This window comes from Runella aurantiaca, assembly GCF_003339505.1.
Classification (GTDB): Bacteria; Bacteroidota; Bacteroidia; order Cytophagales; family Spirosomataceae; genus Runella; species Runella aurantiaca.
Genome location: NZ_QPIW01000003.1, coordinates 57,672 through 115,342, shown reverse-complemented (window position 1 = coordinate 115,342; position 57,671 = coordinate 57,672). Strand labels below are relative to the sequence as shown.

Genomic DNA, 57,671 nt, shown 5'->3' with positions numbered 1-57,671 from the left:
GCATACAGGTTATCGTACGATGTTTGGCCGCCTTCCGTGGCCGAGCCTGTGGGGTCATCTTTCCGATTTCGCCATACCCCAAAAGGGCTGACACCGAATTTTACATACGGCTTTTCTGCAATGATGGCATCGCTGATTTGCTTGATGAGTTTGTCAATATTATCACGTCGCCAATCGTCTTTGCTTCTAAATCGGACACCGTATTGTCGGAAGGCTTCTTCGTCTTTTAGGGTCTGTCCCGTAACCGTATAAGGATAAAAATAATCGTCAAAATGAATCCCGTCAACATCGTAGTTTTTTACAATATTGGTGGTAATACCCGTGATATACTCCCGCACTTCGGGAAGGCCGAAATTGAACAGCTTATAGCCATCATACTCAAAAACCCACTCAGGATGCTGGCGGCCGATATTCTCGTTGGAAATACTTTTGCTTACGCGGTGCGATACCCGATTGAGATTGAGCCAAGCGTGAAACTCCATCCCACGCCGATGACATTCCTCAATCATAAACGCCATTGGGTCATAAAATGGCTCGGGTGCTCGGCCTTGTTTGCCCGTGAGCCATTCCGACCAAGGCTCTTCACTTTTGGCATAAAATGCGTCGGCGGCGGCGCGTACTTGTACAAATACCGCATTAATGCCCGTGCGCTTGTGCGTGTCTAAAATGCGGATAAATTCCTCGCGTTGGTCTTCGGGAGAAAGATTCTTGCGGCTGGGCCAGTCAATATTATCGACGGTGGCAATCCAAACGGCCCGCATTTCTCGACGTAAACCCATAGGGCCAAAGTCGCGGAAACCAGCGCGTGGTTTTTGGGCCGTTTTACAGCCTTCCAAACCTAAAAAAAGCAACAGACAAAGCCAGGCAAGGTGTTTTTTCACGCAGCAATTGGAATTGAGTTAGGGCAATACGGAATAATTTGTTGGCTATTACCGCCTTAAAAGTAACGTTTTTTATTCTAAAGTATTGGACGAAAGGCTAGTTGATACCTTCCCATTTTCCAAATGTGAAGGCAAGAAGTTTATATCTTTCCATGCCGCCGGCGGTGAGAACACCGCCGGCACTTTTTATTTCCCTTTCACTAACGGCACCCGAATCGCCGACGGATACGCCGCAGAATGAAAAATCTGGTTATTGGCAACGACACCCGTTTTTTCGTCAAAATTTTTCCCACCTGTATTGAGATTTCGGTCAAAACGCGGAAAATTACTGCTCGATATTTCTACCCTAAGGCTGTGACCAGGGGCAAAATAATTGGACGTTACCATCGGGCTCAGCGTAAGTTTGTACACTTTTCCTTTTTCCATCCATACTTCTTTGTCGAAACCCTCGCGGTAGCGGGCGCGCAGAATCGTCTCATCCAGATTATAGGCACGCCCGTCAGGGTAAACATCAATGAGTTTTACCGTAAAATCGGTGTCTTTGGCATCTGAGCCTACGTAAAGGGTAGTTTCAATCGGTCCCGACAGCTCCGCCCCGTCTTTGAAGGGGTCGGTCGTATACACTAAAATATCATGCCGCGCTTCCATTTGGTGCTGGTCAAACGAACCTCCCTGCACCGCCGTGCCCGTACAGCAAACGTTGCCACCGTACGAGGGAACTGGGAACATAGGGTCATACGCAAACCCATCCGATTTAGCCTCTTTGGCTGGTGCGGCAAGCGTGAGTTTTCCATCGCCGTAGAGGCTATTGGCTTTACCGCCGCTCGTGAGGTAATAAGTGGTCATTTCAACGTTGGCAGGTGGCCACGTATCTGACGACTGCCACTTGTTTGAGCCCATCGTAAAATACTGAACTTTAGGCGTTTTCTTTGTAAAATCGTTGGCATCACCTTTCAACCAAAGATCAAACCACGCATAAATTTGCTCATCGTAGTTGAGGCGGGCATCGCCCATGCTACGCTCACCTACGATGGTGTTTTCGGTAGCACGTTTGTAGGCGCAGTGGAGCGTAGGCGCAATGACCAAGTATTGATTGTCCCGCACTTGCGGGTCGGTAGCGTTTTTACGAACATGGTTGTAAAGCGCAAGATTGGGAGCACTCGACACATCGTACCACGACACAAACCAAAAACTCGGCACGCCAAAAGGCATATTGTCATGGTACAATCCTCCTTTGAACCAATCTGGGTCATTGGGTTTGCGGACAATCATTTTATCATAGACCCCTTTTTGCCCATTCACGTTTTTGATAATATCCTGCACCGGAAGATGACGAAGCCCCTTAGACCAATCGACGGGAGGCATTTCGGTTGCTAAATCAAAATAGCGAGAAGCGCGTACCAATTCCTCCTGCGTGGCATTTTTGGGAAACTGCGGGCGAATCGCGTCGTTTTGGGTTCCATAGAGCCACGCCGTAAACAGCATCTGCTGCGCACCACCTCGGTACCAGTTGCCCTGTTCCCAAAACTCCCCTACTTTTCCTACGCCCGCGCCAAAGCCTTGCGGCACCATTGCGGCATGAGAAGGGTGGTCGAGAGCGGCCACGGCCATTTGCCATTCGGCGGTAGAGGAGCATCCTAGCGTACCGATTTTACCGTTGCACCAAGCCTGCTTGGTCAACCATGAAAAAGCATCATAACCATCCGTAACGGGTGTTCCGAGAATATCCCACTCACCTTCCGAAAAAAACCGTCCGCGCTCATTCTGAACTACATACGCGTACCCGTGCGAAACCGCATCCAGTGCCTGCTGATAGGTTCCGTTTCTTTGCTCACCGTTGCCCCACGAATTAAAATTATAAGGAGTTCTGGAGAAAATCACTGGAACAGGCTTGTCGGTTTTAGGACGAAAAATATCCGTTGCCAAACGAACGCCATCCCGCATGGGCATCATCACTTTTTGATCAACCACGGCAATGGCCTGTAGTTTTTTTAACACATCTTCTTGAGCAGAGGCCGTCAAAGTTGCCACACACAGCCCAACAAAAATCAGTAAGAATAGTTTTTTCATACAAAGGTTAGTTTAACACCTCCTCAAAACTAACCAATTCACCTTCAAACGCCAAAAATGACGCCAAATTGATATTTTTACGGCAAAAATGGTTGGCAGTTACGTATTAGCACGGTTTTTGAAAGAAGAAAAAGGAGCATTTCAAGCTGCTGATGGCTGTCCCTGCATTTTGATGATCAAAGCAAAAATGATGAAACTCGCTTTACAAAGTCTGCTTTTAGGAGTTCTTATTGGATCAAATGTGTTGGCACAACGCGTTATTTCGACCGAACAGGATGAGCGCCGTTTGTGGCTTGCGGTAGGCGTAGGTCCAGGCCTTTTGAAAGCGGGCAGTGCCTACAGCACTAAACCCCTGTTTTTGACCAAAGCAGGGCTCGGCTGGCAAATTTTCGCATCCCCTTATTACATTGTAAATGAGCGAATTAATATGGGTTTAAAATTGGGGGGCATCTTCCGTCCAAAGTTTGAAGATACCGAGTCCAACAGTATTATTCAGCCCAAATTTACCTCCTACGGGTTATTCTTTACCGATATTTTTCTAACACCCGCTTATCGAAGTTGGGAGGCTCCAGCCAAAACCCGTTTTTGCATCGGCCTCAGTGCGGGTGCTTCCTACTTTGGTAAATTGGAGGCCAAAGACTTAGTAACCCAACAAGTATATTCCCTACGCCGACACGGCAAAGAAGTATTTATCACCGTCGCGCCAAAGATTGGGATGGTGATTGGCGAGATAAAATTAGAAATCGAGCATAACATAACGACCCCTTTTAACCCCGACTTCACCTCCTTCACCATCAGTACTGGTATCCCTTTAGGAGTTTCTAGGTATTATTAAGATAAACAGCCTGCAGTCCTTTTATTCATCAAAACAGCGCAGCAAACCTATACTCTCTCTATACTTCAAAAACTATATCCTTTAAGCCATCTTCGTCCTCTTTAGAAACTCCTTCTCATCTACTTATCATACTGCATATATTATTCTTAGTTCTCTATTTCCTGATTACAGGGTCAATTCCATAAATTGGAATAAAATCGGCCATTCCTTACCAAAGTTATATTTATTGTCATTTTCGTTCAAAAAATATACCTAATATATTAAATAAATTATATTATGGACCTACGAATTAACATAATTTTTATCAAGAAAGGCAGTAGTTACGAGGCCCATAGCTCTTCTAAAATCGAATTCTGTTTTCAAACTGTTTTTTTTTAACTTAAACGCTGTACAGACGGCCTGAATTATCACTATGGAAAAACTCTTACAACCGCATGGCCGGTTTAGCAGGATGATGCGACTATCCACCGCACCCTTCGTTCTGTCTTTTTCCTGCCTCACATTTGCTTACGCTGCTCCTGATCGAGATTTGCTCGAAAGAAACGCTAACGTTCGTTTAGAAGAAAAAGCGGTAGATAAAACTATCTCCGGAAAAGTTGTAGACGAAACAAATAGTGGGTTGCCTGGCGTAAGTATTGTTATCAAAGGTACCCAACGCGGTACAGTAACAGACGGGAATGGGCTCTACAAATTGGAAGTCCCCGACAATGCCACGCTTATTTTCTCTTTCGTAGGTTACGTGCCACAGGAAATCGCCGTTGGCAATCAATCTTCCATTAATCTTACGCTGAGAGCCGACAGCAAAGTATTGGAAGAGATTGTGGTTATCGGTTATGGTACCCTCAAAAAATCAGACTTAACGGGCGCTGTCGGCACCGTAAAGGCCGACCAACTAATGGAACGCCCTGCCCCCTCGCTGACCCAAGCTTTAGCGGGCAGAATGGCCGGGGTACAGGTAAACAACAACTCTGGGCGTCCGGGCGGAAGAACCACCATTCGCGTGCGTGGTTTTAGTTCCATCAACTCCTCCAACAACCCGTTATACGTAGTAGACGGAGTGATGCTACCACAAGGAACCCAAAACCAGTTCAGTTCGGCCATTGACTATATCAACCCAAATGATATTGTGTCGGTAGAAGTGCTGAAAGATGCTTCATCTACCGCTATTTACGGAGCCAGAGGAGCAAACGGAGTTATCCTTGTAACCACTAAAAAAGGAAAAGCCGGTGAAGGTTCGGTTACCTACAATGTGGATTTCAGCGTAAACACCACGGGTCCAAACAAACCACAAGTATTGAATGCTAAGCAATACATGGCAGTGGAAGATTTGGCATGGGCCAACATGGCAAAATACGATCCAGCAGGTTGGGCAGCGGGCAGATGGGCTTATTTGAACCCAAAATTGCGCCGCACCGATCCACGGGTTTTCAACAGTGACGGAAGCCCTAAATACGACACAGATTGGTTTAACGAATCAACCCAAGCTAAGCTATCACAAAACCACCAATTAGGTTTTAGCGGTGGTAATGAGCGTACGCAATATTCTATTTCATTGGGTTATCGCGACGATCAGGGTCTGGTCAAGACGTCTTATATGCAACGGTACTCTGGACGCTTCACGATTGACGACCAAGTAAAAAAATGGTTAAAAATAGGCGGTACGCTGACCTACAACAACCAGACCGAGAACCTTGTGGACATCAACGATGCCGTAGCGCGTCAGATTGTGGAAGATTTTCCGTTTTTGCCAGTAAAATACGAAGACGGAACATTTGCCAACAACCGTGACTTCCCATTTGCAGAGGGAACGATGAGCTCAGTTCACCGTTTGATGGGTCGTAAGTATATCTTAAACACCCAAACAACTTTGGGAAGTTTGTACTCAAACATCAACCTTGCCAAAGGGTTGGAAATGCGTACAGTGTTTGGTATTAACGTTCAGACGCAAGAAAACAACCAATCACAAACCCGTACCCTTAACATCGGTGGGAATGGTAACGCTTCAACCAGCAATACAAAAGAAAGTTTTTGGTCGTTGGAGAACTACCTGACTTACAACAAGCAATTCGGTGATAAACATTCATTGACCGCCCTGTTAGGGATTTCATGGCAAGAAACAAATGCATTCAGCATGAGTGCCAGCGTAAACAACTTTGCCACTGATTATTTCCTTTTCAACAACTTGGGTGCTGGTGCTACCAACCCAGCAGTAGGTTCAGGTGCTTCGCGTTTTGCATTTAACTCTTATTTCGGACGGGTAAATTATTCCTTGTCAAATAAGTATTTAGTAACCCTAACAGGACGTGCTGACGGTTCTTCTAAATTTGGAGAAAACCACAAGTTTGCCTTCTTCCCATCGGGAGCTTTGGCGTGGAGAGTTTCTGAAGAAGATTTCTTGAAAGGCAATTCTCTTATTTCAAACTTGAAAGTGCGTACTAGCTATGGTCTAACAGGTAACTCCGAAATCCCCGCTTATTCTTCATTGTCGTTGCTAAGCTCAAACTATGCTACGATTTACGGCGATTCACGCGTGGCAGGAACGGGGATTTCACGTTTGGCTAACCCTGACTTACGTTGGGAAAAAACGGCACAAACCGACTTTGGTGTTGAATTGGGCTTGCTAAAAGGCCGCATCACTCTCGAAGCAGATTACTACTATCGCAAAACCACCGACATGCTTTTGGATGCACCTGTACCACGTACTAGCGGTTATGCTACCATCCGTAAAAACATTGGTTCGATGGAAAACAAAGGGTTCGAATTTGCCCTTAATACCATCAACGTTGACCGTGGCGGTTTCCAGTGGAACACCAACTTCAACATCTCCTTTAACCGCAACAAGGTGCTTTCGTTGGCTACTCCTTCAGACATTTTCAACGTAGGTGGTCCTAACTTTACCAACCCAACCAACATCATCCGCATCGGTGAGCCAGTAGGTTCATTCTGGGGACTGACCCGCGTGGGTGTTTGGAGTGAAGCTGAGCGCGAAGAAGCCGCAAAGTACACCAGCTATCGTAACGGTTTGACTATCCTTCCTGGTGACATCAAATACCTTGACGTAAACGGCGACAAAGCCATCACCGACGCTGACCGCAGCATCATCGGTAACGGTAGCCCTAAGAGCTGGGGAGCCATGAGCAACACGTTCCGTTACAACAACTTCGATTTAACCCTCGAACTTCAGTTCTCGTACGGTAATGATGTAATGCTCATGAACCTACACCCAAGCGAAGACCGTCAGGCCCTTGCCAACAGCTACACGTCTGTACTGAACGCATGGACTCCGCAAAACCAAAACACGATGATTGCTGAAATCCGCGATACTCGTGCAGGTTATGTGACCAACGTGGATTCATGGTGGATCAAAGACGGTTCATTCTTGCGTGGTCGCAACCTGTTGTTTGGTTATACCTTCCCAAGCCACGTAACTAGCAAACTCAAAATGAGCCGCCTCAGAGTATATGCTACTGCTCAGAACTTCTTCCTCGCGGTGAAAGACAAGATTGTTGGTGACCCTGAAGTTACGCCAACCAACCAAGGAGGCGGCAACAGTGCCTTCTCGCAAGGTATGATTTGGCATAACTATCCCAAACCAACTACTTACATGGTTGGCTTACAAATTGGGCTCTAATTCATCGTTTAACTCCAATTGAAATTCATTATGAAATTAAATATAATCAAACAAGCAGGCAAAGTGGCATTGGTGGGCGCTATCTTATTCGGCCCTTCGAGTTGCTCTGACTTCCTGACGGAAGAAGCTCCTTCCAACCTAACACCGGAAAGCTTTTATACCATCCCTGACCACGCCGAAGCGGCCCTCGCTTCCGTTTATGCCGACCTCCGTTTTATGGGAGATGGAGCCGGAATCTTCTCCTCAAACTGGCAATTGCTGGAGGCTATGACGGGTACTTCTACTACCGAAACCGCCCAAAACTCAGACCTCAACAACTTGTACGGTCTGGTTCACGACGGCAACACGGCCCACGTAGTCAATTACTGGAACGGTCTGTATAAAGTTATTTCTCAGGCCAACCAAGTCATTGCCAAAGTACCGCCTATCACTCCAATGCCCGACGCTCAAAAGAAGAAAATCTTGGGTGAGGCCCGATTCCTACGTGCTTCGGCTTATTTTACAGCGGTAAGATTATGGGGGGATGTTCCGTTGGTTACCAATCCCCAAACGGCGAGTTCTGAAGATTTCTCTCCCCCTCGGGCTCCGCAAGAAGAGGTTTACAAACTGATTGTTGAAGACCTAGTTGCTGCCGAGGCGGCTGGTCTGGCTTGGATGGATGCCAGCGGAAGAGTAAACCAAGCTGCGGTCAAAGCACAATTGGCCCGGGTATATCTGACAATGGCGGGCTTCCCACTTAGCAAAGGGGCTGCTTACTATAAATTGGCCGCCGATAAGGCTTTTGAAATAATCACTTATGCCAATGCTAACCCAGGGATGATTAATCTATTCCCAACTTACGAGGATGTACATAAAGAAAGTACTGAAAACCGCCTTGAGCACCTTTTCATGCTTCAGTACAACACGTTGGTAGCGGGTGCTCCAATGGACAACATGTACCCCAACTTTAAGCCAGTAACCTTTAACGGTCCTGGAGGTACAGGAAGTACCGTTCCGACCCCTGCCTTCTACCAGTCGTATGAACCCGGCGATCTTCGTACAAAGGATCAGGAAGGATATTTCTATACTACCTATTTTACCAACGGCAACGGCGCTCGTTTTGATTTAGGAGCTCCTTATATTTTCAAACACTTTAACCGTACTTCAAGTGGTACTTCGGGAGTGGCAGGTACACGCCAAAACAACCTCAACGTACCACAGATTCGTTATGCAGAAGTGTTGCTTACGTATGCCGAAGCCCAAAACGAAGTAGGCGGACCTACGCAGGCAGCCTACGATGCGTTCAAACGCATCAGAGACAGAGCGCAGCTTACTACTCCTGCTCTCGGTACGTATACGCAAGCTTCTTTCCGCGAAGCCGTTTGGAAAGAGCGCTGGCACGAGCTTTGCTATGAGCAAATCACTTGGTTTGACATGGTTCGCCTCCGCAAAGTGTTCAACGAAAAAACCAAAGGATTTGACAACTTTGTTGGCCACGTGAACTTGAGCTCTAACCAAGCCTTGCAATCAAAACATTTGTTATTGCCACTTGGAAAACAAGAAATGCTGAACAATCCAAATCTGAAACCACAGAATCCGGGCTATCCTGAATAACTCAGTAGCAATAATTTTACAGTTTAGTACCTAATTGTTTGACTCCCTAGTCGTGTTGCCACGGCTGGGGAGTTTTTTTATGGGCATATCAGTATACTACTTTAAATGAAAGCACCTCCCCCGTTTCCATTTGAGACGAAAAAACGCTTTATTTAGGTAAAATATTCATTACAATTAACCTAACGACCAACTTATCCATGAGAAAACGTTTGCTTTTTGCGGGACTCTTTTTTGCGGCGGCAAATTATGCCCAAGCCCAACGAACGCTGATTTATTGCGGAAAACTAATCGACGGCGTGAGTGATGCCGCCCAAGAACAGGCCACAATTATCATCGAAAAAAATCGAATTACGGCCGTTGAAAAAGGCTATGCCAAAGCGCTGACAGGGGATAAACTGATTGACTTAAAAAACAAAACGGTTTTGCCCGGCCTGACCGATATGCACGTACACATCGAAAGCGAAACCAGCCGAGACCAATACCTCAAACGACTCAGCAACAACTCGGCCGACATTGCCTTTGAAGCCCAGAAACACGCCCTTACTACACTCATGGCGGGGTTTACAGCCGTACGAGATTTGGGAGGCACGGGGGTAAATATCGCACTCCGCAACGCCATCAACAAAGGCTTGGTAACGGGGCCACGCATTTTTACAGCGGGCCAGACCATCGCCACCACTGGCGGACATGGCGACCCCACCAACGGGCTAAGCAACATGTACAGTGTACCTGACAAAGTCACCGATGCTATCGTTGACAGCCCCGATGAAGGCCGAAAAGCCGTAAGACAACGCTACAAAGATGGCTCCGATTGCATCAAAATCACAGCCACAGGTGGCGTTTTGAGCATTGCCAAAAGCGGAAAAGCACCGCAGTTTACCGAAAACGAAATCTCGGCCATTGTACAGACCGCCAAAGATTATGGGTTTCACGTGGCAGCACACGCCCACGGAACCGACGGCATGAAACGCGCCCTCAGAGCGGGTGTGACTACCATTGAGCACGGCACTTACATGGACGACGAAGCCATTGAGTTATTCAAGAAAATGGGCGCGTATTATGTCCCGACCATCATCGCTGGGCGTACTGCCGCCGACTCCGCCAAAGTGCCCGGCTATTACCACCCTTTTGTGCGAATGAAGGCCTTGGAAATTGGACCTTTGATTCAAAAAACGTTTGAGAAAGCCTACAAAGCGGGGGTAAAAATTGCTTTTGGTACCGACGGTGGCGTGTATCCACACGGCAAAAATGCCAAAGAATTTGAATACATGACCGAAGTAGGAATGCCCGCCATGGAGGCTATAAAATCGGCAACGGTAATACCTGCCCAAATTTTGGGAGAACAGGACAACATGGGCAGCATCACCAAAGGCAAATACGCCGACATCATTGCCACCGACGAAAACCCGCTTCAAAACATCAAAACGCTCCAAAACGTTACGTTCGTGATGAAAGATGGCGTAGTCTATAAACAATAGCAATTTGCGCAACGGCGTCATTTTTTTACGTATGTTCTCAAACCGTCACCCCCTTTTGGAAGTTTACAATAAAAAAAGTCTTACACGTTGAAAAAAGCAATTGTTATCGGTGCCGGATTTGCGGGGCTTTCGGCCGCTACCCGCCTGGCCGACAAAGGGTTTGATGTTACTATTTTAGAGAAAAACTCCGTTCCGGGCGGACGCGCTCGGGTGTTTGAGGCCGAGGGGTTTACCTTCGATATGGGACCGAGTTGGTATTGGATGCCCGATGTGTTTGAAACTTATTTCGGCAAATTCGGCAAAAAACCGTCGGATTATTATCATCTGGTCCGACTCGACCCCTCTTACGCGGTCATTTTTGACCAAAAAACCACCGTTGCAATTCCAGCGGGAATCGAGGCACTCAAACAGCTTTTTGAAAGCATCGAACCCGGAAGCAGTGCGCGATTGGACGCGTTTCTGAAACAGGCCTCCTACAAATATGACGTGGGCATGAACAAATTTGTTTGGAAGCCCAGTCGCAGCATTACGGAGTTTGTGAGCCTTAAACTCCTATATGATTTGGGACGCATGGACGTATTGCAGTCATTTTCGGAACACATTCGTAAGTTTTTTACGGACCCTAAATTGTTGCAATTGATGGAGTTTCCCATTTTGTTTTTAGGGGCCACCTCCGAAAACACCCCCGCCATGTACAGCCTCATGAACTACGCCGAAATAACCATGGGGACATGGTACCCGATGGGCGGTATGTATGAAATCGTGAAAGGAATGGTGGCGCTGGCGGAAGAAAAAGGTGTAAAAATAAAACTGAATCAGAATGTAACGAAAATTGAGGTAATCAATCGCAGTGCAAAAAAGATAATCACCGATACCAGCATTTTTGAGGCCGACATCGTGGTGGCAGGGGCTGATTATCACCACGTAGATTCAAAATTGCTCGGCGAGTATCGAAATTATTCCGAAGCCTATTGGAACAAAAAAACACTTGCCCCATCGTCGCTGCTTTATTATGTGGGGGTCAACAAAAGACTACCCAAGCTGCTGCATCATAATTTGTTTTTTGACGAAGATTTCTCACAGCACTCGTACGAAATTTATACCGAACCCCAGTGGCCGAGCAAGCCGCTTTTCTACGTTTCGGCACCCTCAAAAACCGACCCCACTGTTGCGCCAGAAGGCTCCGAAAACCTCTTTATCCTGATTCCAGTAGCCACTGGACTGACAGACGATTCTGACGAAATCCGAGAGCGTTATTTTAACGTAGTTATGGAAAGATTAGAAGCTTATGTAGGAGAGGCAATTCGGCCCAACATTGTCTATAAGCGTACCTTTGCGCACCGAGATTTCCAGTCTGACTACAATGCATTCAAAGGAAATGCGTACGGGCTGGCCAATACGCTCCTGCAAACGGCCTTCTTGAAACCAACGCTCAAAAACAAAAAGCTGAATAATTTGTTTTATACAGGACAGCTGACTGTTCCAGGCCCTGGGGTACCGCCCTCCCTGATTTCGGGACTGGTAGTAGCCGATGAAATAGCCAAAGAGTTTGGACCAAATTAGTAATCATATCTTCCAATAACCCATTAACCTGCGTGCATGGCACGGCTTATATGAAGCAATTGTTTGACCAAACAACGCTAGATTGCAGCAAACTCATTACCGAGAGATACAGTACGTCGTTTACGCTGGGAATCAAAACGCTGGATAAAAAATTCCGTTTGCCTGTTTATGCTATCTATGGGTTTGTACGCTATGCCGATGAAATTGTCGATACGTTTTATGAATTTAATCAAAAATACCTGCTCGAAAAATTTATCAAAGATACCTATGAAGCCATCGAAGCGGGCATTAGTCTAAACCCAGTGTTGCATTCTTTCCAGCTGATTGTTAACAAATATAAGATTGACCATGACCTGATTAATGCTTTTTTGCACAGCATGGAAATGGATTTATACAAACAGGAATATACCGACGAAAAATACGAAGAGTATATCTATGGTTCGGCAGAAGTAGTGGGCTTGATGTGCTTGCGCGTCTTTTGTGAAGGAGACAACGCCATGTTTGAGCAACTAAAAGACGGTGCCCGTAGTTTGGGAGCGGCTTTTCAGAAAGTGAATTTTTTGCGCGACCTAAAAAGTGACTATGTCGACCGGGGGCGCGTTTATTTTCCGGGGGTTGATTTTACGAAATTTACCAAAGAGAGCAAACACCAAATCGAAACCGACATCCAGGCGGACTTTGATGCGGCCTACGGTGCCATCAAACAACTTCCTCGTAGCGCTCGAATGGGCGTCTATCTGGCGTATGTGTATTATCTGACGCTGTTCAATAAAATCAAGGAAACACCCGCAACCCGCATTCAGGAAGTACGGATTAGGGTTCCTGATTTTCAAAAAATGACCTTGCTGGCCAAAACATACGTACAGTTTCGATTCACTGAGATATAACCAATTGTACCGATTGCTTTCAACAAAAAACTCCGCCACGTGACGGAGTTTTTTTTGTTATTATCGAACTCGGCGGTAGTGGCCCGGTACCCATACATAGTGATTTTTACGCCAACGGTGCTCCCCGGGCACCCATATATGGCGGGGAGAAGGTTTTCGCGGAACCACTTCGACACGAGGAGCAGGCGGAGCAGGACGAACGACCACGGGACGGGGGCTTACTACACACCCTGAAAGCAGGTAAACCAACAACCCCGTTGCTAATAATGTTACAAGTCTCGTATCTGCTTTCATAGTTTAATACTGTTTAGGATAACACATTGATTAAAATCAAACACCTTGATTGGCCCTAGTTTATTTGTCCATTCTTTTCTTAGAAAAACAGATTGTTCAATGGTTTAAACAGTCATCTAAAACCAAGTTTTTTTCAGCTTTTTCATTACAAAAAAAGCTCCGCAGCGAACTGCGGAGCTTTTTTCAGTACGAAAAAATAAATTGATTAATAATTCGGATTCTGGGTCAAAGTAGGCTTGCCATCTTTTTGGCTGTTCAGGATTTCATCCTGAGGAATCGGGAAGTAGTTATTTTTAGAAGTAAATACTTTTCCAGCCATATAACCCCGCTTGTTGAATTTACGTCCTGAAGGCTCAGTACCCGGTACTGCTTCTTCGGCGGCGTATTTGTTCAATACTTTTTCAGCAATGCCCCAACGAACCAAGTCAAAGAAGCGGTGGCCTTCCATCGCAAACTCCAGACGTTGCTCCATCCGAACGGCGTTGCGGGCATAATCAGCGCCTTTGGCGGCAAAAGTACCCGCAGGATAGGCATCAACCTGATACGTCACGGAAGCATCCTGAACCGATCCAGTTTTGGCACGCAAGCGAATCTGATTTACGTAACCTTCGGCAGCAGCCAAGTTGCCCAATTCCACTTCACATTCTGCCAACCACAAAATAACGTGCGACAACTTCAACAAACGGAAGTTATTGTTTACGTTACGCTTGCTCGTTGAGTGGGTAGTGCTGTTTTCTTCCGACACATAATACATCCATTTTTTACCTGTAAACGGTCCAGCGTAAGCTTGGTCACGAATCCAAGTTGAGCCGGGCATTGGGCCCCAATCAAGGAAATTCACTCCCCGGCGCCCAACCGTCCAGTCCAAACGTGGGTCAACGGGAACAGACTTATCAAGAGTGAAAGCCGTAGAAGCTACGATTCCCTGATCATTGGGTAAATCTACTTTGTTGTAAGTATCCAGTGTACCGTCGGCAGCAGCTCCAATCATTGGGAGGCCATTTTCAGTTTTGAACGCATTTACCAAGTTGTGTGAAGGCTGATAAAAACCACAGCATCCACGTCCTGGAGCCGTTGCCGAATACGGCCAGTTCAGGTTATCGCCCGCATTTCCGTTGTTTCCGTTGGTACCGTCGTTGACCGAAAACTGAACTTCAAAAATTGACTCGCTGTTGTTATTTCCAGTCGTTCTGTAATTGTCGTGGTAGTTAGCGACCAGTTTTTTACCCGAATTTTTCAAAACATCTTCCAACAACGTTTTTGCTGCGGCCCATTTTTTCTGAAAAATCATGGTCTTAGCCAAATACGATTTAGCAGCCCACTGCGTAGCACGGCCTTTTTGGGCCTGGACAGCAGGAAGGTTTTTGGCAGCAAAATCAAAATCAGCTTCGATTTTAGGCCAAATATCTTCGGTATTAGGCACTTTTGTAGAATTAGGGTCAGAAGCAACGTAGACTTTCTCGTCGATAAACGGCACTTTATTCCACATTTTTTTTGCTTCAAAGTGGTAGTGCGCTCTCAAAAAACGTGCTTCTGCAATCACCTGCGTTTTTTCAGCCTCGGTCATATCTTTTACGGCTGCGCTACTCACGATTTGAATCACTTCGTTGCAACGAGCCACGCCGTCATAAGAGTGCCACCATTTTCCGAGGAAATAGGTATTGTCAGAAAGCCAGTTGTATTGTTCGATAAACGACTGCTCGGGCTGGTCACCTGCATCGGTTCCTTTTACGGCGTCGTCGCTGCTAATTCCTCCAAATACATAATTAGAAATCGTAGATTGGCGCCCAGTATTTCCTGCACCAACACCGTCCATGAGAGAGTAAGCTCCTATCAATAAGGCTCCTACACCGTTTTTATTACTTAACTGCTCCAAGGAAGCACGCCCCTGAGGCTTTAGGTCAAAGAAGCTCTCAGAACATGAGAAACTCAAGCCGACCAAGACTAGTAATGAGATTATTTTTTTCATTGTATGATTCAAGAATAATGATTGTCAACTAAGATTAAAATCCAAAACGCAATCCAACGATGTACGACTTTGCCACGGGATAGGCACCTTCGTCAACACCCATGTGAATATCCTGATTGTCATTACCTGATCTTCTGAGGTTGATGTCAGGGTCAAGTCCGCTGTATTTGGTAAGTGTCAACACGTTTTGTCCCTGTACATACACTTGCGCCGAAGCCAATCCTGCTTTTTTCAGGAGAGACGAAGGAAGGGTGTAGGTCAACTGGATGTTTTTCAGACGCAAGTATGAGCCGTCTTCGAGGAAATAAGAAGAAACCTGCTGACTGATGGCATCCCCAGAATTCAAGCGGGGCAATTTTGCATCGTCACCTGGTTGTTTCCATGAATTGTAAAGCATATCCTTCGACCTGTTACCTTGGAATACGTTAAAGTCAGTCCAATATCTCACATAGTTGAAGATTTGGTTGCCTTGTACACCTTGACCAAACATGGTCAAATCCCAGTTTTTATAGCCAAGATTTACGTTGATACCGTACGTAAAGTCAGGGTGAGGATTTCCCATGATGGTACGGTCGGCAGCCGTAATGATACCGTCACCATTGATGTCTCTGAACTTGAAAGTACCTTCACGGGTATAAGTTCCGAATTTAGGGGCAGCGTCGGCTTCTGCTTTATCTTTGATTACACCGTCAACGATGTAGCCATAGTAGCTAGCAATCGGCAAGCCCGCTTTGGTAGCCGAGATAGCTGGCAAACGAGTGGTGAAACCAAATACAGTAGCGTTGGGATCATCGTTCAATTTTTTCACTTCGTTTTTATAGTGACCGAAATTGAAGCCCAATTGGTAACGGAAATCACCTTTTTTATCTCTGAAGTTAAGACCAAGGTCAAAGCCTCTGTTTTGTACTTCGCCGATGTTGGTGTAAGGAATGGTTCCTGATCCCGCCGTTCTTGGAATGGCAATTTGGGTCAACATATCGGTCGTTAGACGGTTATAAACGTCTAATACAAACTCCATTTTGTTGTTCAACAAAACGGCGTCGATACCAAAGTTAGTGGAGGTATTTGTTTCCCATTTACCGTTTGTGTTACCAAACTGTACCAAGTCAAATCCACCGACAATTGAAGAACCCGTACCGTTGATGTCATACGCGTTGTTTAAAGGATCGGGTGCGTATAGGGTATAAGCATTATACACGTTAGGAATCAACTGGTTACCCGTTTTACCCCAACCTACGCGTACTTTCAAATCGTTGATAAACTTCACTTCCCGCATGAAGGCAAGTTCGGTCATGCGCAAACCCACCGAAAACGCAGGGAATACCCCGTAGCGGTTGGCCGCCGAGAAACGTGAAGAACCGTCGCGGCGAAGGGTGAAGTCGGCCAAGAGAAGTTCTTTGTACGAGTAGTTTACTTTTCCAAACTGAGAGAACAGCGAGCTCAACGTTGCACCCGCGCCAGCGTTGTTCAAGCCTGAGGCCGAACCTGCATCCAAATAACGATAATCTAAATCATCAAAAGCAAAGCTGCTTCGGCTGGCCTGAAAACCTACTGCATAGGTTTTAACAGCCTCGGTTCCTACCAATACATTCAATGAATGAACGCCAAAGGTTTTGTTGTAATTCAAGGTATTGAACCACGTCAGTGAGCGGTCAAAGTTATTGATTACGTTTAAGCTGTTGGCATTTCTTGCTTCAGCCGCCTCAATATCGCGGTGAAAATACTCCGAGCGATTGTACTGATTGTACTCAAGGCCCAAGCTCGTTCTGGCCTTTAAGCCAGGGATAATTTCTGCTTCGGCAAATACGTTTCCGAATACGTGTGAGCCTTTGGTGATGTTATCTTTTTCACGATATAATCTTGCCAATGGGTTGGGAGCGTTTCCTAAGTTACTGCCCCGGCTTCCTGCAAAACCGTTGTAAGGTGATGTGTTGGTTCCGCCAAGTGCTTCTGGCCCGCCCGTAATATCAAACACAGGAATGATGGGGTGTACGCGAATCGCAAACATGATGGGGTTTGACTCGTCGTTGTTGGTGATACCCTGTCTTTCGTCGTAGGAGAAGGTAAAGTTCTCACCGATGGTCACTTTTCCTTTGGTAAATTCGGTGTTGGCACGCAATGAGTAGCGGTCATACTTCGTGTATCTCAAAATACCATCTTGCTTGAAGTAATTGGCCGAGATGGCATATTTACCTGATTTTGAACCACCTGTTGCACCGATTTGGAAGTTAGCAATCGGGGCTGGATCAAAAATAACATCCTGCCAGTTGGTTCCTTCTTTGTTGGCTTTGGTGATGTTAAAAGCCGTTCTACCTAAATTAGGGTCGGCGATGTCGTTGGTATATGTATAGTTGGAAGGAAGCGTTCCATATACGTTTGGATAGATATAATCCGCAATGGTCTGCTCGCCGTTTGAACCAAACTTATACTGCGCAGAAGGAGAAGTAACCGATGGGTTTTTTCCAGCGCCGAGTTCCGATTGGTACAGATACTCCCCCAATTCTTTGGTATTCAACAAATCCAGCATCTTGCCGGGGCGTTGTGTACCGCTGTAAAAATCAAACGTAATACTTGGCTCACCCGTTTTACCTTTTTTGGTGGTAATGATAACCACCCCGTTGGCGGCACGTGCCCCGTAGATAGAAGCGGCAGAGGCATCTTTCAACACCTGCATCGACTCAATATCATTGGGGTTGAGCTGGTTAAGTGTTCCTTGAGTAGGTACACCGTCAATTACGTACAGCGGGCTGTTGTTGTTGATAGAACCAAACCCACGGATACGCACCATCGTACCTCCCCCAGGAGAGTTGTCATTTCCAACCACTACCCCCGATGCCCGTCCCTGAAGCATCTGTGTAACGCTGGCCGCTGGTACTGCCGTCAACTCTTTGGCATTGACCACCGTTACGGCTCCCGTAATGTCTTTTTTGCGTTGGCTGGCATAACCCGTCACCACAACTTCAGAGAGTGATTTTACATCGACCGCCAAGGCAACGTCAATGTTCGTACGATTTCCCACGGTGATTTCCTGCGAAATATAACCAATGTAAGAAACGACTACTACACTGTTTGAAGCGGCATTTGGGAGGCTAAATCGGCCTTCTCCATCTGTAGTGACTCCCGTATTTGTTCCTTTCAGTAGGACACTTACCCCCGGAAGCGGGAGATTTTCAGCGGCGTCGGTAACGCGCCCTGTTAAGCGGCTTTGCGCCCACGAACCAAGCGCACAAAGCCACAAAAGTGTGGCTAGGTAAAGATGTTTTTTCATGTTTTGTTAGATAAATTAAGTGAGCTAAACGGCACAGTAGAACTGTAACCTTGCTTTAAAGCAAGCATAAGCAACATTTTTACTTGAATTATTTCAAAAAAATAAAAATCAGAAAGTCTTTGTTTGTCCCGCCCTTTCAGGGCTTTATCTATACATTAAACATTTTCAGCTATTATTTTCAGTTCATTCTACCTTTACTACGAAATCGAGTTGAGAGCATTCGGTTTATTCTACTATTTCAAACGTTTGCATAGCCATTGATGCCAATCATATTTTTTATTTAAAAAATTCAATTATACTATTGTACCGAAATTACCTTCCTTTCTCCATCTAATTCATAATCGCAATACCCTATGAAAAACGTTTTACCTTTTTCTTCTCCTTCATTCAGCGCTTCTGCGTTCTCCTCTTTTTTATAGAATCCCTTCTTTAAAATTTTCGAGGAGTTCATTGTATGAATATCTAAATTTTACAATTGCTAAACATAATGGTTCGATAATGCTCACGTAACAATTTGTTAACGGGTGAGCCTGACCTTTGCAAAGCTTTATTTACAAACAAATAACTGTCTATTGTATGAACAATATCTACAACTTGAGGTCTCCGAAGTGGCTGTTATGGTCGTTGTTAGCGGGGGGAGCGATGATTGCCACTCCCCAGATAACAAGCGCCTCTGCTCCTTCCGTGGTAAAAACCACCGACAAAACCGTGACGGGCCGTGTCACCGATGCCACGACCAATGAGCCTTTGGCAGGCTGTAGCGTCGTGATTAAAGGCACGCAACGCGGCACCAACACCGACGCAAACGGAAACTACACGCTGTCTGTACCCGATGATAAAGCCGTATTGGTCATTGGTTTTATCGGGTATGAAAAAATGGAAATCGTCGTGGGCGCCCGCAACGCCGTAGACGTTGCGCTCAAATCTAGCGCCTCCGATTTGGCGCAGGTGGTCGTTATCGGCTACGGAAGCACCACTAAAAAAGACATGACGGGTTCGGTGAAATCCCTCAAAACCACCGATTTCAACAAAGGAATCATCAACTCGCCCGAGCAGCTTTTACAGGGGAAAGTAGCGGGGGTCAATGTCACCTCCGCCAGCGGCGAGCCCGGCGGTTCGCAGTCCATCACCATCAGAGGGCCGGGCGGTGTTCGTACGGGCAGCACTCCTCTTTTTGTGATTGATGGAATGGCATTAGACAACTCCAGCACTGGGGGAGCCACCAACCCACTGACCTTTCTTAACCCGCAGGACATTGAGTCCATCGACGTATTGAAAGATGCTTCGGCTACCGCTATTTACGGTTCACGGGGCGCAAATGGTGTTGTGTTGATTACGACAAAAAAAGGGAAAGCGGGTTTTTCAAGCCTTACTTTTTCCTCAAACGTCGGAATCTCCACCATGGCCCGGGCCTTGGATGTGTTTACGGCTGATGAATACCGCAAGCAGGTGCCAGCAGTAGGCGGTGTGTTGGAAGATTTGAAAGCAAATACCGATTGGCAGAAAGAAGTGACCAGAACGGCCTATACACAAAACCATAACTTGTCTTTTGGGGGTGGTGCCGACAAACTGACGTACTATGCTTCGTTGGGCTTACAAAATCAGGAGGGTATCTTGAAAAACAACCAACTCAACCGCTATACAGGCCGTATCAACGTAAACCAAAAATTACTGAACGACCGCCTAAGTATTGACGTAAATTTGAACGCAAGTTATACCCAAAACGAGCGCCCACCGTTTGGGGCGATGTTGGGTGGCGCTATTTCAGCCAACCCTACGTACCCCGCGTATGATACCAACGGCGAGCCTTTTAGATATGCCAGCGGAGTAAACCCACTGATTACGTTGAAATTGGAAAAAGATATCACCAAAATCAACCGGGTGATTGGTAATATCTCTCCTTCGTTTACCATCATCAAAGGCTTGGTGTACAAACTCAACTTTGGTATCGACAACTCCAATTCCGTGCGTGATTTGCAGTCTTTGCCCAACGCAGTACCCTTGCAGGATGGACGCCTCGAAACCATCTATACTTACAACAACAACAAGCTGATTGAAAACTATCTGACCTATACGTTGAACCAAACCGACCACAGTCTCTCGGCGTTGGTAGGACATTCGTTCCAGAAAATTTTTGTTCAGGGACGTAGCAACAGCATCAATAAATTCCCGATTTCGAGCATTGAACCGATTTACAATCCAGGACTTGGACAAGAATTGACGTTGGCCAACAACAAACCGGGCGGTTATGCCGTGGTCAACGAATTGCAATCATTCTTTTCGCGGGTAAACTACCAATACAAGGACCGCTATTTGATGACCGCCACTGTACGGGCCGACGGTTCTTCTAAATTCGGCTCCAATAACAAATACGGAATTTTCCCTTCGTTCTCATTGGGTTGGAGACTTTCGGAGGAAGAGTTCCTAAAATCACTACCATTTAGTGATTTGAAACTGCGCGCTGGTTGGGGAAAAACGGGGAACCAAGAAATCCCTTCCAAAATTACCCAAGCCTTGTTTACGTCACAGGTCTCAGGAACCACCAGCTATCCTTTGTACGCCACAGGCCCTTACGCTCCCGGCACTTCTTACTCTCGACTGGCCAATCCCAACATTCAGTGGGAAGTATCAACACAGACCGACATAGGGCTTGATTTTGGGTTGTTCAACGGGGCATTGTCGGGTACAATCGACTATTTCACCAAACTATCCAACAATATTTTGTTGGAAGTAATCCCCGCTGACCCCGTTCAGCCCGCAGGTACATTCTGGACCAATGTAGCCGACATGACCATCAAAAACCAAGGGGTAGAATTGGAATTAAATTACCGCCACGTCGGGACAAACGGATTGCGTTTTGACATCGGAGGTAACGTAACGTTTATCAAAAACAACGTAACCAATTCTCCATATTCAGTTATCCCTTCTGGCTCGGCTTCTGGCTCGGGGCTAACCTCCGCCACCATCAACGGCTACATCAATGACCAGCCCATCGGCACGTTTTATCTGAAACAATTCACTGGTTTTGACGACAAAGGAATCAGTACCTATTTGGATGCAGACGGCGACGGTATCGTAACCGACAAAGACCGCGTAACGGCTGGCAGCGCCCTACCCACAAAACAATTCAACTTCAACGGTAGCATTGCCTACAAAGGCCTTGATTTGGTGGCTAATTTTAACGGTGTGTCGGGAAACAAAATCTACGATAACACTGCCAACGCCAACTTTTATAAACTGAGATTATCGAAAGGAATCAACACCACGGCGGAGGCAATTGAGTCGGCAAATGAGTCGGTCAACAATGCCGCGCCCGTTTCGACACGTTACTTGAAAGACGGTGCATTTTTCCGATTAAACAACCTTTCATTGGGGTATAACCTTAATACCAAAGCGTTGGGAATCAACAAATGGATTGCGGGAATTCGGGTTTCGGCCACGGCCCAAAACTTATTCGTAATTACTAAATATGATGGGTATGACCCCGAAGTAAACACCGACCGGACCATCAACGGAATTTCGTCCTACGGTATTGATTACTTGAGTTATCCCAAAGCCAAATCGCTCATTTTTGGTTTGAACGTTACATTTTAACATTAAGAACGATGAAAAAGAAACTATCTATATTAGTGACAACCGTTGGGCTCATGGTGCTCAACAGTTGTACCAACCTGAACGAAATTGTGTTGGACGAAGCCTCGGCATCGGGACTGTCTGACAAGCAAGCCGCCGAAGGAATCATCTCACCCGTGTATGCATTGTTACCCAATATTTTTCAGCATACCAACTATTTTGCCCTACAAGAAATCTCGACCGACGAAGCCATTCTCCCCTACCGAGGCGGCACCGATTGGGGTGATAATGGTATCTATTTGGCCATGCACCAGCACACGCATACCAGTACCGACCCCAACATCCGTAACACTTGGAATTTGATTTTGCAGGGGATGTCACGTTCTATTACCGCCATCAATTCGTTACCAACCCTCAACGATCCATCGGCAAAAACCTTTTTGGCCGAAGCAAGAGGTATGCGCGCTTATTATTCGATGCTGACCCTTGATATGTTTGGATTGGTATTCGTAAAGGATGACTTGGGCGAAAACTCCAAAATAATTCGGGGCGATGAGGCCGTTGAATATATCAAAAGCGAACTTCTTGCCATCGAACCCTTGGTCGACCCTAACGTGGGTCCTGGCCGTATTTCCAAAGGAGTCGTTTGGGGACTTTTGGCCCGTTTGTACCTAAACGCCGCCGTGTACCGCGACCCGTATGCCGCTCAATTTACCTTTAAGCCCGAAGACATGGATAAAGTCGTTGAGTACAGCGACAAAATCATCAACTCTGGCGTGTATCAGTTGTCAAGAGATTATTTCTCGCTTTTCAACGACGATAATCACAACAACAAAGAATTGATTTTTGCGGTAGACCAGCGGGCCGATTTGAACGGGCACAACCGGATGGCTTATTTCTCGCTTTCAGGCGACCAGTTTCCGCTCCCTGCTTATCCAAACGCCAACGGTACGGATGGCCCGGGCATCACCCCTGATTTCTACAGAACCTGGGTAACCGCCAATGCGCCCAAAGACCCCGCAGTGGCAGACCCGAGGTTTTATAAGCAAAATTTGAGCATCTATTCAAACCCCGCTGACTCTTGTGTAGCGGCCGAAAACTTCAATATCAACCGGGGAATTCTGCGTGGGCAACAATATGGCCTTATCAGAAGAAACGGGGTGTTTTTGAAATGTCCCGACGGCAAAATGAAGGTGGGTAAACTTTTCCATGACACGCGTAATAGGCCTACACAAGCCGTTGATTTTACGGAGCAGATTGACTTTACCGTAGCCGGCAGTAACTACAACACAGGTTTCCGCGTTGAAAAATACGAATTCAGCAAAAAATCAGTGAGTGGACGTAACTTCGGCGAAGCCGACATCATCATCTTGCGTTTGGCCGATGTGTACATGATGCGGGCCGAAGCCAAATTGCGCAAAAGCAACGATGCCGCCAGCGCTTTAGCCGACGTAAACCTCGTCAGAGCCGCCAGAACAGCCACCACTCCTGCGCCAGCGCTTACCAGCATGACACTCGACCTGCTATTCCGCGAGCGTGGATTTGAGTTCTACTGGGAAATGCTCCGCCGCACTGATATGATTCGTTTCGGCAAATATGAAGGTACTTGGACCGAAAAAACCAATACCGACAAAAACAAGCGGGTGTTCCCGATTCCGCAAACTGCCATTGACGGGGCCTCCAACATTCCGGGATATTTGAAACAGAACGCTGGGTATTAATTGAGTTGAATTCCTAAAAACAACTTCAATAGCCTCTAACAATAACGGTCGCCCATGTTTGGGCGACCGTTATTGTTAGAAAGATAAAGGCACAATTAATATGCTTTCCGTTTTTTTCCTCTAAAATCAACAATCTCTACCGATTTCTCCCGACCAGTCAGGGGTAATTTACGAACAGATTGCGATAGAAAAGAAGCTCCATAGTATAGCTCTTGGCGATGTGTTTTACCGTCGTTGGTTTGGATGAGTGCATAAGCATCATTGGCTTGCAGCGGCAGCCATTTCATGGGAGCGGTTGCTTGTCCGAACACTTTCAACGGCCCCCGATTTTGTGTGGCTATCACCATTCTGCGACCATCAGGGCTTGCCATTTGTGCTAATCCTTTGGCATTACCGGGCACATAAAAACCCGTAGCAGCTTGGGTTAGTGGCGTAAAATCACCTTTACCATTTCCTTTGAGCATCAATCCATTAGAAGCGTCGTAGCGGCCTGTGCTGGTTTCATTCCCAAAATCATTGGCCACGAGCAATACATCCAAATGGCCGTCTTTGTCAAAATCTTCCACAATCATTCCGTTGATGGGTGATAGCTGCGCGAGGGTCGGCAAGGGCTTGGTTTTGAAGGTTCCGTTACCAATATTCTCAACGTAGACTGACGGACAATAGTTGGCATCTAGTTTCAGCGCTTTTTTGCGTTCCTCTTCTGTCAATAAATTATCGTAGGTGGCTTTCGCAAAATCTTTGTACGTCTGAAAACGCGCCCTCGTCTGGATAAACTGTTTAATTACATCCTCACGTCCATGAAAAGGAACACGAATCAGTTTGTTTTCGGCGTCTGGAAAATACATAAACGGAATGGCATCGTACATGCCATCTTGATTAAAATCGCCCGCTACGATACTAATGGGATAGGTGTCTGAGGCTTTGGTAAGGGCGTTTAATCCAAGATTTCCCGCAATGTAGTCCGTATCGCCGTCACCGTCAAAATCACCTCCAGCCAAACTCCCCCAAAAGCCTGTTTGAGTATCCAAAGCGGAATGTAAAACCGTAAATTTTCCTTTCGTATTTTTCAATAGTGTCAGCGGCATCCATTCTCCCGCAATGAGCAAATCCACCCAGCCATCGTTATCATAATCAGTCCACAGCGCATCACACGCCAGCCCAAGATTGGTTAATGCGGGAGCAATTTGAGGCGTCACATCGGTGAATTTGGGCGCTTGGTTGGGAGAGCTATCGTTTCGTAAAATAAAACTGCTTACAGGTTTAGGGTAGTGGTCAGGCTCTACACGACCCGCTACGTATAAATCTAAATCACCGTCGTGGTCATAATCTGCCGCGCGTACGCACGACTTACTGACGAAAATCGACGGGATAGCTCCCTGAGCCAATTGATACTTTCCTTTGCCGTCGTTAATATATAAACGGTCTTGATAGCCCGCGTCGTTGATTCGCAATTCGTTAGCTCCACTCGCAATGTAGAGGTCGAGGTCGCCATCGCCGTCGGCATCAAAAAGCAGCGTTCCCATGTCTTCTGAGGTTTTATCAGGCCCCTCAGCTCCAGGCAGTAAATCACTGATATTGAACGTGCCGTTAGGATTTTGCACAAAGAATTTACCCTTATTTTGTCGTGAGCCACCCACAAAGAAATCATCTAAGCCGTCGCCATTTATATCGCCCGCCGATACCGCCGGCGGATACTGCGACAGCTTATGAGGCAGTAATTTTTGCCCGTTAAAATCAATATATTCAGGCTCTTGATGCGTCCAGTTGATATTCAGAGAATCATTCAATTCGTTAAATAAATAACGCGAGTTTGACTGCGCAGGAACATTTATTTGAGTGGCACTCGTTTCCGAAATGTACACTGTCTGATTGGATTTCAGGTTTTTCAGCGTCTGTTTTTTGCCGTTGGGCCAAACCACTACTGCCGAGTCTATTTGGGTATGTTCACCGAGTCCAAAGTGGGCAATCGGCTCAACCGTCGATAAGTACCCCCGGTAGGGCGAATGCTCATACACCTGTATCAATCCTTTGCCATAATAGAGCTCTACGCCAGCGCCCAAACCCTGTACGTTTTTTCTCGAACCTTTAAAACCTATACGCAGGTAATTGGCTTTTTCGGGATGTGATTCTGACAAATTATTACGGTATACAAAAGCGGAATCATTAATGTTGTTGGAAACAATATCAAGGTCGCCGTCGAGGTCAAGATCTGCATAAGCGGCTCCGTTGGTAAAAGAAGCCTGATTAAGCCCCCACTTTTCCGAAACATCTTCAAACGTCAAATCTCCTTTATTTTTAAAAGCGAAGTTGGGGATTTTGACCACAGGAAGCTGTCCAATCAAGAAATCTTTAGAGGCTAAAGAATTACTTTCAGCTCGAAATTGTCCAAAATCTCGGTCGGTTATGTCGCGTGGAAAACCATTAGTGACAATTAGGTCCCGAAAACCATCGTGATCGAAATCTGCGAGCATTGGGGTCCAGCTCCAATCAGTTTGAGCGATGTTTGCGAGTAAACTGATTTCTGCAAATATGGGCTCATTAGAGTTAGGCTTATTGCCTAAATTGAGTTGTAATGTATTCCTAACGTATTGATGATTAAAACCAAAAAGGTCATTATTTAGGTAAGTTTGGTAGCTATTAGGCCCCATAAGACTTTTTTTACGGGTATTATCTTTGGGTAACATATCCACTGCTATAATGTCCATTAGCCCATCGTTATTGATATCGGCTACATCATTACCCATCGCAGAATTGCTGGTATGTTTCAAAGAGGTTGAAGCTTTATCCGCAAAACCCAAATGTTTACCATCTTTATTACCATTGTTTATATAAAGTAAATCGTCTGATAAATAATCGTTTGTAATATAAATATCTTTGAAGCCGTCATGATTGAAATCACAAATGTTTATTCCTAAGCCGTAGCCTTCGATTAAAATTCCTTCTTCTTTTGATACGTTAGTATAGACAGGGTGACTGAGGCTGTCGACCCAGTCGCAACGGTAGAGGCGGTCGGTAGTGGGAGAAGAGCCGTCACGGCGTTTTTCATGGTATTGATTGGGATTGCTTTCAATGGTGTTGGTCAATACGTATAAATCTAAATCCCCATCGTTGTCATAGTCAAAGAAAGCGGCATTCATTGAGTGTCCCCGGTCAGCGATGCCATATTCTTCTGCCATTTCTTTGAAAGTAGGGACTCCGTCTTTATCATTGCCTTGATTGACGTAGAGCAAATTGGCGCGTTGAGCTTCGGCGCCTTTGGTAGTAGCAGTGAGGTAAATATCTATCCGCCCATCAGCGTTGATGTCTACCAAACTTATTCCTGAACACCAGCGGCCTACGTTGGAAATACCCGCTTTTTTACTAATGTCTTCAAATTTCATATTGCCTCGATTGAGGTACATACGGCTATCAGCCTGATTTCCAGAAAACAACACATCCGGCAAACTGTCACCGTTCATGTCGGCAATTCCTACTCCTCCTCCGTTATAGACGTATTCAAAATCAAGGATGTTAAGGGTATCATTTTCAGTGATGCGATTAGAAAAGTCAATGCCTGTGTCGTTCGCATTAAGTTTGGAAAACAAGGGTTTGTCTTGGCATGAACTTAAAAAGGTGATCACCAATAAGCTTATGATACTAAGTTTTGCAACCATGCTCCGGATTTACTTTTGAATTATTTTGTAAAAATACGAATTTAAACTGTCTCTATTCAACAAATGCGGCAAGCCTCTCGACCTGCCGCATTTGTTGAAATAAACCTAAATGTTGGTTACTGTCTATGAATTAGTAGCCAGGGTTTTGTTTTAAGATTACTTCTGTGCTATTTAATAGGTCAATTTGCGACTGTGGAATAGGAAACAAGGCATATTTAGCTTCGTATTTAGCACCACCCAAAGCGCCCGGCAACAGTACCTGATCATATTGAAGATACTTATTGATGGCAGCAACGTCTTCGCCCCAACGAACTAAATCGTAGAAGCGATATCCTTCCATACCAAGTTCCATTCTTCTTTCAAAACGTACTGCTGATCGAGCAAATTCTTTGGTTGGGAAAGAATCGTAAACCGCAATTTTATAATTTGCCGCAGGTTTGCCGTCAATCATTACATAGTCAGCTGCATTAGCAGCTCTTCCTCTTACCATGTTAGTATATTCGAGTGCTTTCGCCAACGAACCTACTTCTATTTCAGCTTCAGCAGCCATTAAAAGTACATCGGCAAAACGAATGATCGTAACATTGTAGGCGTTGTAGGTTTGGTGTCCCCAACCGCCTGTTTCTGTTAAACCGGCTGCTTTTTCTGCTTTAGTAAATATGTATTTTTTCGGAGAATACGGCCCACCGTTAGGTTGGTTACGAATCATACTGAAACCGGTATGCGGACCCCAATCTAAAAACGGAATACCTCTACGGCCCACCGAATGATCTAGTCTTGGATCTAATGGTCCACTATCAGGAGTGAAATTCACATCCGACTTGATACCCATGTCAGTCTTAACAGCATTAGCAGGTGCATTGTAAGACCCATCTAATAAAGGCAACCCTTTGGCGTCGGTACGGAATGAATTTACAAATTCAAAAGACGGCTGAAAGAAACCACAGCAAGTGCCTGGGTCAACCCCTTGAATAAAATTCAATTGTAAGTCAGCATTTGCATTGTTTCCATTTCCTGACTTAACCGTTGCTTGAACAGCAAAGACTGACTCGGCGTTGTTGTCGTTTGCAACACGATAGAGATCGGAGTATTTAGGAAGCAGTGCATACTTTTTACCACCCGTTGTTTTACCGTTAGCTATAATCAGATCAAACAGTGCTTTAGCTTCAGCATATTTTTTTTGATACAAATATACTTTTGCCAGATAAGACGCAGCAGCCCATTTGTTGGCACGTCCAACAGCTGATGAAGTTTCGGGTAGATCAGCATAAGCTGCTTTAAAATCATCCTCAATTTTTGGCCATAATTCTACGTCATTTTTTACTTTATCTAATCCATTGGCAAGAGTTTTCGTTTCGTCAACATAAGGTACCATGTTGAAGTTTCTTTTCAATTGGAAATAGAAATGCCCTCTCAAAAAACGAGCCTCAGCAGACATTACTTTGATATCTTCCGCTTTTACACTTGGCAGTGCTTCTTTTAATAGACCCAAAACGGCATTAGCTCTCGAAACACCCTCAAAATAGCTTTGATATACGTTACCGGCGACAGCATCCGTCGAGTTGTAACTAAACCGTTGAATAGGAATCATTTCAGTTCCGTCACCCGGGTCAGTTCCTTTATTGGCGTCACCGCCTCTAATACTTCCAATAAGCCAATTGGATGGCCCAGAATGAGTTTGACCTAAAGCACTCAATTGAGCGTAAGCAGAGATTAAACTTCCTTCTAAACCGGCTTTGCTGGTAAGTTGTGCTTTGGATAGTGAGCCCGTTGGAGCTACCTCCAAAAAGCTTTCTTTACAGGCATACCCTATTAATAGAAAGAGTATGCTGGCAATTGAAACTGTTATTTTTTTCATCTTTATTTTAACTTTTTATTAAAATCCAACATTTACACCAAAAGTAAATTGACGAGTCATTGGGAAGTTACCCAAATCTATCCCAAAGTTTGTATCAGCAGCACCTGCTACTTGTGGGTCTAAGCCACCATAACCCGTAATAGTGAATAAGTTATTAACAGAAGCATTCACACGAAGTTTGCCCAATCTCAGCTTGTTTGCAATCGCTGATGGGAAGTTATAGGCAAATGATAGGTTTTGGAATCTCAAATATGAGCCATCTTCCACATAAAAATCACTGGCTTGTGAACCGGTACTGAAACCGTCATTTGCTTCAAAAATTGGAATTTTTGTATCCGTGTTTTGTGGAGTCCATGAATCTTTTACGCGCTCAGAGATCGCTGAACCGGCAAACAAAGGATAAAAATCAGTAAATCTTTTCGAGATATTAAAGATTTTGTTTCCGATTGAAGTATAGAAGTAAGACAATACTTCAAAGTTTTTGTAAGTCAGTCTAAAGTTTAGACCACCCGTAAACTTCGCCACCGGACTACCCAAATAGGTACGGTCATCGGCACTTATTTTGCCATCTCCATTAACATCTTGGTATCTGAATCGACCTACGCCAGCACCATCTTGGGTTGGAGCGTTGTCAATCTCTCCCTGATTTTGGAATAAGCCCTGTACTTTGTAACCGTAGAACGAAGATAATGAATAACCCAATTGGTTACGGATAGGGAATACACCTCTGAACGCCGGATTAACATCAAGTAAGTAAGTAAGACCACCACCGATTTCGGTAATTTTATTGTCAAGGAAACTACCAGTAACATCAAATTCGTACCCTACTTTGCTCGCAAATTTACCCCTTGTGATTACTTGAATGTCAATACCTTTGTTGACCATTGTACCCACATTGACCGAAGGAGCTTCAGCACCACCTACTGTTTGCGTGATTGGCAATCTGTACAGTAGATCTCTGGTGTCTTTCTGCCAAACATCTAAGATAACATCCAATTTGCCTTTCAGGAATGAGCCATCAATACCAATATTTTTGGTGACACTGGTTTCCCATCTTGCATTAGGGTTTCCTATTCTTGATTGTCTGAATCCTCCTACGACCCCACCATTGGTACCGTTGATATCATAACTGGAGTTTGCCACACTTTGGGCATAAAGGTCAAATTGATTGGTAGGAGAAACGTTATTAGAGTTACCCATTAAACCATATCCACCCCTGATTTTTAAGTCAGTCACCCAAGGAAGCCCTTTCATAAATGCCTCATCGGATATTCTCCAAGCCGCCGACACTGCCGGGAATACTCCGTATCTTGTATTAGCACCAAATCGAGACGAACCATCACGTCTAAGAACCCCCGTAATGATATACTTATCTTTCAGGTTATAAATAAGTCTACCAAAATAAGAGTTAAACGTGATACCGTTATCTTTAGTACTGTTTGCAGGATTACGAATATCCAACGTAGAGATAGTAATGTAATTAGGATCTCCTGAGAATGGGTTACGACCATCAGCACTTAGGTTTTTGCCAAAACCGGTATTAAGCGCCTCTTGTCCGGCAAGTAATTCAATTCCATGAATACCGAATTTCTTTTTGTAAGTAGCCGTATTCGTGAAAGTCCAGCCTAATCTAAAGCCTCCGTTTTCGTTGTATGACCAGTTAACCCCCTTGTTTTCAAGTGTTTCGTAAATTGGGCGACCATATCCCCAGCCATAGAAATTGTTGTAATTTAAGCCGATGGAAGAACGTAAAGTTAAATCTTTAATTGGATCAGCTTCAATATAGAAATTGCCGGAAAATAAAGCATTAAAGTTTTTATTCAGCTTTCCTGCCTTTTGGTTAGAAACAGGGTTTGAGCCCTGCCCGAAACCAAGCGCAGTAGTACCCGCAAACCCACCAAATTCGTCATAGACTGGAAGGATAGTAGGCGATCGGAAGGCTCCCAAAATGTCATTTTCATCTTGTGAGGATTGTAATCCTTCATTACCACCCTGACGACCTAAGATTTGAAGGTAAGTAAGTTGTATGTTTTCACCAATTCGTACATTTTTGAAAATATCAAACTCAGTATTCACCCGCATGGCATAACGCTTGGCTCTCTGGCTTGGCAAAATACCTTGTTGATCCTGCATTGATAACCCTACAAAAAAGCGAGAAGCATCTCCACCGCCTTCAAAACCTAAGCTGTGTCGGTTGATAGTTCCCAACTGTGTCAATTCTTTATACCAGTCTGTACCTGCTTTGTTGGCTTTGATGACTTGGTAATAATCGCCAATGGTTGGTCCAGTGATATTATACTTCGCTCTTTCAGCTTCCAAATCTATGGTACCGATCACTCCACTTCTATTCCCTACTTTAAGGTAATCAGGAATAATGGGTGTTGGGCCCGAACCATATTGTGGGTGGGAGAGAGGAGAACCAGAGTTCTTGAGGGCTGTCCAAGTCCAAGTGGCTTGATCTTGGGGATTCATCATTTTTTGCCCCTGACCCGGGTCAGTGACTCCATATACACCATCATAGGTAACGCTCAATTTTCTCGCAGATTTTTTACCTCTTTTCGTGGTATATACAATCACACCGTTGGCCGCTCTCGCCCCATAAATTGAAGCCGCAGAAGCGTCTTTCAATACAGTTGTAGATTCAATGTCTTCGGGGTTTAAGTAATTGACATTACCAACCGGAAAACCATCAACAATAACCAGAGGTTCGTTACCGCCGAATGCACCAAAACCACGAACACGAATCTGACTTCCAGAACCTGGTTGACTAGTTGTCACAACTGTCAAACCAGCAACTCTTCCTTGTAATTGCTGCTCAACACTGGCAGATGGAACAGTGGTGAGGTCTTTCGTTTTCACGGTTGAAATCGCTCCCGTTGACTCACGACGCTTATCCACCGAATAACCTGTTACCACGACTTCGGTCAGCGCATTCACATCATCTTCTAAACGAACACTAACAACTGTTTGATTTCCGATTGCTACTTCTTGTGACTTATAGCCAATCGCAGAAATTACTAATACGGGGTTAGCGCCTCTAACATTAATAGTAAACGCTCCATTAGCATCAGCAGAAACACCGATATTGCTTCCTTTCAGTAGGACCGTAGCGCCAGGAAGTGGGCCATCGGCAGCTTCAACTTTCCCCGTCACTTTACGGTCTTGGGCGTGTGCGGAACCAGGAGCAAGGAGCAACAAAAACATCCAAGCCACTGCACACATCAGCAGAGAATAGAACTTTGGTTTCATAAATAAAAACTGATAGGTTAAAAATGAACAATTAAAAATAAAAAAAATACAAATTCAAAAAGCGTTTTTACCCTGCTATATACAGTATCTATGCAGACTTTGAATAGACCCTGAAAACAACAATTATTTTCTAACGAATCGGAGGAATGGATTTACGCTTTGTGATTCCTAACCAGCAATTTCGGCCGTAGGAAGACTTTTTAAATAGTGAAATAACCTTTTAGATAGTTACAATCACTGGTCACTTTTTTATCTGGTGGGTGTGGAGACACTGACTTGTCGGCAGTGTATTTTTGGATAGAAATGCTAATAATAACTTTCGCTACTACCCTGATATTTAAAAAATTCAGCCTAAAATATTGGAACTTTTACTGGTCAGCTTACCTATTTTTTTGATAAAAATGCTGAAGCAAAAGAGTAATTGCAACTACAATTATAAAGAATTATTAATTGCAATTTTACTTGTAAAAGTATAGTTATTTCTCATTTCAAACAAATTAAGCCTATTTTTTAATTTAAAAGTCTAAAGTTTATTCTATTACTAAAAGACATACACTTGCATTGATTTTTAGGTATATACGTAAAGGTTTAATTTTTTTAAATTATCACTCATCAAAAAAATGAAACAAAAAACAAAGACAGCATTAACTTAAGAGAATTGTGAGCTTCTCGTTTCAACTCGTCATGAAAAAACTACACATCGACTTGTTCAACTACGCCATTTTTACTGAATCCTGAAGCGAAAAATTGAAAAAAGGGAAGAATAAAAAGGTTTTTCATCGTCAATTGCATCATTTTGATACAAACTTATCGGGACAACAACGATATTCCAAATTTTTTCTTTTTTTTGTGCAAAATTTTTAATCCATGACTCCCAGCCAAAACATCAAAACTTTTTTGGAAGCTGGCCCAGAATATCTTCCGAGTGTATCGGTTGATTGTGTGATTTTTGGGTTTCATCAACGCCAGCTGAAGGTCTTACTTCTGGAATTCAAACATACAAAAGCTTTTTCTTTACCAGGTGGGTTTGTATTTAAGGGTGAAAGTACCGATGAAGCTGCTACCCGGATTCTGTGGGAACGAACAGGGGTAAAAGACATTTATCTTGAACAGTTTCATACGTTTGGGGAACAAAATCGCGGCAACTGGGATGTACACAAAGCCACCATGTCTTCTCACGGATTTGATTTGGAAACAGAACACTGGCTCTTGCAACGCTTTATTTCCATCGGCTATTATGCTTTGGTTGACTTTTCAAAAGTCAAACCAACACCCGATATTTTTTCAGATTTGGGTGGCTGGCACGATATTCATCAGATTCCAGCACTGATTCTTGACCACAACCGAATCGTAGAGAAAGCCCTTACCACCCTTCGTCTTATGTTAGATCATAAACTGGTCGGATTTAATCTGCTTTCTGAAACATTTACGATGAATGAACTTCAAAGTTTGTACGAAACCATTTTAGATAAAAAGCTCCTTCGTGCCAATTTTCAGCGAAAAATGCTCAGTATGGAGATATTGGAGCGGGTTGAGAAGAAATTTTCGGGAAAAGCCCACAAGCCCCCGTACGTTTATCGAATCAAAAAAACAACCTAAAAACGCAGTTTAGTCAATCTGGCAATTCAGTTCAAAAACCGTTTGTTGTGATGGTTTTGTGCGCGTGTCGGTTATGTCACGGTCAAACAGACGGTTTAAATTATTACCCGCCAAATCTTCCAATCGTGACTCGACCAACACTTTATAAGCACCTGTCATCCAAGGCTCTGCGGGTACAAACAGGACACGCTCCTCCATGTTATTAACCTGAATAACCCCGTTTACAGGCTTGCCCCGAGCATCAATTATCCGAATCGTATTTTGTAATAAAACATAATCCAGTGCTTCCTTGACATGGATTTCAAGGGCTTGGGTTGTGCCTTTCGGGGGAGTTTCAATCGTCCAATATTTGATGTCAGGAGAGGTCATATCATGTGCTCCTGCAACAAAACGTTTGGTATAGGATTGTGTCAACCCAGCCCCTAATTCATCTGGCCAACGCTCTGAAACAACTAACGTATAATGATTACCTTTCGTTAGAGGCGCTCCTTGCGATTTATTGGGTTGCAAATCGCGCTTGATTCGGCCCGGGTCGAGCCACAGTGTCAAAACAGTTTTTTCAGCGTTCCATAATTCTGGTTGTAAATTCAGAAACGTGCCGGGCAAAGTATCTCCTTGGGCATCAAGCAAAGAAATATACGCCAAAGAACGGCCTTCCCGCATGGGACGAGAAAAAACGAAGTAGAATTTAAGGAGGTTTTCGGGGAGCGTATCTTGTGACGGATAAATTCCAATCAAGGTGTTGGAAGGCACTGCTTGCGGAATACCAATTTCACCCATTAGACGGTTTTCCAGTAACACTTCATACCGCAACCCGGGGGTAAAAGGGATAAGCGGCTCAAAAATCAGTGAATCGCTCTGTATCGAATAATCGCCTAAAATCGCCGTTTTGGAGTTGCTCAGTTGTACTTTCAGCAATTCGGGCAGCATTTCTTTAGAGTGAGCTTCGAATTGGTCTAACGCCATCGATAGCCCTTTTGCCTGATTATTTCTCCACCGAATTACGATGTTTTTTTGTGACTCTTCCTGACTCCCTGCACAACTAACCAACAGAAACAAAGAAAAAAGAATCAGTTGGCAGGGCCAACTGATTCGTACTCTTTTGCTCATAATGATCGGTTATTGGAAGTTCGGATGTCAAGGTCTCCGTTGGCTCTCCGTTGCAAGAACACAAATTGGGTGTCGTCCAATTTGTCAAGTTGGAGCACATTCACCATCGGAAACGAAACGTAAGGAACGCCAGCCGTGCTGTAATTTTCTTTGATAGGCTCGGTCAATGAGCCTTCGTAAGTCTCGATGTCTTTGTACTTAACTTTCATCACGGGCCGGTCAGAATTAGCCATAATCAGGAATAAATCGTTGCCTTTTTTCATCGTGATAATGTCCAACGGACTGTTTCCAGCGCCAAATTCGGCAACGGTACGGCCTTTTACGTGCGTGCCAGGCTTTAAGTCATCAATTGGAAAAAGAACAAGTGGGGTACAGGTGTAGCTTGCTACCAAAAACTTTTTACCGTTCAATTCTGCTGTTGTAAAGGTTTTGATGGGCGAGTTGGTTTCGTATTGCCCGTGGGCAGCATGATAGATTTCTAACGAAGATTGCTCTTGTTTGTTGGTAAATGGAAAAGGAATACTGCGGAAAGTAGAGCCAAACTCCTGATTAGACAATCCGCTCACCATCACTTTTCCATCGGCATAATTGAGGTCTGAAATAGCCCAAACCCGCAGCGACCGACCTCGTTGGTCTTTGGCGTCTTCGGCAGGCGCATTATTGAGCGACACCAAGGCAAACTTAACGTCTTTCAGGCTCACAGGCTGAATGTTTTCGCCGTCTATTTTAAACAATATGGGTGTTCCGTTGGCAGCTTGTACGGCGCAATATACCTTCTTGGAAATGGGATTGACCGCCAAATCCTGAATGATGATATTTTTGGCTTCGGTACCCAGCAAAGAGGCAATTTTTTGGTCAATGTTTTTAATCTCTACGGGTTTGGCACTCGTCACGTTTTCGGCATCCTTCGTATCAACCGCAAACACCGAAGCACTTTTAGAATCACCAATAAACAAGACCCCTTCAGGCCCAAAAGCAAGCGCATTCATCGACTTGACCTCGGGTGTACCCGTCTCAAATCCACTCAAAACACTTGCAGTGCGGTTGGTGTAGGCAACCAGTACTGCTACCGATAGGGCCGCTGCAACAGACAAAAACATCTTTTTCATACCAGTATTGATTTTATGGTTTACGCGTTGTGTAACTTACGACAATTCCAATAAATATGAAACTCAAATCCAACGAAAGTGTTTCAAATTGAGATAATTACGCAGTTAATTTTTGCAAGTTGGCAAAACTCGTCGCAATACTTTCAAAAGGGCTTGCTGCCATGTCTTGCTCCACAAAGTAGTATTTCAGGCCTGCATTTTTGGCCCCTGCAAAAATCTTTTTGAAGTCTACGACCCCCGTTCCCACCTCTACGGGCTTTTTAAGTTCTTTATCGATGTCTTTGATGTGCCAAAGTGGAAAACGACCGGGCTGCTGCTTGAACAATTCTACGGGATCAAGGCCCGCTTTTACCACCCAAGCCATGTCCATTTCCATCGTTACAAGGTCAGGGCTGGTTTGCGACAAAATCAAATCATAAGGCGTTTGGCCTTCTACTTTGTCAAACTCGGTAGCATGATTGTGGTACGCAAAACCGATACCCGCTTTTTTGCAGGCTTCCCCCGTTTTGACAAATACTTCAATGGATTTTTTGATTTCATCCAACGTACCCACGGGCGTAGACGCGCACACCAAATAGGTCAGCCCTCCTTCGGCGGCTTCATCCACCAATTGTTGGTAATTTTCCAACAAATTCAGTCGTTTGGGCATATTAGCTGGCATTTGGCGCGGTGGAGCACCTGCCGCAGCCGCACCACCTCCTGCAGGGGCACCTGCCTGAGCTGGTCGCGGACGAAAAGGAGCACCTCCTACGTGGTGGGCGCGCCAAGTCATTCCCAAATCTTCCACTACCTTTTTGAATTCTTTGGGTGAATAGCCATAATACCCATCTTTCATGCTGAAAGCAGATTCGATTTCTTTGTAACCAATACCCGCTACTTTTTCCAACGAGCCTTTGGCGTCGTCAGACATGGCTCTGAACAGCGTAAACAGCTGCAAACCCGGGCGCGGCAGTGCTTCTGGGGCAAAAAGATTTTTCGCCAACGCGGGTACGGCCAAGCTTCCCAATGCCAAAGCACTGGTATTTTTAAGAAAAGTTCTACGATTTTGCATAGTTGTTCGAGATAAAAAGCCTGAATTGTTAAACCAGAAAGTCAGTCGCCGGACAGTACGCCCGACGACTTTCTAGCGGCACTTTTATAGGTTAGTAATTGTATTTTGAAACTGAATCGAAACCACCGACATGACGATTTGATTCGGCTGTGCATTCGGATTTTTGAACACAAAATACACATCGTGCACGCCTTCTGTGGCTTCAATTTTGGCGATGGCCTGCTGAGCCCCGCGTCTTGCTCTTGCGGCTGGGTCAGTGGCCGCCTGCCCCTGCGTACGTTGTGCATTTGCGGCAGGCGTTCCTGCGGCAGGAGCGGCTGGCGCAGGAACGCCTGCCGGTGGTCCAAAAGAGGGGTCTTTGACTTCGACGGGCGATGTTTTTCCGATTAGTTTACCCGTTGGAGAGCCTAAACGAATTTCTACCACACCACCAGAAGCACCCACACGCGTGGTGGCTTGGACCAACACTTCGATTTGTTTAATGTCCGTCAAGTCCAATTGGGTGTATCCAATGTAAGAATCATTCCCAATCAAATTGAATGATTTTGAAGGCGTTATCAACAACTGCGTTCCTTTGCTCTTCTCTGCTTTGGCGGGGTCGAGCGCAGGGTTGCGCAGATGCAAAATATTCTCCGACATCAACGGCGACAACAATTTTGTTCCCCGGTCGGTGTAAGCAGCGCGTAACACGTAGCTTCCGCGCCCGTTTTCTCCTTCAGGTACTTTGGTAGTATAAGCACCTGCGGTTGGCAACGACTTAGCCTGCAATGGTTTTTCGCCTAGGCTCATGATGTATTTAACCATCGTTGCGGCATCGTTTTTAGAAATTTGTGGGTGGGCACTCATGGCGTGGTCTCCCCATACTCCTCCGCCGCCAGCAATGATTTTATTGGCTAACTTTTCGGGAGCGGTGGCATCACCTTTGTATTTCTGCGCAATGTCTTTGTAGCTGGGGCCTACGGATTTTTTATCAACAATGTGGCAGGACTTACAATCGCTCGCACTCATGAGTTTGTAGCCCGTCGAGAAGCGCGCCGAGGCATCGGTGCCCCGGTAGTTGGAGGCTATTTCGATGGGGTCAAACGTATCGGGCATGTAGTCGATATTGACCGCTACCTGAGTCGGAATGATTTTGCCATTCTCCAAACTACCATCTTCTTTATCGCTTACCTTTACTTTATACTCAATGCTTTCGTTCGGGAAAAAGAAAGATTTATTGCCTTTGGTTACTTCCAATGCCACTTCGGGGGCTTCGTTGCCCGCCTTGATTTCTAGCGTACGGCTGTTTTTGGCGCCTTTAGGGTCAGTTACCGTCAAAGTAGCTTTGTAGGTACCCGGTTTGTCGAATGTTACCACTGGATTGGGTTGCGTAAGCGTTTTAAAAACACCCGCTTTGGAAGTGATTTTCCATTCATATTTCAATACATCACGGTCAAAATCCTGCGTTCCTTCCGACGAAAACGCCACTTTGAAAGGCACCGAACCCGCCTTTTTGTCGGCGGTTGCTTCTACCATCGGGGTACGATTGCCTGCGTTGTATTCAATTTTTACTAAGCGTGCATTGTCATTCCCTCTAAACCACGCACTTCCATATTCCAACACGTACAAATCTCCGTCGGGGCTGAAATCTATGTCGATGGCACTGCTGAAGTTCTCGCTGGGCATAAACCGCTCCATAGATTTATAATCGCCGTTTTCGTCCATTGTCACGGCCATAATCCAGCCGCGCATAAACTCCACCATTAGCCACTTGCCTTCGTAATAATCTGGGAAAGCGCGGGGGGCATTTTTGAAGTCAGCTTTTCTGAAAACGGGTCCACCCGTAGCACTCCGCCCCGAACTTCCTACCAACGGGAACTCCGTTGAATTGGCGTAGGGATACCATACAAATGCTTTTTGAGCAGGTGGTAATTCCCGCAAACCAGTATTGTTGGGAGAATCGTTGATGGGCTTGGTAGGGTCAAATTTTGAGTCTGCTTTGAGTTTATTGGTTTCAAAATCCCAATCTGAATACACTTTATTATCACCAATAAAATAAGGCCAGCCAAAAAAGCCCGGGCCTTTGGCTTGGTTGAATTCATCATATCCACGTGGTCCGCGCGGTGAATCCTGCGAGGCATCGGGACCTACTTCACCCCAATACAAAAAGCCAGTTTTGCTATCGATGCTCGGGCGCCACGGATTGCGGTGGCCCATGGTATAAATTTCGGCGCGGGTTTTTGGTGTACCTTTGGGGAATAAATTCCCTTCTGGAATCGTGTAAGTTCCGTCAGACTGTGGCTTGATTCTCAATATTTTACCACGCAAATCGTTGGTGTTTGCCGCGCCGCGCTGGTCGTCCCATGTGCTTTGCTCAGGACGCTCATCAAGGGGAGCGTAGCCGTCGGAGTTACTGTTGCTGGTATTGTTTCCAGTGGTTAAGTACAGATTCCCGACTTTATCAAACACCATTCCACCGCCCGTGTGGCAGCATTCTTCGCGTTGGGTCGTGACCTCCAACATCACTTTTTTGGAAGATTCCACCAATTCATCGCCTTTCAATTCCCAACGCGCCAGCACGTGCTTTTTGTCAGCTGGGTCGGCATAGTACATATAAATCCAGTTGTTTTTGGCAAAGTTGGGATCAGCAATCAAGCCCATCAAGCCCTCTTCTGCTTCGCGCACTTGGCCCTGCCGATTGGTATATTTTGTGTTGACCAGAATCGTGGCCAATACGCTCACTTCCTTGGTTTTGGGATTATAGGCTTTTAAATTTCCTTTTCGCTCCACGAACAACACCCGCTTATCGGGCAAAAAGGTCATTTCCATGGGCTCGTCCAATTTTTCCGTCAAAATGCTTTTAGTGAAGCGGTTTTCCTCAGGAGGTGACGATTGGCTGTAAGTAACGGTTGCCGTGCCCAATGCAATCAGGCCAACGGCTCCCAACTTACGAAGAGAAGTAGAGAAATACATACGCAAGAGAAATTTGTAGTTTTCTTAGTAAAATTATGACGGATTTCACTCAAAGATAGAGGCGATAGTTTGTATCAAAACAATACATTAGACAAAAAACGATAAGTTGCCGATGATTAACGGTTTTTAACCGACCGTTTGGGTTTTGTGATTGCATCTTGTTCATATTAAAAGGCAGTTAAAATCAAGCGTAAGGCTTTCGGTGAAAAATTCTTATCTTTAAAATTGGAGTCGGAATGAAAAACCACCATTTACTTAATTGTTTGTATATGAAAGTTTTAATTGTTGAAGACGAGCCAAAACTGGCGGGGTTTATAAAAAAAGGACTTGAAGAGCAAGCATGGGAAGTAGATATAGCTTTTGACGGACAAATGGGCAGTAGTTTAGCCCTTTCAAATCCTTATGACGTCATTGTTTTGGACGTTAATCTACCTAAAATGAACGGTTTTGAGTTGGCCGCTCTGTTGCGTAGAGAAAGCATTCGTACTCCGATTCTGATGCTGACCGCCCTCGGAACGCTCAATGATAAACTGGCGGGCTTTGAATCAGGTGCAGATGATTATTTGGTCAAACCGTTTGAATTTCAAGAGCTTATTGTTCGACTTCGAGCGTTACAGAAACGAAATTCAGAAAGCGGTCCCACCGCCAATGTTTTAAAAATCGCCGATTTGGAATTAGACCTGAATGAGCGCATTGCAAGGCGCGAAGGGCACCGTATTGAACTGACAGCCAAAGAATTTGGGCTATTAGAGTATTTTATGCGCAACCGGGGCCGGGTGGTTTCACGGGTAGATATTGCCGAAAAAGTCTGGGATATCCACTTTGACACTGGCACCAATACCATTGATGTTTACGTTAATTTTCTACGTAAAAAAATCGACAAAGAGTTTTCGCATAAGCTGATTCATACCGTCGTTGGCATGGGATATATTCTCAAAGAATAATGAAAAGAATCCTGGACGTTCCGCATTGGAATGAGAATATGAACATTCGGCTGCGCCTCACGCTCCTCTTTGCGGTGTTGGTTGCTTCCATTATGCTGGCTTTTTCGTTGTCAGTTTACTATTTATACAATCAATTTCGGGAGCAAGAATTCAACAAACGCCTGCGTGACAAAGCCTTGACGACGGTTCGGCTTTTTGAGGATGTGGGGGGAATTACTGAAGAGCTCCTACACGACATCGAACGCAACGACCTCACGACGATGTACAAAGAGGAAGTGACGGTCTATGATTCCAACAACAAAATCGTTTATGACAGTGGGAAAGAGCCCTACATCATCACCCCTCAATTGCTGGCTCAAGCACGAGAAGGAATTGATTTTAGTCTTCGGGATGGCGAAAAAGAAATCATTGGCGTTAGGTACGTAGACAAACGAAAACAGGTGTTAGTCGTGGTTGCGTACGCAATTGATGTGTACGGATTCAGCAAATTGGAAAGATTACGTAACATTCTTATTACGGGTTGGGCCGTTAGTTTGCTGCTGGTTATTTTGGCAGGATGGCTTTTTGCGAGCGATGCTTTACGGCCCGTTTCGGATATTATTGAACAGGTAAAGAATATTTCGGCCCGCAATATCGACGAACGCCTCAAAGCCCGACGCCATAAAGATGAATTGGGGCAATTGGTGGCCACTTTCAACGATTTGCTGAGTAGATTGGAGGAGGCTTTTAGCTCACAGCGCAATTTTGTTTCACACGCTTCGCACGAATTACGCACCCCACTCACCATCATGATGGGGCAATTGGAAGTAGCTTTGCTTCAGAAAAGAACCGTCGAAGACTACCAACAAACCATCAAAGACGCCATTGAAGAAGTAAAGAAAATGCGCGATTTAATCAACGGACTACTAGAACTTGCCCGCATCAACAACGACATATTTCAGTTGCATTTTCGTCCGTTAAATATTGATGATTTGTTGTGGCAGGTTCGAGAATCGTTGCTCATCCAATTTCCTGACTATAACATTCAAATCGAGTTTGATGAATCGCAAGAGGAAGAAACAGAATTTAAAATCAAGGGCGATAAATCACTGCTTAAAATGGCCTTTCAAAACATCATGGAAAATGCCTGTAAGTACTCTGAAGACCAGCGCGTTAATGTGTCATTACTGGCTCATGCAGACACCATACGTATTTCTTTTTCCGACCGGGGCATCGGTATTTCGGAAGAAGATTTACCACATATTTTCGAACCTTTTTACCGGGGAGATTCTAGTAAATCACGCAAAGGGCACGGTATCGGGCTGGCCCTTACCCAACGAATTATTCAACTTCATAACGGCAGTATCAGGGCTTTTTCCCAACTCGGAAAGGGCACCCGATTTGTCATATCTCTCCCCTTGTAACCCTCACCCCGAAAACCATCGCTCTCCTACGGTTGGATATTTCTGCCAGCAGTAGCACTAATAATTAACGTAGTGTTCTATTTTCGCATTTTCATCGGGATGTTACTGCGATAAATTCTCTTTACATGCACTATTCTCATATTATCAACGAGCTTGCCGAAGACCGCGAGCAGTACTTCAACGCCGTCAGCCCGCCAATTGTCCAAACCAGCAATTTCGTTTTTAATGATTTTGCTTCTCTGCGTGCGGCCTTTGAAGATGAAATGTCGGCCTACCTATATTCTCGGGGCGTGAACCCAACGGTCGATATCTTACGCCAAAAATTAGCCGCCTTGGACGAAGCCGAAGATTGTTTGGTGCTAAACAGCGGCGCGTCGGCCATTTTTTGCGCGGTGATGTCCAATGTTCAGGCCGGCGACCACATTGTAAGCGTTCATAAACCCTATACTTGGGCGTGGAAATTGTTTGACAACATTCTGCCCCGGTACAATGTTTCGACCACTTACGTTGACGGTACACTGATTGTAAATTTTGAAGCTGCCCTGCAACCCAACACCAAAGTGATTTATTTGGAATCACCCAATACCCTGACCTTTGACCTGCAAGATTTGGAAGCGGTGGCTCGATTGGCAAAATCGCGGGGCATTGTTACCATCATTGACAATAGTTACTGTTCGCCATTGTTCCAAAAACCGCACCGCTTTGGCATTGATTTATCCCTGCAATCGGCTACCAAATACATCGGCGGGCATTCGGATACCGTGGCGGGTGTTTTGACGGGCAGTAAAGCCATGATAAAGCAGATTTTTGACCGTGAAGCCCTCAATACGGGGGCTTTTGTATCTCCTTTTAACGGTTGGTTGCTATTAAGAGGCTTACGGACGTTGCCCATTCGGCTGAAACATATTTCGGAAAGCACCCAAAAAGTGGTCGCTTTTTTAAAAAATCACCCCGCCATTGAGCGCGTTTATTTTCCGTTCGACCCTGATTTTCCGCAGTATGAATTGGCAAAAAAACAAATGACAGGTGCTTGCGGGTTGGTGACCATTGCGCTCAAAGTGGAGCGATATGACCAAATTGAGAAATTTGCTAAAACTCTGAAACACTTCCTATTAGCGGTAAGTTGGGGAGGACACGAATCACTCATTATGCCCAAATGCGCGGGCCTACACCCCGAAGAATTTAATGCGACAAACCCAGAACACCGTCTGGTACGGCTTTATATAGGTCTGGAAGAAGTTGACTATCTGATTGAAGATTTGAGCCAAGCACTGAATAGTTTATAAGAAAATCGCGGTGTCGGACGGTTTAAAACCGTCTGACACCTTAATATACCGTTATTTCAACAGCGCCATCACCGCCTCTTCACTAGCCACGGCATTGGCAGGACGCGGATGGGCATCATTAAACACTTCTAGGTCTTTGCGGTCGAGCAGCTTGGCATGGCTTTCATCAATGCTACCGTCGGCTTTGGTTACTTTCGAGATGTCCAATTTTAGATGTTTGGCTAAAAAACGATAGGCCGCCGCGCGTTTTGAAGGGCCGTAGTCGTGCTTTTCGTTGGGCAGGTGTACATTTTCAACCAAATTTTCTTTGTCATATAATCCGTAGATTTTTTGCAAATGTGGATATTCCACCTCTGGATTATTTTTAGTCCAGTCGGCACCGTCCGAAACCAACAACATGGGGCGCGGGGCCGCCAATGCCGCAATTTCTACGTTATTGGTTTGAAAGTTTCCTTTTTTATGAACGGGCATTCCGCTTTCACACACACAGCCGCCGAAAAAATGCGCCGATACCATCACCACTGGCACCGAAACTTTGATACGAGGGTCCAAGGCCGTGAGCATAAAAGTCTGCGTTCCACCACCCGATTCTCCCGTTACCCCTACCCTGTTTTTATCAATGTTGGGTTGTGACAATAAAAAATCTAACGCTCGGATGCTGTTGATGCTCTGAAGTTTAAAGGCTTTGGGGATTTTGTGCGTACTCAGTTGCGAATCGCTGTACCCAATCATATCGTAAGCAAACACCACCGCGCCCATGCGGGCCAGATTGGCGCACCTAAACTGCATCGGCTCCAAAAAACGTGCATCTGGCTTTGCAGTATGCCCGTGCGGACACAAGACCGCCGCAAAAGGGCCTTTTTGGTTCAGTGGTTTATAGAGATTACCCGTTACATAATACCCCTCTACGCTCTCAAATGCCACATTTTCAATGGTGTATCCATCCATTTCTCTCCGACTATGAATAATCGGCTTTGAGGCAGGACGCGGAGGCATTTTTTGTAATTCGCTGCCTTCCAAAATACGATTCCTGATTTGTTGCGCTCTGGTTTCCCATTCCTGTTTGGACGCAGGAACGTGCTGCCCCAAAAAATCTTTTCCCTGAGGCTCGGTAAAATACGCACCTTGACAAAGTTCAGGCGCCGCTTGGGCATACGAAAGCTGACAAACTACGGAGGTAGTAAGCAATAATAAAAGGCGTTTCATACAGAGGAGTTTTTAGTAACCCAAAGCCGAAAGCACCTCTATTCTACCTTTTTCATAAGAGGGGTGCAGGCGTACTACTTCGCCGATAACGATAATCGCGGGATTGGCCAATGCCTCTTTTTCAACAACTTCAACGATGGTATCAACCGTACCCAACCCTATTTTTTCTTCGGGCGTACTGCCGTTTTGGATGATGGCTACGGGCGTATCACCTTTGCCAGCCCCGGCAAGTTCAGCCACGATTTGTGCTAAATGCTGCATTCCCATCAAAATCACCAAGGTAGCGGAGCTTTGCGCCGCTTTGGCCACATCTTTAGAAAGTGTATGATTTTTTGTGGTTCCGGTCAATACCCAAAAACTTTCGCTCACCCCACGGCACGTCAGCGGAATTCCCGCCAAGGCAGGGACAGCAATACTACTTGAAATACCCGGCACAACGGTTGTTTCAATACCGAAATCTTGGGCAAAAGCAATCTCTTCATAGCCGCGTCCAAACACAAACGAGTCGCCGCCTTTGAGTCTGACCACGTGGCCGTAGTTGAGGGCGTAATCCACAATGAGCTGATTCAAATCCTGCTGGACAAATTCACAACGCCCGCGACGCTTGCCAACAAATACGATACGGGCATGGGCTGGCGCGTACATGAGAAGTTCGGTAGAAACCAGGGCATCGTACAATACCACATCTGCCGATTGAATGGCCTTAAGTCCTTTGAGAGTGAGGAGCTCAGGGTCTCCCGGACCTGCTCCCACGAGTGTTAATTTTGGTTTCATCGTTAATCCCGTTTTTAAAAAATGAATCCGTCCAGAAGCAGGGCCGCCACCCTTTGTCTACTCAGTATTTTCTGGACCTACTTTTAATGCTTACACAAACGCTTTTTGTACTTTATAAATACTTTATTGAAATATTATTTTGCTAAGTAGCTATTTTGAAAAATATTTAATCAAAAATAGTGAATTTTGAGAAATTAAGTATTATTTTTAAGTAATAATTTAAACAACACTACTATTTTTGCAAAAACAACATTCAATAATATCTATTTTATTATTCTTTTTTGCAAAAACAACAATTCTCAGTTTTAAGATAAAACAAGTATTAATTTAACTATTTTAATAAAAAGCAGTAAATAACAAAGAGTACTTAGGGATTCTCAAAACAACATTTTCATGGCACAACCTCAAAAGGTAGTGGTAGTAGGCAACGGAATGGTAGGCTATAAGTTCTGCGAAAAGTTGCTGAATAAAGCGGGTGGCGGCTCGTTTTCTATCACGGTAATCGGCGAAGAACCTCGGCCGGCGTACGATCGGGTTCATCTTTCCGCTTATTTCTCAGGCACGTCGGTCGACGAGCTTACAATGGCACCCGCAAGTTGGTATGCCGAAAACGGCATTCAACTCCTCACTGGCGAGTGCGTATTGCACATCCACCCCGAAGCGCATTACGTCATGACCCACACTGGGCGAAAAATTGAGTACGACAAACTCATTCTCGCTACGGGCTCTTCGGCGTTTGTCCCCCCCGTACCCGGCGTAGAAAAAGAAGGTGTCTTTGTCTATCGTACCATCGAAGATTTGGATGCCATCATAAGTTATGCGCAGGGGGCTGGTCGGGCCGCAGTAATCGGAGGCGGACTTTTGGGGTTAGAAGCCGCCAAAGCCACCCTCGACCTCGGCCTCGAAACCCACGTTATTGAGTTTGCTCCGCGCCTCATGCCACGGCAATTGGACGCCGCTGGGGCGGGAATGCTCAAACGTAAAATGGAAGCCTTGGGGATTCAAATTCACCTTAATAAAAATACGGCTCATTTTGAAGGCGAATCCAACGTAAAAGGGCTTGCTTTTGTGGATAATACCTCGTTGGAGGTAGACATGGTAGTGGTTTCGGCGGGGATTCGCCCCCGCGACGAACTGGCCAAACAAGCTGGCCTGGGCGTTGGCCCCCGGGGTGGAATCATGGTCAATGACGAACTACAAACCACCGATTCCGATATTTATGCCATCGGTGAATGTGCTTTGCATAAAGGAATGATTTATGGATTGGTTGCGCCAGGCTACGAAATGGCCGAAGTAGTAGCCAATAACCTCACGCTGTCTATTGCCAAAAAAGGAGATGTGAAATCCTTTAACGCCTTTGATATGTCGACCAAACTTAAATTGATTGGGGTCGACGTCGCCAGTTTCGGGGAGCCTTTCTGCGAGCATACGCCCCACGACACCATCGTGGTAGAAGATAAACTCAAAGGTATTTACAAACGCCTCAACGTAACCACCGACGGAAAACACCTCTTGGGTGGAATTCTGGTGGGCGAAGCAGACAATTATAATATGCTGCTTCAAATGGTCAAAAATCAACTGATTTTACCGCCCAACCCAGAAGACCTGGTCATGCCCGTCCGCAAAGGCGAAAGCGCTGGTGCAGGCATGGGGGTGGCTTCCTTACCCGACGACGCAAGCATTTGTTCCTGCGAAAACATTACGAAAGGCACCATTTGCGAAGCCATTGAAGGGCAGAATCTGGGAGACGTGGCGGCCATTAAAAAATGTACCAAGGCAGGTACGGGTTGCGGAGGCTGCGTGCCGATGCTATCGGATTTATTGACCGAAACCCTCAAAAAACAAGGCAAAACGGTCAAAAAAGTACTGTGTGAACATTTTGACTACTCACGTCAGGAAATGTATCACCTCATCAAAATGTCGGGCACGCGTACCTTTGATGAAGTGCTAAAAAAACACGGTAAGGGCTGCGGCTGCGAAGTTTGTAAACCCGCAGTGGCTTCCATGCTGGCGAGTATTTATAATGACGTGATTGCCAAACAAGCCGTTATTCAGGATACCAACGACCGGTACTTAGCCAACATTCAGCGCGGCGGCACGTATTCGGTCGTACCGCGCGTACCTGGTGGCGAAATCACTGCTGATCAATTGATTGCACTCGGAACCGTTGCCAAAAAATACGACCTTTACTGCAAAATTACTGGTGGTCAGCGGGTTGATTTATTTGGCGCACGCGTAGAGCAACTTCCTTTTATTTGGGAAGAACTGATTGACGTAGGCTTCGAAAGTGGGCACGCCTACGGCAAAGCCCTGCGCACCGTAAAAAGCTGCGTCGGCAATACGTGGTGCCGTTTTGGCGTGCAAGACGCCGTAGGGTATGCGGTCAGAATCGAGAATCGTTACAAAGGAATTCGTGCGCCCCACAAGCTTAAGAGTGCGGTGTCGGGTTGTACCCGAGAATGCGCCGAAGCGCAAAGCAAAGACTTCGGGATTATTGCGACCGAAAAAGGCTGGAACCTGTACCTCTGTGGCAACGGGGGCATCAAGCCCCAACACGCGGTGCTTTTTGCAAGCGACCTCGACGACGACACCTGCATCAAGTACATCGACCGGTTCTTGATGTTTTATATCAAAACCGCCGAGCCACTTCAACGCACCGCCACGTGGTTTAACAAACTAGAAGGCGGGCTGGAGTACCTACGCGACGTGATTATCAACGACAGTCTGGGGATTTGTGCGGAGCTGGAAAAAGAAATGGAATATCTGATTGAAACGTACCATGACGAATGGCGAGTGGCCGTTGAAACCCCTGAAATACGGGCGCGTTTTACCCACTTTGTCAATTCGGAAGAAGCGGACCCAACCCTTGAATTTATAGAAATGAGAGGCCAAAAACGTCCGTCGGACTGGTAAAAGAACGTATCTAATCATCATTTATTTCGACAATTCTCATGACAACTCAACATACAACTTGGTTTAAAGCGGCCCCGATATCAGCATTTCCCGAAAATGGCGGAGCCTGTGTAAAATACAATGACCGGCAAATTGCGGTGTTCCATTTCAAACAATTGGACAAATGGTATGCCACCGACAACGAATGTCCTCATAAGCATCAGATGATTTTGAGCCGAGGGATGCTTGGCGACCAACAGGGACATCCTAAAGTAGCGTGCCCATTTCATAAAAAAACCTTTTCGCTCGAAACAGGTCTCAACCTGCAAGGCGAAGACTATTGCATCAATGTGTACCCCGTCAAAGTAGAAGACGGGTTCGTTTTTATTGGCGTCTAAAACCATGAATTATGCCCATACGTATTCCCAAACGGTTCACCCGATTGTATATCACGGCTTTATCGTTAGTTGCTTTTTTAACGATATTGGGGCAAATCTTGGTCCAAAACACCCTTAAAGACGGCCTGAATGACTCTTGGCTGGTCAATTTTGCAGGGCGGCAGCGCTTTCAAAGTCAGCTGATTGCCAAAACCGCCCTGCTCCTCACCCAACGTCCTGATTTGGCCGACCAAAGCACCCAATTGAAAGAGTTTAAACGGGTATTGGCCGATTGGGAAGACCACCAAGATCAACTCCAAACGGGTAACTTACGGGATATTTCGGCCACGTACGTTAATAGTGACACCGTAAGAGCAATGTTTGTGGATATAGAACCTCATTTCAGGGCTATTCAACAAAATGCCCATGCGGTACTGAAGTGGATGGAAAAGCCTGGAGACTCGGCCAGCATTGATTTATCCGTTCGTAATATTTTTGGGCACGAACTGGTTTTTTTACACAAAATGAATCAAATCGTATTCCAGTACGATAAAGAAGCAAAAGAAAAAGTCACTCGCCTTCGTCGTATTGAACTATGGCTGATGGCTTTAACGTTGATTATACTATTGTTGGAGGGGTTGTTTATTTTCCGCCCAGCGGTGGGAAAATTACGCGAAACAATCGCTCAATTGATGGATGCACGCGAAAACACGATGATTGCTAACCGGGAACTCCAAAAAGCGTATCAACAACTGCGCGACACGCAGGCCCAACTATTGGAAGCCACCCAACTCCGCCACCAGCAAGAAATCAAAGAGCATAAAATTCGGGCTTCGGCGCTTTTGCAGGGACAGGAAGAAGAGCGCAAACGCCTCTCCAAAGAAATGCACGACGGGGTGGGGCAAATGCTTACGGGCTTAAAACTCATTGCTGAGAATTTTGGCGAAACCAAAGAATGGAGCCCGCGAGACCTCCGCAATGCGCAAGATTTGCGCACTGTTATCAGCCAAACAATTCAGGAAGTCCGAACCATCTCTCATAACCTAATGCCAACCGTGCTCAATGATTTTGGGATTGACTTGGCCCTGAAACAGTTGATGGATTCAACCGCGCGCAACACCAGCGCTCAACTGACTTTTACGTCCAATTTGAAAGAAAAACGTCTGGACAGGAATGTTGAGATAGGACTCTACCGAATTGCGCAGGAAGCCATTAATAATGCCGTAAAACACTCAGAAGCAACACAAATCAGCTTGGATGTTTCGCTCGGCAACAAAAAAGTAACCCTACGGGTGACCGACAATGGCAAGGGTTTTAATGCTGCTCGAAAAAAATCAACTGCCACCAATGGCCTACGTAATCTTCACGAACGAGCACATTTGCTTGATGGTGTATTGAAAATCAACTCAGCCATCGGGCGCGGCACCGAAGTCATTGCACAAATACCCCAATTATAATCAACAAACGATGAAGAAAATCCAAGTACTGCTCGTAGACGACCACACCATTGTTCGAAATGGCCTAAGGTCTATTTTAGAAAACACCGACGAAGTAGAGGTCATCGGCGAAGCCTCCAACGGCGAAGAAGCCCTCGAAAAAATCCCCCTTCTCAAACCGCAAATTATCCTCGTTGACATCTCAATGCCTGGTATCTCGGGTATTGAGTTAATTAAAAGAGTAACAAAGCAGTGGACCAATATTCGGCCCATTATTCTCTCAATGCACAACGACGACGCCTATATCCTTAAGTCCGTTGAAGCAGGCGCGTATGGGTATCTGCTCAAAGATGCCACCCGCGACGAAATTCTGACCGCCCTTCATGCCGTCAAAAATGGAGAGAAATACTTCAACGCATCGGTGGCGAGCGTGATTGTAAGCGGCTATTTGTCTCAGGTACAGAAGGTTGAAAAAGCAACCGAGTCACGCAAAACGCTTTTATCAAAAAAAGAAAGAGAAGTATTGCGGTTGTTGGTAGAAGGAATGAGCAGTCGCCAAATTGCCGACCAACTGGATTTAAGCGTTCGTACCGTCGACAATCACCGCGCCAACATGATGCGCCGCCTTCAGGTACACAACGCAGCCGAACTCGTCAAACTGGCTTTGGAAGAAAAATTACTCTAATTTTGGAAACATAGTCAACGTTCGGCCCCAAGACACGCAGATTGTGGTGCATCGTTCGGGGCAACGTTTACAAAATGGAAATCGCAGGCTTCATCGGGGCATTTTTAATGGGACTGTCGCTGGGCCTTGTGGGGAGTGGTGGTTCCATTCTCACCGTGCCCATTCTCGTTTACTTATTTTATATTGATACCCTCATTGCCACCACTTACTCGCTTTTCATTGTAGGAATTACGAGTTTGGTCGGCGCAACTGTACGCGCTGGTGCGGGAAATATTCACTGGCCCACCACGCTGGTTTTCGGCATTCCCTCGCTGACCGCTGTTTATCTGACTCGGTCTTTCCTACTCCCACTTATCCCTCCCGTTATTTTTCAATTGGGCGATTTTGTCCTCACCAAATCCCTATTTTTACTGCTCCTCTTCGCGGTACTCATGCTCATTGCTTCTTTTTTCATGGTTAGAGACCAAGCAGAAACGACCGAAGAAGATAAGACACAAGGAAGTAGCTCCTACAATCTGTTTTCTTTGTCCATAAAAGGAATGCTGGCAGGATGCATAACGGGACTTTTGGGGGCTGGAGGAGGGTTTCTCATTATTCCAGCGTTGGTTCTGATGGCAAATCTCCCCATGAAAAAAGCCGTAGGCACCTCGTTGGTGATTATTACGGCCAATTCTTTTATGGGTTTTTGGCGCGACTATCAATTGCATGAGCTCATTGACTGGCGCTTCTTGGTCTACTTTTCAACCATCGCCATTACGGGAATTTTAACGGGCAGCTCCATAGCCCATAAAATCAGCGGCGAGAAACTCAAACCCATTTTTGGTTATTTTATTCTCTTGATGGGGGCCTTCATTATTTTTAAAGAACTATTTTTGAGGTAATATTTCAAAACCATCGTTTTAACTTTATTCTGATATGAAATCGTTTCTTTTATCTTTCATTTTGCTGATCGCCGTAAGTTCTCTTAACGGCGCTTTTGCCCAAACAAATCTTGACACCAAAGCCTTTGTTCAAAAATTCAAGGAAACGCCCAAGGCACAATTACTAGACGTACGCACACCCAACGAATGGAACGCTGGAAAAATCGAATCCTCCAAATGTGTTAATTTCATGGACGCTGATTTTAAACAGCAAGTCGAGAAGCTGGACAAATCCAAACCCGTATTTGTGTATTGCGCCGCCGGCGGCCGCAGTGCCAAAGCCTCCAAAATCTTGAAAGAAGCAGGTTTTAAAGAAATTTATAACCTCCAAGGTGCCGGCTATGCCGATTTGGCCAAAGAAGGCATCAAATAATCGTAAGGGCGGGGCTGCATCGACGGACCGTTTGCCTCCGCCCAAAAATGGCGTTCCATCTGCCAACAGTCTGTTAGGTCAATTAAACCGAAAGACCGAAAAATAATAAATACAAAATGTAAAAAGAATCCCAAGCATCATAGGGGCGGGGCTCGCCTCCGCCCACGTTGCTTTGGCCCCCACATTGCCTCCAATTCGCCTCCGCTTTGCCGCCTAAAGCGAAGGAAATGTATTTTTGTACACCTGATTTTATTTTGCCCTGTATCCGCTTATTACGTAAACTGAGGGTGGTTTATTTCATCAAAAAGGGCGATTTGCCCCGTTAAAAGGGGCGGAGGCGAGCCCCACCCCTACGGATTATTCAAAAACTTCTCTCTTAATTTTTGCATTCCCGCAAAAACCCGCTATTTTTGCACTCCCATTTTTGGGGTGGTATAACCATTTTTGAAAAAACCAGCATAAAATGCCAACTATTTCACAGTTAGTACGCAAAGGACGTGAACAAATGACGTGGAAATCTAAGTCTCCGGCCTTAGATTCGTGCCCACAACGTCGCGGTGTATGCACGCGTGTATACACAACGACCCCGAAGAAGCCAAACTCGGCTTTGCGCAAAGTAGCGCGTGTACGTTTATCAAACATGAAGGAAGTCAACGCTTACATCCCAGGCGAAGGACACAACCTCCAAGAGCACTCAATCGTATTGGTGCGTGGTGGTCGTGTAAAAGACCTTCCAGGGGTACGTTATCACGTAGTTCGTGGTGCGCTTGATACTGCCGGTGTAAACGGTCGTAAGCAAAGCCGCTCGCTTTACGGAGCAAAACGTCCGAAACCAGGTCAGGCAGCACCCGCAGGAAAAGGCGCTCCGGCTAAGAAGAAGAAGTAATTTGAGCGTTTAATCGCTCGTCCTTTTTGTTTGCGTAATACAGTACAATAGCATAAAAGGGTAGTAATCTCGGGCAAACGTTCGGGGTGAATCAGTTGAAAAACGAAACCTACATTAACAACTCAGTACAATGAGAAAGGCAAAACCGAAAAAAAGATACCTATTACCTGACCCTAAATACAGGGACGTAATGGTAACCAAGTTTGTAAACAACTTGATGTTGCAAGGCAAAAAAAGCACCGCCTATGATATTTTCTACGGCGCGTTGGAAATTGCCGAAAAACGTCTTAGCGAAAGCGGTCTTGAAATCTGGCGCAAAGCGTTGAACAACGTAATGCCTGCTGTAGAAGTAAAAAGCCGCCGTGTAGGTGGTGCCAACTTCCAGGTTCCTACCGAAGTTCGTCCTGACCGTAAAATTGCGTTGGGAATGAAATGGATGATTAAATACGCTCGTTTACGCGGTGAAAAAACCATGCGTGATCGTTTGGCTGCTGAAATCATCGCCGCTTCAAAAGGTGAAGGTGCTTCAGTTAAGAAGAAAGATGATACGCACCGTATGGCTGAAGCCAACAAGGCGTTCTCACACTTCCGTTTCTAGTAATTAGGAAAGAAGATACAAAAAAGAGCCTTCTCGAAAGAGTTGGCTCTTTTTTTATGCCTTGCTGTAACCTTTTTGCCAAAATCAAGTAGTCGTTTGTAATTGTATTACAGTATTCAAAAATATACAACATTCTTAAATATAAATTATTTAATTTTGTTGACAATAAACTAAATCTTTAGTACGTTTACACCATAATAGTAGCCGTGAAAAATACACCATCACCATCCATCCATCCTTAATTTAAACCTTTACCTAAACAGCCATGCGTAAACTTCTCCTTTTGGCCCTACTGTGGCCATGCATGAGTGTATTGTATGCTCAAACGCCCAACCGCTTTCAAATTCAGGGTATTACTGCCGACACATCATCTACTCCGCTAGGTTCTGCCACGGTGATGCTGCTCCAACGCAAAGATTCCTCACTGGTTAATTTCACCCGCACCAATGACAAAGGTGCTTTTGCCATGCGCAACGTAAAGCGCGGAGATTATCTGCTCAAAATCTCGTACGTCGGTTACATTCCTTTCCAACAAGACATTGTTTTTGGAGACAAAGAAATCGTCGACTTAGGAACCCTCAAATTAAAAGCCATTACCAAAGAGCTCTTTGAAGTGGTTATCAAGACGGCCCGCGCACCACTGAGTATCAAAGGAGATACGATTGAGTACAACGCTGCGTCGTTTAAAGTACCTCCAGGCTCCACGGTTGAAGATTTATTACGCAAGCTTCCCGGCGTGCAGGTAGACCAAAACGGTAACATCATTGCCCAAGGCCAGCAAGTACAGAAAGTAACCGTAGATGGAAAACGCTTCTTCGGGAGCGATCCTAAAATGGCCACCCAAAACCTTCCCGCCGATGCCATCACCAAAGTGCAGATTTTCAACGACAAAACCGAGCAATCCAAAGTAACAGGCGTAGACGATGGTAAGCAAGAAAAAACCGTCAACCTCGAACTCAAAGAAGGATTTAAGAAAGGAGGTTTTGGAAAACTAACTGCTGGATTGGGGGCTGACGGCAACGGAAACGCTGGACCGCGTGGCGAAATCAAAGGAAATTACAATAAGTTTGACGATAAAAACCAGTTTTCGGTCATAGGATTAACCAATAACACCAATCAAACTGGAATGTCATGGGATGATTATCAAGACTTTAGAGGCAGCAGTTCTTTCAATAGTTGGAACGACAATGGCGATTTTGGTTTTGGTGGCGGCGGCGGTCGCTTCATCATTATTGGCGGCGACGACGACGGCGGACTGAGCATTCCGGTTGGCGGCGGAAACGGTCGCGGCTACTCCAACAACATTGCGGGCGGTATCAACTACAATTACAACACAAAAAAAATCAAGACCAACGCCAGTTATTATTACAACTCTACCCGGCAGGTATTGGATGCAGTGCGCAACCGCGAGAATTTCCTACAAAACGGCTCTTTTAAGACCGAAGAAGAAAGCAGTCAAATCAATTTCGTTGGCAATCACCGACTGGCATTGCGCCATGAACAAACCCTTGACTCACTCAATACCTTTATTTTCACCAACAACAGCCGCTACAACGTAGGTGATACCCGACTAAACAGCCTTCAGGAATTTTTTAGGAACAACAACTTCAAATCCAACGAAACCACCATCAATAATGCCACCAACGTGGATAAAATTGAGACAGCCAACACGTTGATTTACCGCTTGAAATTTAAGAAAAACAAAGGACGGAGTTTTGCAGCCAGTGCTTCGTACAACTTTACCAACAACGACGGAATTGCCGACCAAAAATCACTCAACTTATTTTACAACGCCACCGACCCCACCGACGTTTTGCGCCGTATGTTGGATTTAACCAACAACACTGGCAGTAGAGTGAGCCAGCTAAAATCTAGCTTGCTGTTTGTGGAGCCGTTTGCCAAACGCTTTTTCTGGGAAAGTTTTGTCAATCTCAGCTACCGTTCCGACAACGTAGACCGCGACGTATTTGACCTCGCCAAAGATAGCGGTCGCCGAGTGCCTGTAGATAGTTTGAGCAGTTTTTATAAAAATAGTTACAACTACGCCCGGATAGGAAGTAGTGTTCGGTACTCCTACAAAGGGTTGAATTTCTCGGGCGGATTGGCGGTGCAGAGCTTCCAAATTGACGGCAAATTTGCACTTGGCCAAAACCCAGGTTCTTTTATCAACATTAATCGTCGGTTTACGACATGGATACCCAACGCTTCGTTGAATTATGACCTCAAAAATAACCGGTATCTGTGGTCGGGCTATGATGTAAGCGTGAGTCAACCCTCTACCCGTGATTTACAACCCGTCATTGACAACAGCAACCCGCTGATTATCCGTCAAGGAAATCCCGATTTGTTACCGACGGTAAATCATAACATCAATTTTGGGTACAACATGTTCAATCCCGCGAGTTTTATGAACGTCAACGTTAACATGTATTATTCATACAATGTAAACCAAGTTGTTTATAATCAACAAGTTGACCCCAGCACGTTGATTACAGTGACCAAACCTGTAAACATCACGGGTGGCCAAAACATTGGTTCTTACATCGGCTTCGGGTTTCCGATAAAGAAAACCAAAGCGTCGATGAACATTAACTTCAACCCGGGTTTCAGCAAAAACCTCACGCCCATCAACGGTGTATTGAACCAAACCAACACCGATAGTTATCGCTTTGGAACGCGGCTTGATTTGACACCAAGCGACAATTTTACGATTTTTGCCAACGCCAACTGGAGCGTCAGCAATACGCGCTACTCTATCAATACTGGTCAAAATCAGCAGATTGTCAACCATAGCTACGGTGGTACGATGAACATCCGCCTGCCCAAAGATTTCTTCATTAACTCCAACCTCAATTACCAAATTTACAAAAACGAGCGTTTTGGTTTTAACCAGCAAGTCCCGATTCTGAACACCTCAATCTATAAAATTTTGGGCAAAGCCAAGAAGGCCGAAATCAGACTTTCTATCTATGATGTCTTCAACCGCAACTTGGGTGTGAGCCAGTTTGCCAACCAAAACTACGTATCGCAGGAGCGTATTCAGACTTTGGCTCGCTACGGAATGTTGAGCTTTACGTACAATATGCGCGGCATGAATACCAACATCAAACGCAGAGGCGGATTTTTCTAAAACCGAAAAACAAGAAACCGAAAAATGAAAAATATAAAACTATCCACTGTTCGCTATCGGCTTCGCCAGTCAGGATTTGCCATTCTGGCGCTCATAAGCCTAGGTTTTTCTATCTCGGCCAAAGCCCAACAAACCGAAGGCATGGTGACTTACGAGTATAAGTATTACTGGACGAAAGTTAACTCGCGCCTCACGTTTTTGAGTAAGGAAGAAAAAGACCGCATGAAATTGACGTGGGGCAATGAAGAAGATGGCCCAGGGACCAAAATGAAGTTGACGTTCAACGATAAGCAGAGCATTTACACGTATTTTAGCGACCAAGGCCAAACCGAAGATGGGCGGTATTCGTGGCGGCAGAGTGATTACCTAATTCATCGTAATTTTGAGCAGGAGAAACTCATTGAAAATCACGAA

36 protein-coding genes (2 of these 36 cut by a window edge) are annotated in these 57,671 nt (G+C 45.3%); 22 read left to right on the top strand and 14 right to left on the bottom strand.

The genetic code is table 11. The features are described from left to right. Nucleotides 1-881, bottom strand: partial view of a glycoside hydrolase family 10-like protein gene (locus tag DVG78_RS05860; RefSeq protein ID WP_114460134.1) — the 5' portion only. It extends 685 nt beyond the left edge of the window; 881 of the gene's 1,566 nt are visible here — the first part of the coding sequence; its start codon is at nucleotides 879-881; the stop codon falls past the left edge of the window. 186 nt (nucleotides 882-1,067) lie between these two features. Next, a complete protein-coding gene (locus DVG78_RS05855; RefSeq protein WP_114460133.1) occupies nucleotides 1,068-2,951 on the bottom strand; it encodes a CocE/NonD family hydrolase in 1,884 nt (627 codons plus the stop codon). A 187-nt stretch (nucleotides 2,952-3,138) separates the two neighbouring features. Between DVG78_RS05855 and DVG78_RS05850 the strand changes: the two genes are divergently transcribed. The 6 genes from DVG78_RS05850 to DVG78_RS05825 all read left to right on the top strand — a co-directional run bounded on the left by DVG78_RS05850 (nucleotide 3,139) and on the right by DVG78_RS05825 (nucleotide 12,938). Continuing rightward, on the top strand, nucleotides 3,139-3,786 hold the full coding sequence (locus tag DVG78_RS05850; protein WP_147277003.1) for a hypothetical protein: 648 nt from the start codon (nucleotides 3,139-3,141) through the stop codon (nucleotides 3,784-3,786). A gap of 412 nt (nucleotides 3,787-4,198) precedes the next feature. Next, a complete protein-coding gene (locus tag DVG78_RS05845; RefSeq protein ID WP_199563205.1) occupies nucleotides 4,199-7,417 on the top strand; it encodes a SusC/RagA family TonB-linked outer membrane protein in 3,219 nt (1,072 codons plus the stop codon). A 30-nt stretch (nucleotides 7,418-7,447) separates the two neighbouring features. Then, on the top strand, nucleotides 7,448-9,010 hold the full coding sequence (locus DVG78_RS05840) for a RagB/SusD family nutrient uptake outer membrane protein (protein ID WP_114460130.1): 1,563 nt from the start codon (nucleotides 7,448-7,450) through the stop codon (nucleotides 9,008-9,010). 197 nt (nucleotides 9,011-9,207) lie between these two features. Next, nucleotides 9,208-10,488, top strand: coding sequence for a metal-dependent hydrolase family protein (locus DVG78_RS05835; protein WP_114460129.1), 1,281 nt, complete (start codon nucleotides 9,208-9,210; stop codon nucleotides 10,486-10,488). 87 nt (nucleotides 10,489-10,575) lie between these two features. Then, a complete protein-coding gene (crtID, locus tag DVG78_RS05830) occupies nucleotides 10,576-12,051 on the top strand; it encodes a bifunctional phytoene desaturase/3,4-desaturase (protein WP_114460128.1) in 1,476 nt (491 codons plus the stop codon). A 50-nt stretch (nucleotides 12,052-12,101) separates the two neighbouring features. Continuing rightward, on the top strand, nucleotides 12,102-12,938 hold the full coding sequence (locus DVG78_RS05825) for a phytoene/squalene synthase family protein (protein WP_114460127.1): 837 nt from the start codon (nucleotides 12,102-12,104) through the stop codon (nucleotides 12,936-12,938). Between the two features lie 60 nt (nucleotides 12,939-12,998). On the opposite strand, the gene DVG78_RS05820 is transcribed toward DVG78_RS05825, so the two are convergent. From DVG78_RS05820 to DVG78_RS05810, 3 genes are all read right to left on the bottom strand, one after another. Continuing rightward, on the bottom strand, nucleotides 12,999-13,232 hold the full coding sequence (locus DVG78_RS05820; protein ID WP_114460126.1) for a hypothetical protein: 234 nt from the start codon (nucleotides 13,230-13,232) through the stop codon (nucleotides 12,999-13,001). Nucleotides 13,233-13,437: 205 nt separating this feature from the next. Then, on the bottom strand, nucleotides 13,438-15,201 hold the full coding sequence (locus tag DVG78_RS05815; RefSeq protein WP_114460125.1) for a RagB/SusD family nutrient uptake outer membrane protein: 1,764 nt from the start codon (nucleotides 15,199-15,201) through the stop codon (nucleotides 13,438-13,440). Nucleotides 15,202-15,235: 34 nt separating this feature from the next. Then, nucleotides 15,236-18,469, bottom strand: coding sequence for a SusC/RagA family TonB-linked outer membrane protein (locus DVG78_RS05810; protein WP_114460124.1), 3,234 nt, complete (start codon nucleotides 18,467-18,469; stop codon nucleotides 15,236-15,238). Nucleotides 18,470-19,045: 576 nt separating this feature from the next. Here DVG78_RS05810 and DVG78_RS05805 point away from each other — a divergent pair. Beyond that, nucleotides 19,046-22,063, top strand: coding sequence for a SusC/RagA family TonB-linked outer membrane protein (locus DVG78_RS05805; protein WP_114460123.1), 3,018 nt, complete (start codon nucleotides 19,046-19,048; stop codon nucleotides 22,061-22,063). A gap of 11 nt (nucleotides 22,064-22,074) precedes the next feature. Beyond that, complete coding sequence (locus tag DVG78_RS05800) at nucleotides 22,075-23,763, top strand: RagB/SusD family nutrient uptake outer membrane protein (RefSeq protein WP_114460122.1); 1,689 nt, start codon at nucleotides 22,075-22,077, stop codon at nucleotides 23,761-23,763. 95 nt (nucleotides 23,764-23,858) lie between these two features. Here the strand turns inward: DVG78_RS05800 and DVG78_RS05795 are convergent, their stop codons facing one another. From DVG78_RS05795 to DVG78_RS05785, 3 genes are all read right to left on the bottom strand, one after another. Beyond that, on the bottom strand, nucleotides 23,859-27,350 hold the full coding sequence (locus tag DVG78_RS05795) for a VCBS repeat-containing protein (RefSeq protein ID WP_310589117.1): 3,492 nt from the start codon (nucleotides 27,348-27,350) through the stop codon (nucleotides 23,859-23,861). 199 nt (nucleotides 27,351-27,549) lie between these two features. Beyond that, nucleotides 27,550-29,277, bottom strand: a complete 1,728-nt coding sequence (locus DVG78_RS05790) for a RagB/SusD family nutrient uptake outer membrane protein (RefSeq protein ID WP_114460120.1) — start codon at nucleotides 29,275-29,277, stop codon at nucleotides 27,550-27,552. Between the two features lie 18 nt (nucleotides 29,278-29,295). Beyond that, nucleotides 29,296-32,526, bottom strand: a complete 3,231-nt coding sequence (locus DVG78_RS05785; RefSeq protein WP_114460119.1) for a SusC/RagA family TonB-linked outer membrane protein — start codon at nucleotides 32,524-32,526, stop codon at nucleotides 29,296-29,298. 867 nt (nucleotides 32,527-33,393) lie between these two features. Here DVG78_RS05785 and DVG78_RS05780 point away from each other — a divergent pair. Then, complete coding sequence (locus tag DVG78_RS05780) at nucleotides 33,394-34,125, top strand: NUDIX hydrolase (protein ID WP_114460118.1); 732 nt, start codon at nucleotides 33,394-33,396, stop codon at nucleotides 34,123-34,125. A gap of 9 nt (nucleotides 34,126-34,134) precedes the next feature. Here the strand turns inward: DVG78_RS05780 and DVG78_RS05775 are convergent, their stop codons facing one another. From DVG78_RS05775 to DVG78_RS05760, 4 genes are all read right to left on the bottom strand, one after another. After that, a complete protein-coding gene (locus DVG78_RS05775) occupies nucleotides 34,135-35,235 on the bottom strand; it encodes a hypothetical protein (RefSeq protein WP_229598145.1) in 1,101 nt (366 codons plus the stop codon). Beyond that, entirely contained in the window at nucleotides 35,232-36,344 is a 1,113-nt protein-coding gene (locus DVG78_RS05770) for a hypothetical protein (protein ID WP_114460117.1), read from the bottom strand. The genes DVG78_RS05775 and DVG78_RS05770 overlap by 4 nt, the downstream gene beginning before the upstream one ends. Nucleotides 36,345-36,441: 97 nt before the next feature. Then, on the bottom strand, nucleotides 36,442-37,395 hold the full coding sequence (locus DVG78_RS05765) for a sugar phosphate isomerase/epimerase family protein (RefSeq protein WP_114460116.1): 954 nt from the start codon (nucleotides 37,393-37,395) through the stop codon (nucleotides 36,442-36,444). An 84-nt stretch (nucleotides 37,396-37,479) separates the two neighbouring features. Then, a complete protein-coding gene (locus tag DVG78_RS05760) occupies nucleotides 37,480-40,347 on the bottom strand; it encodes a PQQ-dependent sugar dehydrogenase (RefSeq protein ID WP_114460115.1) in 2,868 nt (955 codons plus the stop codon). A 269-nt stretch (nucleotides 40,348-40,616) separates the two neighbouring features. On the opposite strand from DVG78_RS05760, the gene DVG78_RS05755 reads away from it, so the two are divergent. From DVG78_RS05755 to DVG78_RS05745, 3 genes are all read left to right on the top strand, one after another. Further along, nucleotides 40,617-41,291 (top strand): response regulator, encoded by a 675-nt coding sequence (locus DVG78_RS05755; protein WP_114460361.1) that lies wholly within the window; start codon nucleotides 40,617-40,619, stop codon nucleotides 41,289-41,291. After that, nucleotides 41,291-42,694 carry a sensor histidine kinase gene (locus DVG78_RS05750; RefSeq protein ID WP_114460114.1) on the top strand — a complete coding sequence of 468 codons (1,404 nt, stop codon included), beginning with the start codon at nucleotides 41,291-41,293 and terminating at the stop codon, nucleotides 42,692-42,694. The genes DVG78_RS05755 and DVG78_RS05750 overlap by 1 nt, the downstream gene beginning before the upstream one ends. 125 nt (nucleotides 42,695-42,819) lie before the next feature. Further along, on the top strand, nucleotides 42,820-43,980 hold the full coding sequence (locus tag DVG78_RS05745) for a trans-sulfuration enzyme family protein (protein WP_114460113.1): 1,161 nt from the start codon (nucleotides 42,820-42,822) through the stop codon (nucleotides 43,978-43,980). A 51-nt stretch (nucleotides 43,981-44,031) separates the two neighbouring features. Here the strand turns inward: DVG78_RS05745 and DVG78_RS05740 are convergent, their stop codons facing one another. Together DVG78_RS05740 and cobA are read right to left on the bottom strand one after the other, a co-directional pair. Continuing rightward, nucleotides 44,032-45,186, bottom strand: a complete 1,155-nt coding sequence (locus tag DVG78_RS05740; RefSeq protein ID WP_114460112.1) for an alpha/beta hydrolase family protein — start codon at nucleotides 45,184-45,186, stop codon at nucleotides 44,032-44,034. A gap of 12 nt (nucleotides 45,187-45,198) precedes the next feature. After that, on the bottom strand, nucleotides 45,199-45,960 hold the full coding sequence (gene cobA, locus DVG78_RS05735; RefSeq protein ID WP_114460111.1) for a uroporphyrinogen-III C-methyltransferase: 762 nt from the start codon (nucleotides 45,958-45,960) through the stop codon (nucleotides 45,199-45,201). A 393-nt stretch (nucleotides 45,961-46,353) separates the two neighbouring features. Here cobA and nirB point away from each other — a divergent pair, with 393 nt between their 5' ends. The 10 genes from nirB to DVG78_RS05685 form a co-directional block, all read left to right on the top strand. Then, a complete protein-coding gene (nirB, locus tag DVG78_RS05730; RefSeq protein ID WP_114460110.1) occupies nucleotides 46,354-48,873 on the top strand; it encodes a nitrite reductase large subunit NirB in 2,520 nt (839 codons plus the stop codon). A gap of 38 nt (nucleotides 48,874-48,911) precedes the next feature. Further along, nucleotides 48,912-49,250: a nitrite reductase small subunit NirD gene (gene nirD, locus DVG78_RS05725; RefSeq protein ID WP_114460109.1), complete on the top strand. Its 339-nt coding sequence runs from the start codon at nucleotides 48,912-48,914 to the stop codon at nucleotides 49,248-49,250. Between the two features lie 11 nt (nucleotides 49,251-49,261). Next, the gene (locus tag DVG78_RS05720; protein WP_114460108.1) at nucleotides 49,262-50,686 is read left to right on the top strand and encodes an ATP-binding protein; all 1,425 of its coding nucleotides are present in this window, start codon (nucleotides 49,262-49,264) and stop codon (nucleotides 50,684-50,686) included. A gap of 10 nt (nucleotides 50,687-50,696) precedes the next feature. Further along, entirely contained in the window at nucleotides 50,697-51,350 is a 654-nt protein-coding gene (locus DVG78_RS05715) for a response regulator (RefSeq protein ID WP_199563204.1), read from the top strand. Nucleotides 51,351-51,424: 74 nt separating this feature from the next. Then, entirely contained in the window at nucleotides 51,425-52,231 is an 807-nt protein-coding gene (locus DVG78_RS05710; RefSeq protein ID WP_114460107.1) for a sulfite exporter TauE/SafE family protein, read from the top strand. Nucleotides 52,232-52,265: 34 nt separating this feature from the next. Then, nucleotides 52,266-52,643, top strand: coding sequence for a rhodanese-like domain-containing protein (locus DVG78_RS05705; protein WP_114460106.1), 378 nt, complete (start codon nucleotides 52,266-52,268; stop codon nucleotides 52,641-52,643). 463 nt (nucleotides 52,644-53,106) lie between these two features. After that, nucleotides 53,107-53,529 (top strand): 30S ribosomal protein S12, encoded by a 423-nt coding sequence (gene rpsL / locus DVG78_RS05700; protein ID WP_114460105.1) that lies wholly within the window; start codon nucleotides 53,107-53,109, stop codon nucleotides 53,527-53,529. 130 nt (nucleotides 53,530-53,659) lie between these two features. Continuing rightward, nucleotides 53,660-54,127 (top strand): 30S ribosomal protein S7, encoded by a 468-nt coding sequence (rpsG, locus tag DVG78_RS05695; RefSeq protein ID WP_114068789.1) that lies wholly within the window; start codon nucleotides 53,660-53,662, stop codon nucleotides 54,125-54,127. Between the two features lie 265 nt (nucleotides 54,128-54,392). After that, nucleotides 54,393-57,257, top strand: coding sequence for a TonB-dependent receptor domain-containing protein (locus DVG78_RS05690; protein WP_114460104.1), 2,865 nt, complete (start codon nucleotides 54,393-54,395; stop codon nucleotides 57,255-57,257). Nucleotides 57,258-57,281: 24 nt separating this feature from the next. After that, nucleotides 57,282-57,671, top strand: partial view of a GLPGLI family protein gene (locus DVG78_RS05685; protein ID WP_114460103.1) — the 5' portion only. Its footprint extends 405 nt past the window's final position; the window shows 390 of its 795 coding nt (coding positions 1-390); the start codon lies at nucleotides 57,282-57,284; the stop codon falls past the right edge of the window.

Excerpts from the sequence above, each read along its gene's own strand:
- DVG78_RS05855 (WP_114460133.1), bottom strand. The coding sequence starts at position 2,951 with ATGAAAAAACTATTCTTACTGATTTTTGTTGGGCTGTGTGTGGCAACT.
- DVG78_RS05850 (WP_147277003.1), top strand. The coding sequence starts at position 3,139 with ATGATGAAACTCGCTTTACAAAGTCTGCTTTTAGGAGTTCTTATTGGA.
- DVG78_RS05845 (WP_199563205.1), top strand. The coding sequence starts at position 4,199 with ATGGAAAAACTCTTACAACCGCATGGCCGGTTTAGCAGGATGATGCGA.
- DVG78_RS05840 (WP_114460130.1), top strand. The coding sequence starts at position 7,448 with ATGAAATTAAATATAATCAAACAAGCAGGCAAAGTGGCATTGGTGGGC.
- DVG78_RS05835 (WP_114460129.1), top strand. The coding sequence starts at position 9,208 with ATGAGAAAACGTTTGCTTTTTGCGGGACTCTTTTTTGCGGCGGCAAAT.
- DVG78_RS05825 (WP_114460127.1), top strand. The coding sequence starts at position 12,102 with ATGAAGCAATTGTTTGACCAAACAACGCTAGATTGCAGCAAACTCATT.
- DVG78_RS05820 (WP_114460126.1), bottom strand. The coding sequence starts at position 13,232 with ATGAAAGCAGATACGAGACTTGTAACATTATTAGCAACGGGGTTGTTG.
- DVG78_RS05815 (WP_114460125.1), bottom strand. The coding sequence starts at position 15,201 with ATGAAAAAAATAATCTCATTACTAGTCTTGGTCGGCTTGAGTTTCTCA.
- DVG78_RS05810 (WP_114460124.1), bottom strand. The coding sequence starts at position 18,469 with ATGAAAAAACATCTTTACCTAGCCACACTTTTGTGGCTTTGTGCGCTT.
- DVG78_RS05805 (WP_114460123.1), top strand. The coding sequence starts at position 19,046 with ATGAACAATATCTACAACTTGAGGTCTCCGAAGTGGCTGTTATGGTCG.
- DVG78_RS05800 (WP_114460122.1), top strand. The coding sequence starts at position 22,075 with ATGAAAAAGAAACTATCTATATTAGTGACAACCGTTGGGCTCATGGTG.
- DVG78_RS05790 (WP_114460120.1), bottom strand. The coding sequence starts at position 29,277 with ATGAAAAAAATAACAGTTTCAATTGCCAGCATACTCTTTCTATTAATA.
- DVG78_RS05785 (WP_114460119.1), bottom strand. The coding sequence starts at position 32,526 with ATGAAACCAAAGTTCTATTCTCTGCTGATGTGTGCAGTGGCTTGGATG.
- DVG78_RS05780 (WP_114460118.1), top strand. The coding sequence starts at position 33,394 with ATGACTCCCAGCCAAAACATCAAAACTTTTTTGGAAGCTGGCCCAGAA.
- DVG78_RS05775 (WP_229598145.1), bottom strand. The coding sequence starts at position 35,235 with ATGAGCAAAAGAGTACGAATCAGTTGGCCCTGCCAACTGATTCTTTTT.
- DVG78_RS05770 (WP_114460117.1), bottom strand. The coding sequence starts at position 36,344 with ATGAAAAAGATGTTTTTGTCTGTTGCAGCGGCCCTATCGGTAGCAGTA.
- DVG78_RS05765 (WP_114460116.1), bottom strand. The coding sequence starts at position 37,395 with ATGCAAAATCGTAGAACTTTTCTTAAAAATACCAGTGCTTTGGCATTG.
- DVG78_RS05760 (WP_114460115.1), bottom strand. The coding sequence starts at position 40,347 with ATGTATTTCTCTACTTCTCTTCGTAAGTTGGGAGCCGTTGGCCTGATT.
- DVG78_RS05755 (WP_114460361.1), top strand. The coding sequence starts at position 40,617 with ATGAAAGTTTTAATTGTTGAAGACGAGCCAAAACTGGCGGGGTTTATA.
- DVG78_RS05750 (WP_114460114.1), top strand. The coding sequence starts at position 41,291 with ATGAAAAGAATCCTGGACGTTCCGCATTGGAATGAGAATATGAACATT.
- DVG78_RS05745 (WP_114460113.1), top strand. The coding sequence starts at position 42,820 with ATGCACTATTCTCATATTATCAACGAGCTTGCCGAAGACCGCGAGCAG.
- DVG78_RS05740 (WP_114460112.1), bottom strand. The coding sequence starts at position 45,186 with ATGAAACGCCTTTTATTATTGCTTACTACCTCCGTAGTTTGTCAGCTT.
- cobA (WP_114460111.1), bottom strand. The coding sequence starts at position 45,960 with ATGAAACCAAAATTAACACTCGTGGGAGCAGGTCCGGGAGACCCTGAG.
- nirB (WP_114460110.1), top strand. The coding sequence starts at position 46,354 with ATGGCACAACCTCAAAAGGTAGTGGTAGTAGGCAACGGAATGGTAGGC.
- nirD (WP_114460109.1), top strand. The coding sequence starts at position 48,912 with ATGACAACTCAACATACAACTTGGTTTAAAGCGGCCCCGATATCAGCA.
- DVG78_RS05720 (WP_114460108.1), top strand. The coding sequence starts at position 49,262 with ATGCCCATACGTATTCCCAAACGGTTCACCCGATTGTATATCACGGCT.
- DVG78_RS05715 (WP_199563204.1), top strand. The coding sequence starts at position 50,697 with ATGAAGAAAATCCAAGTACTGCTCGTAGACGACCACACCATTGTTCGA.
- DVG78_RS05710 (WP_114460107.1), top strand. The coding sequence starts at position 51,425 with ATGGAAATCGCAGGCTTCATCGGGGCATTTTTAATGGGACTGTCGCTG.
- DVG78_RS05705 (WP_114460106.1), top strand. The coding sequence starts at position 52,266 with ATGAAATCGTTTCTTTTATCTTTCATTTTGCTGATCGCCGTAAGTTCT.
- rpsL (WP_114460105.1), top strand. The coding sequence starts at position 53,107 with ATGCCAACTATTTCACAGTTAGTACGCAAAGGACGTGAACAAATGACG.
- rpsG (WP_114068789.1), top strand. The coding sequence starts at position 53,660 with ATGAGAAAGGCAAAACCGAAAAAAAGATACCTATTACCTGACCCTAAA.
- DVG78_RS05690 (WP_114460104.1), top strand. The coding sequence starts at position 54,393 with ATGCGTAAACTTCTCCTTTTGGCCCTACTGTGGCCATGCATGAGTGTA.